Below are 57671 nucleotides of genomic sequence, written 5' to 3'. Positions count from 1 at the left end.
CATCTGGGAATTGAAGATCTACGCTTTCATGACTTAAGACATGAGGGGTGTACACGTTTAGCTGAAAAAGGCTTTACAGTTCCGCAGATCCAGCAATGCAGTTTGCATGATTCATGGCAAAGTCTGCAACGCTATGTCTCATTAAAGAAAAGAAAAGCCACATTAAGTTTAAATGAAATACTGCATCTCATTAATGAAATGCAGCATAGTTCTTAGCGGCTATTTCTCGCTCTTTATCAACTGCGTCAGCGAGATCTTTAACGTGCACCAAAAATGGCGCACGCTTACTTGAATCCATTTTAAATACAGAAAATGGTAGCTCCTGACTATTTGCCCTTCTTAGTAATTCCGCCTTACCAATGTGCGGGTAATAATCTTTTGCTATTTCCATAAGGCTTACCGTCATTGACCGGTATTTTAAAAATAGAAAATCCGCAGTATTAATTTGCATACTATCCATCAAGACACCTCCTTCAAACTTTCAACAACTTTTCCCATCAAGCTCTCCAAGTCGCTTCTTTCAATTTTGCATTAATGACTAATTCTTCAATTTCACCAACACCTACATTGCTAAATATATGTGTCATTTTTACCCCGAACACTTTTAGTGTCCGGGTGATAGTGGAGTAGTGGTAATTCATGCTGACCATCCCTCCATATCCGACTTAGCCTGACAAGCATTTAGAATAGATTGCTCGTACTTTGTGCCTCGGAAATAGTCCGCAGGTTTATTCAAATCATTAATAGATTTTGCGTGTTGAATATCTTTCAGTGCAGTTTGATGATCACTTTCAAGTCGAGCATCTGTTTCGGCCTGCATCTGTTTTTCATTGGCCTGTTGAGCTTTTTGAAGGTTCTGAATCATCGAATGAATACTTTGGCAGGTCTCTTCAAAAATCTGTTGCTTAACGTCATGGAGACTATTTAGACCACGCTTCAAACAATAGTTTTCAATATTTATCCCTGCTTGCAGCATAAGCGCTTCAAGTTCGAGATATTGATTGCCATTGATACAGGCATCAGCAGAGCCTGATATCAGCCATTCTTTAAGCAGAACGCCGTCATTTTCACAAAGTGGTCGTGCTTCAGCGAAAAGTCGCGTGCGATCTTTCGTTGATACTGCATAGTTATCATGAGTAAGATCCAGAACAGTGGTAAATTCATACTCAATCCCATCTCGTTGTTCAGCCTTCATTCCCACTTTTTCGACTTTCTTTTTATTGTTCCCAGCATTTACCTGAACTGTTTCCATTTTGGAGCGTAACGTCACAATGATGTTGATACTGGATTGCAGCATGGCATCAATGAATTTGCGATGACGTGGCGTTACTTCACTCCATGCACCCCAAGAATTATTGTTAAAAGAGGTCTTGGCAATTTTATCTACCAGTTCCAAACAACCTCCAACACCTGACCATTCATGTGTGATGCTGTCAATAATGAGCGTATCAAAACCACCCTGTTCAGCAGCTTTAATAGCACTGATAAACTTTTCAGGTGTATAGGGTGGTTGTAGATTGGCATGTTCAAATGGAACCAAATCATCGTACAGCTCAGCACTGCTGTTTTCTGTATCAGCTACAGCAATACGACCACCAATACCTTTGGCAATGAGTAAAGCACCCGTGGTTTTACCTGAACCAGTAGGACCAGCAAGAGCAAGACGTAACTTTGCATTTTTACGTTGAGCGGGTTTAAAAAATACAGTCATGATATTTCCCCTTAAACCGAGCGATGGGTTTTAGCCCATTTTTTATAATCGTCAGATTGGTAGTGGCCAGTTTTATTTAGAATGTCGTAATACTCAGCATTACGTTTTGCTTTACGGGCAACCAGTAATGCTTTGGCCAACCAATCTGGTGCTTTTTCTATAAGGGTTAAATTGCCTTGCTGCTCTTTATAGACAATGAAGCCATCAAGGTTGATACCACTACGACCACTCGGTTTAAGTACATAGAAACTTGGACGGTCTTTACCAACGCGATAGCGCTCATTCTTATCGCCATCTAAGCCAACGAATTCAGAGAAGTATTCTTCAGATTTAGCCTTAGCCTGACGTTTTAAACCTTCATCTAGCGTTTGAGCAAAACGAAACTTAATGAAGCCGCTAAATAAGTCAGCAAAGCCTAAACGTACTTGAGGAGTTAAAGGTTCCCAATCGTTGGTTTCTACTTCTGCAAAGTCGATTTTGAAACCCTTGGCCAAAGCCTCAAAGACTTGAGCAGGGGCTAAAGTTTGCTTAATAGTTTGAATAGTCATTAGCGCGCTCCTTCATTCGATGCAGAAAACTGCAATTGATGTTTAAGCGCTTGAGCATGCTGACGATCTACATCATTTGAACAACTGCGAACAGTTAATACCGTCGATGCAACAGTGATACCGATTAAAGCAATGGCTGCAAATTCTTTAAGCACAGGTTTTGCTTTGGACCAGAAAGAAAGACGAATTTCTTCAGGTTTAGGTGGTTGAAACAGAACAGAAGTCGTTTGACTTTTGTTAGTGTCAAACTCAGGGGTTTGACTATGGGATGCGGTTTGATTCATAATTGCCTCGTAAGTTGCAAAGCACATCGGTAGGTAAGAGGATCGATGTGCTTTTTTGTTGTTCATGAGATAAATATTAGGCAAACCTAATTATATAGTCAATAGGTATACCTAATTTATTTTTAGATTTGCCTAATATTATATTTTTGCACAGCTAAAAAAGCCCACTGATGCAGTGGGCTTTTTGAATGTTAGAACGCTATTTTTCACATCGTATATTGAATTTATCTTTGTAGTAATCCAGAGCGATTGCTAAATCATGATCCAACTTGTCTGGCGTGTAGTCATTGGGTGAAAGTTTAAGTAGAGCAGGGGCATATTGCTGAATGTACACATTTGGGTAATCAACACATAAAATTTGCTTTCTAACTTCAAGTGATGTGTTTGGGTTATCAAGTTGATCTAGAAACTTACCGATCTTGGTATCTGCTTCATCAAATTGTTTGATAGTTGCAGTATCTTGTTTAGGTTCAGCAGCAACTGAATCAGGTTGTTTTTGACAGCCGGCAATTATTGAAGATAAAAGTACTAAGGTTAAAGCTATTGTTCTCATGATTAGATTTTGTTGTTATTGACGTGCTGATTATAGATGGAAATTGGCAAAATTGGGCTATCTTTAGCTACAATTTAAATTATGGCTTTGTTAATATTAAATCATTAAAAATACTAGATTATTATGAAGTTGAGGGGATTATGTCTAATAAGCCTGAGTTGATTTTAGTTGCCGATAAGCAAAAATTATTAGAGCTCGCAAAGGGATCAAAGCTTAAGTTTGACAAGAAATTATTGATTGAGATGAGTATTGCTGGAGTAACAACCCTTCTTACTAGTTTCAATCCAATATCAGCAGTTGCAAATTCGATTATTCTTGCTGGAACAACAGCGAGAAGACAGAAAAAGTCATCTTCTGTTCAAGATGACACTGAATTTTTGCAAGATAAAATTTTAAAAAAAATTCAGAATGAACTTTCTTTATCTACTGAAATAGTTTGTATTGATCCTGAAAATGCTAAATCATTAAAGTTAGGTATTGGTGATAAGCCAACGAATGGTAGTTTTTATATAAAGCATCCTTTGCTTGAAGAATTCTACATTAGACCAAGTGAATACGAACTAACACTAGCACGTGAAAAAGAGGCTGCATTCAGAACATTAGCAAGCACATTAGGTGCGAAAAGCATAACCCTTTTGGATGCAAAATTTCTTGATAGTAATGGTGCTATAAAAGTAAATACGAAAGCAATGCAGGCAGTCAGTACAAATATTGGGATAAGTGCAACATTTGACAAGGCTGGGGCTGTAAGTCGTGAGGTTTGTAGTGAGTTTGGTCCGCCAAGAAAAGAGCCTTTTGTCCCTGAAGAATTAAAAGTATGGACTGAATTTGATCCTGACTTGCGTACAATGGCGCGTGATCGATTAGATGGGCATTTGATTAAACATCGAATAAGTCTAAAATTTAAAGATAATTTTTCAGGTGGCGGGAAAATTGCAGCAGAGATTGCAGACAAAGGTCTAGACATTGGTGGTTCAATCACAAAAAATGTGAATTCTGTTTGGATTTTTGAGGTTGAATACTATCCAATTTCAGAGATGGTTTGATTATAGTTTTGAAAGAAAACCCATCATAAGCATGGGTTTTCAAATTGATGTTAATTAAAGAGATCTGGAAGTGGAGTTGAGTTTTTTGCCCAACTTAGGATCTTGTTTGAAATATCAGATTCTTCGAAATATTTATGGTGCACTATTTCATTCATTTCTAACTTCCACTCAAACTCTTTCAAAAAGTTTGATCTCTTTTCTTGTTCCTGTTCTGGTAATAAACTTAATGAATAATCATTAGGTAGTAATGTAAACAGGACAGCATCATCACTCATGCCACATTTCTTAGCTAATTGAAGATCTGTAAGTGCAGTGAGACAATTTACTTCAAACTTGTCATAAGTTTTATAAATCGTTGAGTTGATATTTCCAATTTGTTTAGTTCCAAAAGGGCGAATAGGTAGATCAATTTGATGGACATCTTTCCCAATCTTAATATCCAACCAAGATTCTTCAGGAAAAATATTGTAAACATCATTACCAATTTGGCTAAAAATTCGTGATTTTATATCTGTTATTAAGTTTGAGGTTCTATAAGTTGGAAAGCGATCTCCATGATCATTTGGAACATCATGGGCTTTTCCAAAAGGTACAGCACGAAGAAATAATTTTTCTAGAATTGCTTGTGTAGATTCACCGCGAGCAAATCCTCTATGGTCAAACACCAATTGAGGAGATACAGACTTTTTCCAATCTCTTTTTAATAAATATTCTATTAAATCAATTGCTAGTTCAAGGTTACTTGAAATCTCATTTCCGTATACACATTCTAGACGACCATAATCCTCAATAAATTTGGTGTGAATGAATCCATTTTCTTCAAGAAATACACCTATTGATATTTGTTCATTAGTAATTAGATCAGGTGTCCATCGAATTTGAGTCCATTGACCGTCGATAGTATTTTGCTGAGGTGAATTATTTTTTTTAAATTTATCTTCTAGACCTTTGAAGTTATTCATAATATTAACTCAATGGGCGGGTGATTGAATTAGATGAAAGAAATGTATCATACCTTTCACTAAATTTCTTTAGGCTCTGGGCACGTTGCCTTAAAAAGTCTAATACAGTTTCCATTACTAAATAAGTAGGGACTTCTTCAATTCCTGTTTCAACTATTTCATCGCCAATCATATCGTAAAGGTGAAGTTTTAATTCAGATTCAATTGTTTGAAAGGCATTTTTATGCTGAATTTTCGCTTCTTCTAGATCACGCATAGTATTTTCGTACTGGAATAGATCTGAAGGAGCATGTTTATCATGTAATAACTTTATATGTACATTATTAGCAAAACCTACATGGGGACAATCATAATCAATAAGTTGAGATTCTTTCCAGTCCCCCCCATGCATACATTCGCCATGATCTATAAGACTGAATGTTCTATCTGGTAAATGAATCGAGTTCCCCATATTTCTATCGGTATTTAATATCCAGTCGTCAAAAGCAATTAAATTTGCTAAGTGCTCCCAATCTTTCATACAAGAACTAAAGTATTCAGCCATTACGTTTAAACTTGATGGGTTTTTATCAATTTCAATTCGAAGATTTTTTCCTTTTACATCTTCAGTTACCCATGCAAATGTAAATCCTCTATAGCGATCAACTTCACTAAGTACATTAACTAAATTTGGATTAAGTATTTTAGTTTCTATTAATAAAAATCCCGCTCTTGGTGGCATTGGTAACTTCAGAGCTCTGCCTAAGAGATAGCCAATCATTTCATTGATTAAGCTTCTAGGTTTATTGCCAGCATAAATTTTTACCCAAGAATCTCTTTCAACGCCATCTTCCCACTGAACGTTTGCCATGTGAGTTAAACCTGAGACACCATCAGGAGAACTGCGAAGGTATTCTATATAATTCGAAGAAGGTAAATACTGAATAATTTGTTCTTGTGTCATTTTATTAGTACCTATTAATTAATAATATTGAATATGCACTTGCTTTTATCGTTTAGTCACGTGGCTTGGACAACAGTAATTAGTTTTACCAATTTTCCATTGTAGAAATTTGCCAAATCCAGCCAACGATCTCAAATTGTTGATCTTTGATTTCTTGAGCTGTTAGATGAATTTCTGGATATTCCGTTGTATTGTCAGAAACAATACGGATGCCACCCATTGGTAAGTTATAAAGGCGCTTTGCTAAGAAGAGGCCACCATGGCATACAGCAAAAATTTTGCCATCCTTAACTGTCTTACGACCTAAATCGATATGGATTGTATCGCCATCTTTGATAGTTGGACTCATTGAGTCGCCAGAGGACGTGGTTGCAACTGCATTTTTCTTATCAATGGCTTTATTACGCAACGTTGCTTTAGACATACGCAACTTGCGTTTTTCATTTAATAACGCTTCACCAATCGCACCTGATCCGCATGCAAAACTAAAGTCTTTAAAAAACGGAATTTCCACTTCATCTTCGTCAAGAGGGGTGCTGGAATCCCAAGTTTTAACAGGGATCATTTCTTGTTGATTGATATCAAGATCAGTGCCTAATGCCGATTTTTTTTCTAGTTTTATTTCACCGCTACCAGTCGCTAACCATACTGGATTTACTGATAAATGTTTTGCAGCACGTAAAAGATTCTCACCTTCCATTGTCTTAGATTTACCTGAAAGCCAATCGCTAACAGAAGGAGGTTTAACACCAACTGCTCGTGCAAGTTCAACACCTTTAATTTTTTTTGGTGGTAGAACTTCCATTGCGTATTTAAGTCTTTCAGCCAATGTCTTCATAAAACAACTCTCAAATAGTTAGGAAATCCTAACATGAATAAAATTAGGTATGCCTATTGATTAATAATAAGGAATGCCTAATAATTGTATTTGTTTTAGGAGAGCAACATGAATGACAACAAACTTATAGAAGCCCTAGGTGGATGTAATGCAGTTGCACGGATTTTAGGTATTAAAGGACCTTCAGTGAGTGGTTGGAAAGCTATTCCAACTGACAGAAAAATCCGCCTAGCTGTAATTGCTGAAGATCGTGGAATCTGCACACGTAAAGACCTTTTCCCAGAAGATTATCAGGACATTTGGATTGAACTAAGAGAGCCTGAACGAATTCAATAGGTAACCCCATGGAAACAAAAATAACGTTTGTATTCAGCAAAAAACTGTTGGCACCCATGTCAACTCGTGTGCCACTTGAGGTGCAGGAGCTGATAGACAACTTGGCAGAAAGCCAAGGTAGTGATCGTGCTAAGTGGTTAAGAGAAGCCATAGATTTGAAGATTGAAGTGGAGACAGGTCAATCATCATCTGAGCATGTAAAAAAATCAAAGAATACAAAGTATTCAAGCGTATTCAAGAATGTATTCAAAAACTTAAAAATTTTTTCGAGCATAAAAAAAGCCTGATTTCGTGGATCAGGCTTTTCAATTCAAAACACTTGCGGGGTTTTAAATATGCAAATGAATTTAGCACAACAATCAAACAATGACAATTCGGATTTTGCGGATATGAACTTAGGGGGTGGGGTATGACAGCACTTCAAGAAATCGAACTGAATCGCCTTATCGAGCGCTTTCGATCTGCTGTAACAGCACACGTTTTATGTAAATCCGTTAAAACAGCTCAGGCGGTCGCTGAAGCACGTTTAAATTTATCTTCATTTGCAATGAAGGGGGCGAAATGAGTTTATTCAGCACTGGTCACGATGTTGTTGATCAAGTCGGAAGTGTTCACCTTGAAGGGAATATTATCCCTGTAAATTGGTTCAATATTTTCAAATTAGACAGCGGAAAACCCGATGTAAATGGCATTATTTTGCTCGCTGAAATCGTATATTGGCATCGCCCAGCTGTTGTTCGGGATGAGGATTCTGGTCAAATAGTCAGCATAAAAAAGAAGTTTAAGGCTGATCTTTTACAGCGTTCTTACCAAAGTTTTTCGGATCAATATGGCTTTTCTAAGCAGCAAGTCAGAGAGGCTTTGGATCGTCTTGAGCTATTTGGCGTGATCAAACGTCATTTTCGTACAATTGACGCTAACAATCAGAAATATAACAATGTTTTGTTTATTGAGCTAATTACCCCTATCCTTTTTAAAGTGACCACCCTATCACTATCAAAATGGGGAGGCTCCCCATCTGAAAAGGTAGACCCTCCCCATTTCAAAGAGGAGACAAATACAGAGACTACTACAGAGATTACTACAAAAAAGAAAAAGGGTGGTTCTGAACAACCTAAGGCTGAAAATCCAAATGACTATCCGGAGAGTTTTGAAAAGTTCTGGAAAGCCTATCCAGTCTGCAAGCGTAAAACTAAAAAATCTGAATCATTTAAAACTTTCAAAAAATACGAATCGGATTTTAATCTTGATCTCTTGTTAACCATTCTTGAAAAACTGAAAAATTCCAAAGATTGGATCAAGGATGATGGTGATTATATTCCGGCACCACAAGCATGGCTCAATCAGCGCCAGTGGGAAAATGATTATTGGGTGAGTCAGATTAATCAAAACCATGGTGGTCAGCTAGCAGCACCAACGCAACAGTCACCAACTCAATCCCTGATCAACCTTCCTTCAAAACCAAAAGGATTTTTAGGAGGCAGCAATGTTTAATACCAAAATTCATAATTTGCAGATTGAACAATCCGTGCTTGCCGCATTGATGACCGTTGCTGAATCTTACAGCCATGTTGAAAACCTTCTCACTGAAGACGATTTTTACTCAACACGCCACAAGGCGATTTTTAAGGCCGTGGTAGAGCTTGATGCTAAGAACGCACCGTATGACGCAGTTTTAGTAAACGACCACCTTGCTGCGCACGGCATGAGCGAACAGGCGGGTGGAGAGCAGTACTTGATGCAAGTTCTTCAGGATGCCCCATCAAGTTTTTACAATTTAATCCCATACGCTGAAAAACTTAAAGATTTTGCGACATGCCGAAAAGTGGAAGCTGAAGCGCAAAAGATTATTTTCAAAGCTCAAAACCTAACCGTAAGTCGCGGGGAGTTGGTGCAAGAAGCGCAAGGTATGTTTGCTGAAATTAATACTGAGCAAGCGAGTGAATCACTGTTTCACATCCATGATGCGGCTGTGAATACTTTTGTTGAAATGCACGAAAAAATAACCGCATTGACTCAAGGTAAAACCATGATCAAGGGCATTCAGACAGGGATCTATGATCTTGATCAGAAGTTGGGTGATGTGGAACCGGGTTGTTTAATGGTGATTGCTGCACGACCAGCGATGGGTAAAACCACGATGCTCCAAGTGATTGCCAGTAATGTTGCAATATTTCAGCAAAAGCCGGTACTGGTTATGTCAGGTGAAATGCCGAAAGAACAGATAGCAATGCGTATGTGTTGTGCTATGGCTCCTGCTGATATTGGACTGCTACGCAATGCACCACACTTGCTACCGCAAGAAGAATTTACAGCGTACACACAAGCAGTGACCATGCTTAAAAACGTGCGAATGCAGATCAATGACACCTCGCGCCCGTCAATTGCAAACATTCGTGAGTCTATCCGTAAGGTGAAGCATCAGTACGGTTCAGTGGGTGCGGTGTTTATTGATTATTTGCAGATCATGAAAACCACAAAGTCCTTTGCTCGTGAAGATTTGAAGATTGCGTATTTCACAGGTGAGCTTAAGGCTATGGCCAAAGAGTTTGATTGTGTCGTTGTGCTGCTGTCTCAGTTAAATCGTGAACTTGAAAAACGTCCTAACAAACGTCCGGTGTTATCAGATCTACGTGAGTCGGGTGCGATTGAGCAAGATGCGGATCAAATTCTATTTTTGTACCGAGATGAGATCTACAACAAAGAATCTAAGTACCGGGGAATTGCTGAGGCTATTTTGGGCAAAAACCGCCACGGTGAAAGTGGCACATCGTACATGCATTCGCAATTGAAGTACTGCCAGTTTTCTAATCTGGATAGTGGTGCGATTGATCAATTGCAAGGTTTAGGTGGTGCAGCATGAGTGAAATCCAAAAACCTAAATATATCGAAACAGAGTTAGGTCGAGAAAAGCTTTGTATTGAGTGTGGTGAGTATTGGCCTCTTGATGATGAATTTTGGTTCCATCGCAATGCAAAACTACTCAGTGGGGCAACATCAAAAAGATATGAGGCTGCTTGCAAGTGTTGTTACAACATTCGCTATAGACCACAAAGAATGAAGGGAACCAATCAAATTAAATCAGGGTTTGAGAAGAGGGTATCAGCATGAACTTAATCGCAGAATTGGGGTTGGTAGTTGGTGATCAAAAAGCCCTGCGAGGTGAGTATGAAAATTAAGAGTTTAATTAGCGCAATGTCCGTTGCTGGCATGTATTTCAATTATGACCGTAGACCTATGGTGATGTATGAAAAACCTGAAGGACGCGACGTTACTGGAATCTGACGGCACATTTTGGAAGTGTGAAGGTAATCAATATTATTGGTGGCGTGAGGGTTGGGGATGGTGTCAATACGCAGGTCCCACAAGCCAATCGTTTTATAACAAGTTTCGACCAGTGATGTTAACTGATGAAAAATAGAGTTAGCTTTGAAGCAGCACGAAAAATGGGTCTTGGCCATCTATTTAAGACGACAGATATTCCGGAAGAAAAAAAGCGCAAAAGTAAGTACGGAAATACTGTTGTTGAAACAGATGACATGAAATTTGATTCAAAAAAAGAGGAACGGCATTACAGAAAATTGAAAGTAATGGAACGTGCAGGATTGATTAAAGATTTACAACATCATGTTCTATTTAGTGTGGCTGAAAAAGTTTATTACCCAAGCATTGGTAAGCATAAGAGAGAAACAACATACGAAGCTGATTTTACATATATCCGGGATGGCAAGTTAATTGTAGAGGATGTGAAGTCTGACGCAACGATTACACCACTATATGTTTTAAAGAAGCAGTTAATGATGGAAAAACACGGCATAGAAGTGATGGAAGTTTAAAGGGGATATGGCATGAGTAATAAAAACAGCACTGACGTAATTTTTGATGCAGTCGTTGATTTGCATAATAACGAACAGATTGTCACTCGTACAACTTTAGCTGCAATGTTGGATTTGAAAATTGGAATCATTGATGATCGTTTAAGCTACTTGGTTGATATTGAAAAAATCATGCGTGTAGAGCGTGGTGTGTATGTTCCAGTTATTCAACATCCTGTATCACGCATTATGTCTAAGATGGTTTTACCTGACGGCACAGTCAAAATTGAAATAGGGGATGAAGTACTGACTCTCACACCAAAAGAAGCTCGAACGCTAGGTAATTTGGTAGTTGCAGAAGCTATGCAATATTCAAATATTGAGCTTGGCCATAATATGGCAGTCATTCAATCGAGTTTAGCTGGACAGATTAAACGTCTTTCTCATCAGGTTGGGGATTTGGTGGGAGGTGGGAGGCAGGGGGAGTTGTTGTGATGTTGGTAAGAGTGAAAAATAAGACAAGTAATTAAAATTAAGAGAAGCCACCAAACGGTGGCTATTTAAGGGTTATGCTATTATTTTGTATGAAAGTTGAATTCTTGAGTGAATTTTTTAGATTGATTATTCTGAACATAATGAATATCGAGTTTAAATTGGCTAAAAATCTTAAAATCATCAGATATTAAATCATAAAGCTCAATACTTTTTACGACAGCAGAACCCTTGTGATAAGTAGAAAAAGCATCTAATGTTTTATAGATGGTAGAAAACATTAATCTAGAATGACTTATATATATTTGGGTAAACTCAAAACCCAAACCTCCTAAAGTGTTACCAAGGTTTATGGAGTATGCTGTTTCATTATCTATTACAACATAGTTATTAACATTCATATCCCTCATTTTTTTTAAGTCTTCTGGATTAGAAAAGTTTGGCGATATATTTTTCATATATTTAGATTTAAATTCCGCAATTAGATCAGGCCGTTCATTATGTAAAATTCTAATTACACTATCTTCATACCAGATTAAAGGATGATCTTTACCATGTAACTTTGCTTCAATGAAAAATATTTCAGCATCAGTTACAAAAGCTAAGGCAATTTCACCAGTTCTTTTTACAAAATCATTTGCTTGCTTATTACCTAAATGAAAGTGTTTACATCCAAAATGATCTAACATTCCATCAGAAATATTGCCTTTTAAGATTAATTTACTCAAATATTTATTTATATCATCACCTTTCTCAATACTGCCAATAAGATTCTTGATTCCCTCTGAATTTTCATCACTTACTTTAAAGTTAGTGGCGTAACTGACTTTACGTAGTTTAGGTTGAATAATTTTCCTTTGGTAATTCAAGAATTGCAGGTAAGGAGCATTATCGCTGTCAATATCAAATTGTACATCCATTTGTTGCATGGTATGTATTGCCCAATCATTAATCAGCTTATTACACATACCAAAAACTTCATGCTGTTTTTCTACGTTATTAAATTGCATTTTATACCCCTCTAAGGTTAGACATACCCACACCATAATAAGATTATAGCTATATCAAGAGGTTGGGTAGTCATGGCTGAAAAAATATCTAAAAAATCAATTGAATCTATGGTTATAGAAGAGTTATCAAAAATCATAGATCAAAATGAAATTCCACATGGCGTTGAATACGATTTGATTCAACAATTTAAGGAATCTACTGAGTGTGGATATTTTGATGAAAGAATACCTCATACAGCAGCTTGTACTTGTCGATATGAACAATCCTTCAAATATGGTCGTGCTGATATTGTCATTTATCACGTAGATGGTAGTGCGAGTGTTATTGAAGTTAAAGATGGAACGAAGGGTTACACACATACTGTGTCGGGTATTGGACAAGCAACTTTATATGCAACTCAATTAGCAATGTCAAAAGGTGCTGTAACAAAAGTACGTCGTTGCTTAATGTGGTCATCTACAGGCGATATTCAACTTGATGTACTTATTGAAGTTGCATGCGAGAAAGCTGGAGTTATTGCGCTACCGACTGCATCAATGAAAAAGATCATGGCATGTAGAGCTGCTCATATCAAAGTTGCTGAAAGCATTAAAGGTGAGGTAGTAATCAATGACTGAAAAAAGACAAAAAATTGATTACGAACGCATAGAAGCAGGATGGAGAGCTGGGATACTTAGCCCGCGTCAGCTTGCGGCACAGTACACAGAAGAAACTAATGAATCTGTTTCACACGCTGCAATCATCAAGCATTTTACAAAGCTGGGTATTCCGCGAAACCTTGCGGAAAAGATCAAAGCTAAGTCTGATGACATGGTTACGCGAGCGATGGTTACGGAACTGGTTACACCTGTAACCATAAAACGCGATAAAGATATTATTGATGATGCTGCAACCAAACTTACAGATATCCGTCTTGGTCAGCGTAAAGACATATCTCGTGCTCGATCCATTTCAATGAAGTTATTTGATGAGCTGGAATTAATGGTCGGTGCAGAGAATGTAAACCTGCTGCAACAGCTTGGTGAACTTCTCTACAGTCCAGACGAAAAAGGCATGGATAAATTAAATGATCTGTATATGAAGATCATTAATCTACCAAACCGCGTCAAAGCAATTAAAGAACTGAGCGACACGATGAAAACATTGGTTGCTTTAGAACGTCAGGCTTATGGATTGGAAGAAAAAGAAAATACAACGGCTGATGCACTAACGACATTGCTTGAAAGCATTGCCCAAGGTAACAGTTCAGGATTCCAACCTGTGCAAGAAGATAAAGACTATTAATTCAAAGGCTTGTACGTAAATGAAGCGACTAACTATCCACGTCAATTTAATTTCATGCGCGTACAGGCTCCAAAACCGCACCAATATTGCGCAAATGAGGTAAGAAAGTGAGTAATAACACACCTTTACTACCTTTGCCAAATAATGCAGAGGAACTAAAACGATGCTTGGCTGATCCCAAATGGCGTATTTTTTCCGGTTGCTTATATAAGATCAAAATTAAGGGTGATGACTTCTTAGATGAAGATGGCAACATGGAAGTAGCTGAAACTTTCGAATTGCCATTTAAGCCTAATGTTGCTCAGGTTAAATTTTTAAATCGTTTGTGGCATCGTAATGTAATTCTAAAAGCACGCCAATTGGGTTTTACAACGCTAATCTGTGTGATGTGGCTTGACCATGCTTTATTTAATGCGAATCAGAACTGCGCAATCATTGCACAGGACTTAACAACGGTCTGGAGCATATTTAAAGATAAGATTAAATTTACGTACGATAGCTTACCCCCAGAGATACGTGAACGCTTTCCGCTAAGAATCTGCAACAAGTCTGAGATGGAATTTGCACACAATGGCTCATCTATTCGCGTAGCAACTTCATTTCGTGGTGTTACCAATCACAGACTGCATATTTCAGAGTTTGGTAAGATCTGTGCCAGCGATCCGGGTAAAGCAATTGAAGTGGTCACAGGTTCAATTCCCACTGTGCCGAGTAACGGTATTTTAGTTATTGAGTCAACCGCAGAAGGGCAAGAAGGTGCATTCGCCAGTATCGTCAATGATGCTCAAAAGAACTTCTCGGCACGCAAGAAACTCTCTGTTAAAGATTACCGCTTTCATTTTTATGCGTGGTGGCAAGAGCCTAAATATCGTTTAGATTCTTCTGCAGTTGATATTAGTGATGCAGATCATCAGAACTTTGATGATATTGAATATAAAGTCCTTGAAGCAATGGGTATCGAAATGCACCTCGATCCGGATCAGCGTGCTTGGTACGTCATCACACGTGATAATGACTTGACCGGTGATCAAGCGAAGATGTGGCAAGAATACCCATCATTCCCCGAAGAAGCCTTTCAAGTTGCTACAGATGGTAATTACTACGCCAAAGAGATGATGAATCTACGTAAACGTGGCGGTATTACCGAAATTGAAGTCTTAGATATACCCACATGTACATGGTGGGATATTGGGAATAGTGATGGTTGTGCAATTTGGTTTCATCAAACTATGAACTCTCAAGACCGTATGATTGATTATTACGAAGCTCATGGACAGGACTTACGACACTATGCCGCTGAGATCCAAAAGCGCGGCTATATCTATCACACGCATTTCTTACCGCATGATGCTGCACACCAACGCTTAGGTGACTATAACAAATCCACATTAGAGTCATTACAAGAGCTATTACCTGGTCATAACTTTGTGATTGTGCCACGTATTACGTTATTACAGACCGGTATTCAAATGACACGCAAGCTATTGAAAAACGTATGGTTTGATAAAACACGTTGTGAGTTGGGTATTAAGCGCATTGAAGGCTACAAAAAGAAATTCTCGAAGGCTGATAAGCGTTATATCGATCAACCCAATAAAGCCAATGGATGCTCGGAAGGTGCAGACGCATTAAGACAATTAGCCCAAGCCAAAGAAGCAGGTCTGTTGGGTGAGCTTATTTATACGCAAAGTGCTACAACGACTATTAGCACAAGCAATCAACAATCATTTAATCATCATAGTAGTTATCAAGAAGCACCGGCACCAGATTGGCGTATGTGATGAGGGGAAATTTAATGCAGGACTACGAAGCACAAGAGACTGATGTTGTAGATGCGGTCGATGAGGATGCACTCACAGTTGAGGAACTGTCAGAGATTCAAGCTGAAATTCAGGAACAACCGCATTGGCGACATATTGCTGATATGGAAATGGACTATTCAGACGGCAATCAACTTGATACCGATTTGATGAACCGTATGATGAAAGCCGGTATCCCTCCTGCAATCGAGAATATGATTGGTCCTGCATTGGTATCTGTTCAGGGTTTTGAGCTTGAGACACGTACAGATTGGCGTGTTACTCCCAATGGTGAGCTAGGCGGACAGGAAGTAGCAGATGCTTTGAATTATAAATTGAATCAAGCAGAGCGTTTATCCAAAGCTGATAAAGCATGTTCAGACGCGTTTCGCCCTCAAATTGGCTGCGGCTTGGGATTTGTTGAAGTTAAACGTGAGCCTGATCCATTCAAATACCCATATCGTTGTGTGGCTGTACATCGTAACGAGATACGTTGGGATATGAAATCCACTGAATCAGACCTATCCGATGCAAGATGGTTACAACGGACACGTTGGGTTCATCCCAAGCGTTTAAAGGATTCATTCCCTGATCATGCAGAACTGATCGATTTATGTGGTCGTTATGGTGGTCAATGGTGGAATGATGCTGGCTATTTAGATGGTGGTGTATCGACAGGCTTACAAAATGCTTGGAACAATGCACGTGCTTGGACGCATGCAGAAAATTATTGGTATAACCCAACCTCAAAGGAAATGAATGTAGTCGAGATGTGGTATCGCCGTTGGAAGAATACTGTTGTCTTAAAGTTTAAAGATGGTCGTGTGGTTGAATACGATGAAGATAACATGGCACATAACATTGCCGTGGCGAATGGATTGGCCATACCAAGCCGAGCGAATGTATCTAAAGTGCGTCGTTCATACTGGTTAGGGCCACATTGCTTGCATGATGGTAAAACACCATATTCACACCATTATTTCCCATACGTACCATTTTTTGGCTTCCGTGAAGATAACACAGGCATTCCTTATGGTTTTGTCCGTGATATGAAGTACAGCCAAGACAGTCTAAACAGTGCATTGTCTAAGTTACGTTGGGGCATGTCGGTGACACGTGTTGAACGTACCAAAGGTGCAGTTGATATGACGGATGATCAATTACGTCGTCAAGTTGCACGTCCTGATGCTGATATTGTTTTGAGCCGGCAACACATGGCGCAACCCGGTGCAAAATTTGAAGTGAAGCGTGACTACAACCTAACAGATCAACATTTTCAAATGATGGGTGAGAATCGCGCATCGATTGAACGTGTGTCTAATATCACGTCAGGCTTTCAAGGTAAAAAGAGTAATGCTACTTCTGGTCGTCAGGAACAGATTCAGGTTGAGCAGTCCAATCAAACGCTTGCCAAAATGATGGATAACTTCCGCGAAGGTCGAACCATGATGGGTGAGATGTTACTTTCCATGATTGTTGAGGATCTAGGCAATGAGGAAGAAGTGGTCATTATTGAAGGTGATGCTGTTACAGCAGACCGAACAGTGGTGATCAACAAGCCTGAAGTTAGCGAAGAGGGTTATCCGTATTTATCCAATGACGTTCAACGTACACGCCTGAAAGTCATATTGAGTGATGTGCCAAGTTCTAAATCGTACCAAGAGCAACAACTTAATGCGCTTTCGGAAGTTACTAAGTCATTACCGCCAGCTGTACAAGCCGCAGTACTGCCATATGTTATTGCACTTACCGATACGCCGTTTAAGAAAGATATTGTTGAAGCGATTAAGCAGGCTTCACAAGCACCAACACCTGAACAGATTGAAGAACAGATCAAAGAAGCGGTTAAACAAGCACTGGCACAAGCTGGTAATGATATTAAGTTGCGTGAACTTGAGCTTAAAGAGCGTGAGTCACTAAGTAAAGTCAGTGAAATTGATGCTCGCTCGGTACAGATTGGTGTGCAAGCTGCTTATTCAGCAATGCAAGCTGGTGTTCAAATTGCACAGATGCCGCAGATTGCACCGATTGCCGATGCGATTATGCAAGGTGCAGGTTATCAACGTCCTACACCTGGTGGTGATGATCCTAATTTCCCAACACCGACAGAGATAGCAGCAAGTGACATACGCAGTCCATACATTCAAGGGGAAGGCGCTGAGATCGGAAGTGAAGGTATTGCACAGGTTCAGCAGAATACCAGTCCGATGAATCCACCTGTGCCACAACAGGTTGGCACAGGACAGCAGGGGATTGAAACCACGGATGTAAACGACAATCTTTAGTTTAAAGCCATACGGATCGAATTTTTTTTAATTTGTATGGTATTATTTATAAAATACTTATATTTAAGATCAACTTATGGTAAAAAAAACATCAGAAGAGATAGAAGAAAAAGAAGCAGAGCTTCATACAGAAAAGTTAAAATTTTTGTATGAATTTCAATGTGAACAATACGATATTGTAAAAGCACAAACAGTGAGATTAGATGATAAAGCTGCAAAGTATTTAACATTTGTTGCCATCGTAATGGCAACACTTGGAATTATATCAAGATATTATTTCTTTGAAATTTCAAAGTATAATTTTTTTTCAATCGCATCAGTTGTTTTTTTAGCATTAGCTTTTGCAGTGATTTTAAATATTTCAAGATTGTTGTTTTCATCGCTGAAGGTGACAGAAGTTTTTAAACTTGCTACTGGGCAGGAAATGAACAACTACATAAGTAAGAGCAAGTTGGATGAGGTTTATGAAGGATTATCAAATGATCTGTCTGAAATAAATAATTCATATACAAGCAGTTTAGCGAACAAGAAGGAAATTTTAGAAAATGCTTATAAAGAAACTGCTTTTTTGGGAATTGTTTTAGTATTATTACTAGTTTCAATAATGATTGATTTATATACAAGGGATGTAAAACCAATTAAGTCAACCACCACAACTTGTATTGTAGATTTGAGTAATCATAATGACGAACACAACACCAAAACCACCACAACAACCTGTTCCACGACCGCCCATTGAGCAAGATTGGATTATTCATACACCGCCAAAAAAGGAAAGCAGAAATTAAAATGTCAGATAAACCAAAACCTATACCTGCACCAGTCCCAAGACCGCCATTAGTTAAAATTGGTGATTCGCAAGATCCAAAAATTAAAAGAAAGTAACCCCTGTAAGGTGTGACCATCAAAATTAATACTTGAATAATCAAGGCAGCTTAATAGCTGTCTTTTTATATTAGGAATTATTATGACTACTCAAATTATTTTGCAACTTGATTTAACCACCGATACCACAGGCAATGCTGAACAGGTTGCACGAATGATTGGCGTTAGTGCATGGCGTATTTCAGGTGATTATTTGGTTGTCGAAAATCCATTACTTGATTATCGAGTGACAAATAATGAAACGTATAGCCATAAAACGGATCGTATTCCGAATGGTGCGGTTGTGATTTTAGTTCAGGATGAATTAAAGACAGCAGAACAGAAAATCGAACAAGAAATTCAATCCAAAAACTTAAATGCACCTCGTATAACACCCGAACATATTGATTCTAAAATCAAAGCAGTTGAATACATCCTACCTCGTGAAGTGTGTAAGCGTGATAATGGTGTAGAAGTATTTGATGCACCACCTCCACTACAGACATTAACATTCTGTATTCTTACATTAGAAAATGGTTTTACAGTTACAGGTGAATCAGCTTGTGCTAGTCCTGAAAATTATGATGCAAAGATTGGGAAGGAAATTGCCTATGACAATGCTCGTGAAAAAATTTGGTTATTAGAAGGTTATTTGTTGAAAGAAAAATTAAGCCATCAAATTAAATTCCAAGAACACTTTGCTAACCAAGGTGTGGATGTAGGGCTGTTGCAAAAGAGCCCTATAGTTTCTTCTGAATTGTATGATTTAGAAATTAAATATTGTGATGCTGTTAAACCAATCATTCCCATAGGTGGCAATGTTGGTGATTGTATTCATCGTACTAAACTTTTAAATAATCGTGAAAATGCATATTTGCTTACCCAATTGTTGAATACACCAAATATCAGTAGTGATTTGCGAAAAAAAGCAGAAACCAAAATGACTAAATTATTAGATGAATTGATTTAAACCCATCGAATCGGATACCCTCAAACCAACATCAATGATGTTGGTTTTTTATACTTATAGCATTGAAAAACATAAATTTAGCCCCATAATTTAATTTCTGTATAATACAAACATGGACAACATAATGAACTTTGAGCAAATTGCTTGTAATTTAAAATTAAACGAGTGGAAAAAAGTAGGTAAAACGAATGAATATATTTCAAAATCAGATATTTATTTAAGATTTAAATCGAAAGAAGCAGTAGGTATTACTCTTGAGGCTCTCCCTGAAAATATTAAGACTTTTTACGATCAATTAGAACAGAGTGTCGATATGAATTCGATTGAGTCTATTGATTTTGAATTTAGATACGATGAGCAATTAATCGATGAAATTACTATTTATCATTTCTCATGTAACCTTAAAAATATTACCAAACACTCTAGATCAGTATATTTTGGTAAGGCATTGAATACTGAAAAATTCGATCATAGTGAGAATCTGTTCTATTTTGCTTTAATCAAATTGTTAAATAATGAGAGTGGAATGAGTTTAGTATTGGAATCCAATGGAAAACTACTTTAAATTTTAAAAAACCACCTTCGGGTGGTTTTTTTACGTCTGTAATTCACCCCCTGTAGGGTTGGCTCGTCTGTATTAAACACTTGCAAACTAGCCGTAGTTGAGCAATCAGCAGCAAGCATGGACTCTTAAAGTCTGCACTAACCTCAATGCGGCTACAGCGATAAGTGGCAGGAAAGGCATGAATATTACAGAGCAACAAAACGATCAAATTGAAGCAACCGGAAAAGTATCTCCTGAACTTGCATCTCAGCTCATTGAAGCTGCCATGAATGGCGAAACCATTGGACAACCAGTGGAACCTGTTATCGATACGCCAGTCGTTAACCAAGTGAATGAAGAAATTAAACAACCGGATGCTGCGAATACAGTACCAGCGGAAGATGACTTAAATGCATCTAACGCTAAAGTTCTCGCTAAAGACGGCATTCATACCATTCCATACGAAAGTTTGGAGAAGGCTCGAAAAGGCGAACAGGAATGGAAAGCTAAAGCTGAGAGCTATGAACAAGCCCTTGCTGAAGCACAAAGTCAGATCCAAACAGGTCAAGCTACACCAGCGGCAGAACAGAATTTAGCGACGGCTGAAGCTGCTATTGCTGCAAGTGGAGATAATGCCAATGTGATTGCCATGTTCGGTGATTTTTCCGAAGAGGCGATTGCGAAAGGTGTGGATGCATTACTTGAATTAAGAGTACCTGGTGCAATTCAAGCTGCTATTGATAAGGCATTACAACCTTTTCAACAACAACAACAGCTGCAACAAGCACAACTTGCGAAAAGCGCAGAGCAACAACACTTTGATGCAATTGCTTCGGTACACCCTGACTTTGAATCCGTTGCTGAATCTCAAGAGTTCCAAAATTGGAAAGATGCACAGCCTAGTATTTTACAAGGTGCATACAACAATGTGTTAAGCCGTGGAACTGCAACAGAAATTAATGAACTTTTAACACTGTATAAGCAAGCCAACAATTTGAACGTGGCCACACCTGATGTGAACAGCATTAAGGAACAAGCCAAGCAAGCTGTAAATAACGCTCGAACACAAGTACCGCATAGCGTCAGTGATTTACCAGCAGGTTCGCCAGCAGGAGTCACGCTTGATGAACGTATGGCTGCCATGAGTCCAGCACAACAACTCGAAGCAATGACGGGTTGGACTTCAGAACAGATCGATGCGTACGTCAATCGCAATGTCTAAAAACTAAAGTGGAGAGAATTTAAATGTCTAAAACCAACACCGCTTACGGTGGAAAAATGAACATGGTGACACAGGCTGTTGGCTTGTTCGCTACCCACATGAATCGTAACTCTACACTGAATTTACTGTCTGGAAAAATGCCAGCTGGTGAAGCAGGTGCAGAAGCAACATTGCGCAAGCAGACCACATCTCACATGCCGATTGTACGTGTACAGGATTTAGGTAAAGGTAAAGGTGACGAAGTTACTTTTAACTTGCTTAATCCAGTGGGTGGTTATCCGATTATGGGTTCTGCTTATGCTGAAGGTCGTGGCGTGGGTATGTCTTTATCTGAAGATAAACTTCGCGTGAACCAAGCACGTTTCCCGATTGACTTGGGTAACGTCATGAGTCAGATCCGTAGTCCTGCCGATTTGCGTAAATTAGGTAAACCACTTGCACAATCACAAATGGATGCCTATTGCGACCAATCTTTATTGGTTCACATGGCTGGCGCACGTGGTTATCACGACAATATTGAATGGCGTATTCCAACGGATACCCATGCGAACTTCAATGAAATCATGGTGAATAAAGTCAAAGCACCGACTAAAAACCGTCATTTCTTTGCAGATGATGAAGGTATTTCAAGCGTTCGTGTTAATGCTGGTGAGGCTGCTTTTGCAACGACTGATATGTTCACTATGGATACAGTCGATTCAATGAAGACCTTTTTGGATGAAATGGCCTTACCACCGCCTATCGTAAAATTCGAAGGTGATGTGGCTGCTGAAGATTCACCGCTTCGCGTATGGCTCGTATCACCATCACAGTACAACAAATTTTCAACACAACCGGGTTTCCGCGCATTTCAAGGTGCAGCGTTAGTTCGTGCTGGACAAGCGAAACAGCACCCATTGTTTTTAGGTGAAGTTGGTCTTTGGAATGGGTTCCTCATCCGTAAAATGCCACGTCCAATCCGTTTCTATGCTGGCGATACCATTAAGTATTGTGCAGATTTCACCTCTGAAACTGAATCGGGTATCAAAGTTCCAGCATCGTTTGGTGAAAAGTTTGCAGTGGATCGTTCAATCATCTTGGGTGGTCAGGCTGTTGCTGAAGCACTTGCTGCTTCGGATAAATCGGGTGTGCCATTTTTCTGGTCTGAGAAAGAGATGGATCATGGCGATAAGTGGGAGCTGTTAATCGGTTCAATCCGTGGTGTGTCTAAGATTCGCTTCGATGTGAATACAGGTACACGTCAAGAATTCACCGACTATGGCGTAACCGTGGTAGATACCGCCGTTGCTTGTCAGGGTCGCGGTCAGTAAGAGGGAAGGGTGAAAGCCCTTCTTGATTTCTTTCATAGATTTGGAGTTTAGCAATCATGGCGAATATTAAAAAGAAAGATGGTCGTTACGGTCAATTCGGTGGATTCTCACCATACGGCAATCTCACAGCATTAACTTACCTATTGGCGACCAATGCCACAGGTGCAGTACTTGAATCAGACTCAACCGCTGCTGTTGGAATTGGCGATGTGATTGATTTGGGTGAATTACCTGAAGGTATGCGCTTAGACGATGCACAGGTATTTGTTACTACAGGTATGACGGCAACAGTGACTGGTTCATTGGGTTTTAAATATACCGATGGTGTTAATGATGCAGCCACTCCGCAGGATGCAGCACATTTTATCAGTGCTGGTGACTTGGCAGCCGTAGGACGTTTACGTGCTACAGGTGCGAAGTTGATTACGTTGCCGAAGCCTGCACGTTTAATTTTGACTGTTGCTGGTGCGGCTAATGCCAAAGTCAGTGACATTAAAGTAGTGGTGTACGGTGAGTTGAAAGGTCCTCGTTAATCTTTCGCACATAAAAATAATGATTTACCAGTTTGGGGATGGATGATTTAGCAAAGGGTCGCCATCCCTTTTTTTCTCTAATACAGGAAAACCTTATGAAACTTTCAACAATTGCAATGCTATGCCACTCAATTAATGCTGCTTATTGCTTGTCTCAAGGGGATGATAGTCAACCGACTTGGGATGATGCACCTGACTGGCAGAAACAAAGTGCGTTTATGGGTGTGGAAATGCACATCAATAATCCGGATGCTACGCCTGAACAATCTCATGAGTCATGGTTGTCTCAAAAAGAAGCTGAAGGCTGGAAGTATGGCGAAGTGAAGGACGCTGAATTAAAAGAGCATCCATGTTTCCGACCTTATGACGAATTGCCAGCAGAGCAAAAAGCCAAAGATTATTTGTTTAAAGCAATGGTACATCTGGTCAAAGACTTACCTGAACCCGAAGAACACTTGGCATTAGTCAATCAGACAGCACAATTACAAGCTTCACTTGCAGCCTTTAAACAATTGGCAGGTAATCAGGCACAAAGTCTGAATACTGCTCCAGCTGCCAAAACTATAGCATCGGGTGTACGTGTTAAATACGTGGGCTTAAAAGATGAATACACAGATCGTTTGTATGAATCAAATCTGGTATTTAGTTATGGCCAAACACGCTCAGTCACCACTGACCTCGCCAATAAGTTACTCCAGCATCCTGAATTTGTACGTGATGATGCACTAGAAGCTTTAACAGCAAGTTCTGATCAAGCGGTGGACGATACCGAAGCAACGCTTAAAAAATCTCAGGAAGAAAAAGAAAATAAGGATAAGGAAAATACGCAGATGCTTGATGAAATTGATATGGTACGCCGTATGGAAGATAAAGATTCTTTGTATGAATACGCCATGAAGAACTTTAATCAGAAGATTCCTAAAAATCAATCTGTTGATTGGATGAAGGATAAGGTTTTAAACCTACTTGATACGATGGGAGTTCCTCAGTAATGCAACTTAGTGAATTACTCCGACGTTTTCGCGTACAAGCGAATGACAAGGTAGAGCCATACTTTAATGAAGATGAAGATGTTAAAGCGTGGCTCAATGATGCAGTTGAAGAAGCGTGTATACGTGGTCGCTTGGTGCATGAAAGTCAGAATAGCGATGTGTGCAAGATAGCTGTCACGTCGGGTAATTCACACTATGTATTACATGAAGCACTATATGAAATTACCAATCTGCGCTTTGATCCTGATTCAAGTCGCACCTGTCGTCATCCAGAACTGGTTTCAGAGGAATATTTAGACCGTTGTTATTACGAGAACTGGCGTGAACTGACAGGGCGACCTATGTATGCTGTTCAATCTGATACTGCATTACGTTTGGTGCCTATGCCAGATGAAGATGGTGAGCTTAAGATTGAAGGGTATCGCACACCATTGCTACCAATGGTCGATGATACAGATGCACCAGTCGATCTACATAAAGCGCACCATCCACATCTGATTGAATGGGCATTACATAAAGCATTTAGTGTTCCTGATACTGAATTCTTTGATCCGAATCGTGCACAAATCGCGGAAGGTAAATTTATTGATTACTTTGGTGAACGGCCAGACAGTGACTTGCGACGTATTACGCGTGAAGATGTGCCGCAGCATGTAGAGCCATTTTTCCCATAAGCCCCAGACGGGGCTTTTTTTACGCCTGTAAGGTTGGCGCGACCTCTTGACCACCACAGATAATCAAAATCAAGGTTATTTAATATTAAAGAGCGATCTAAGCATGGCCAATACACTCTACGATTTTGCACGTCAGCGTTTCCTTGAAGCGCAAATTAACTGGATGACCGATACTGTTAAATGTCTTTTGGTTGATACAGGTGCTTACACCCCACAAACGTCAGTCCATCAATACTTATCAGATATTCCAACGTCAGCACGTGTTGCTGGTCCAGTCTTAATGTCTGCTAAGTCTACTGCTGGTGGTGCAGCAGATGCAGCAGATGTAACTTTCACAGCCGTTTCTGGCAACTCAATCGAAGCAATTATTGTGTATATCGACTCGGGTAGTGAGAACACCAGTCCACTTGTTGCATACATCGACACAGCAACTGGCTTACCAATCACACCAAACGGTGGTGACATTATTGTGACTTGGGATAACGGAACGAATAAAATTTTCAAAGTCTGAGTAAGGATGGTGATATGAGCGAGATAGTGAGTAAGCCGCCTACACAATCTGTAAGTGTAGCTGGCTTTAAGGCGGATTTATATGCCGCTGATGAAGTCAAGATCGATTGGAATACCTTATTAAATATTCCTAAATTTCAGATGTATGCTACAGAGAAAACAGGTCGCTCTATTGGTAATGTCATGGAGTGGATTGTTGATTTTATGCGTCAGGAAGTGAATCAGCGAGGGGAACAAGTTGCATTTCAGGATTACTCAATGTGGCACGATAAAAAGGGTTATTGGAAGAATGAAGATGTATATGGTGCATTGATAGAGGCTAAGGAAAATGACGGCTAATACCGGTATTAAGTTTTATATGCATACCAATAATAATGCACCTCAATTAACCAATAATTTTGGCTGTATGTTAAATGTACTTGATGCGTGTTTAGTTAATGGGATTCAGATTGGTGCAATAAGTTCACTTACAGCAGCAGGAACGACTGTGACTGCTGTGTTTAGTGCTGCACATAACTTAATGCCATATCAGGTAGTTCAGATAGAAGGTGCTAACCAGTCTGAATATAACGTCGAAACTCGAGTACTCACTGTTCCCAATTCAACCACAATTACATTTCAATTAGCTTCTGCTCCAACGGTATCGCCAGCAACAGGCTTTATTACCGCTAAACTTCCTGCTCTTGGTTGGGAAAAACCATTTAGCAGCACCAGTGCGACAGGTGGCAAAGGGGCATACCGGTCTAAAAATACATTGTTGCCAAGTCGGCCATTTCTACGCGTTGTAGATGAGCTGGATCCCGCCTATACAGCAACGTATGCCAAATACGCAAAAGTTGGCATCGTCGAAGATATGACGGATATCGATACGATGCTTGGGGTTCAGGCTCCGTATGATAGTGCAGCACCCAATAAGAACTGGGTGGGTACAGGGAGTGGCACTACAGCCATAAATGGATGGGCAAAGTGGTATTACGCAGGTGCAACTGCTAACTTTTATAGTGATAGTCAAACGGTACCAGCAGGCAATCGAAATTGGTTACTGGTGGGGAATAGTGATTATTTCTATATATTGCCTGCATCAATTGCTGCTACTACAGATGTAATAATTTATGGATTTGGTGCATTCAAGTCACTCATAAATGTAGATACATCAAATACTTTTCTATCTTGTACATTTAATAGTGTCGTGGCTAATAATACTTATTTTCATGCACAATTAACTGGATTAGCTGATAGCCAAGCTGCAACTAAAATTTTATTACAACGAGGTTATTCTCAAGCTGCTCAATCAATTACAGCTAAAAACACTTCTTTAAATACTGGTGAAGCTGCTATGTATTCGGGTTCATTTAATTATATTGGAGCCTTTAACTTAACCAATGTGGCTCCATTTGCGCCAGTATTTATCAATGAAACTGTCTTACGCGGTGAGATGTATGGTTTGTATTGGTTATTTCAGAATAGACCATATTCCAACTACCAACTTATTGAAAAAAATAGCGGGCTTTTTATTGCAGTGAATGTGGTTCAATCGTCCTCTACACTCGGGCAAGTTGTTTTAAAAATAGGGGATTTATGATGCTTATAAATCTTCAAGTTATACCCGCCATAAATGCAAATGCTGATGCTATTTTAACCAGTGACAAAGGATTGTCGATTAAGGGGCAAGTAAAAGAAGAAAGTATTGCTATTCCTTGTCGAGTTAGACTTCATGAAAAAATAACAGGTCGTATCATTGCTGATAAATCTACTGATAGTAATGGTTTTTTTGAGTTTGACCATCTGAATTTAACCACTTTTTATGCAATCGCTTATCATCCTATTTCTAACTACAACGCTCTAATTTTTGACAACCTGATACCTAAATAAAGGTGATGTATGACCAAGTACACGCCACCTGATTCACATAATATTGTTTTTAATTTTGAAGGTGATGCATATTCTCCTCCAGATTCATACAATGTCGTCTTTAATTTTGGGGTAGAGCAAGATAAAAGACAGTATGTCTCAATCATTGGTATAGAGCCACCCGCAACTGGAAAGCCTGATGTAAAATCAGCAATCGTTACTGTCTACCCGGTAGGTTTTGATTCGTTTGCCTATGGTGGACAGAATGTAAGAAATAAAGCGCGTTTTATATATGCTCAAGGATTTAGTACACCCACTTTTGGTACAGCAAAAGCCTATAATTTAAAACAATTTATAAACTTGAATGGTCGTGGGTTTGCTGCATCTGCTTTTGGTACGGCAGCCTTTCTTGGCGGTGTTAAATACATAAAACCAAATGGAGTTGATACACTTCGATTTGGTAGCCTTACAATTAAAGATCCTAAAGAATCTCGAACACTCAGACCTATAGCATTTAATGCAATGGCATTTGGTAGTGCAGCAGTCTCTCCACAAATTTTATATGCCAAACCTTTTGTGGCGACTGCTTTTGGTACTGCTACAGTACAGCGAAATCCTTCACCAGTAGGCTTTGTTGCTACACGGTATGGTCTAGCATGGATCTCACATAGTCCACGTTATTATCAACCGCTTGGTTTTGATGCTACTGGTTTTGGATACCCAAGAATATTTGATCCAACACAAAGGATTTATCAGCAGCTTGCCCCGATTGATGCTGGTATTTTTGGTGAGATTAAAATTGCCAATAAAAATAAAATTATTAAACCTGAAGGTTTTGATTCTTCTGAATTTAGTCGATGGAGTGTGGTTGAAAGTAATCGCAGATCTATTTCGGCTCAAGGGCAGTCTTACTTAACCCTTGGTTTACCAGTAGTCCGTAATAAAACACCATCCTTTGCACCGGATTCAATCAATAGCGAAATCTTTGGTCAGCCTAGTATTGGTTATAGAATTCGTAGAATCTCAGTTACAGGGATTCCATATCCAGTTCCGAGTTTGGGTATTCCACAAGTCAGCAAAACACTTGAACTTAACCCTCGTGGTTTTATGTCATCTGCTTTTGGTGATTCAACAGTATCTAACTTGATTAGAACACTGGCACTCTTAGGCAAAGCACATACGTCATTTGGTTTGACTACAGTATGGTTTAGAAAAAGACCTTTAAAAGTTGATGATGGGATATTTTCCTTTGTTGCTGGGAAACCTGCGGTAGATCATAGTATTCGCAATATCGATACAAATGGTAAAGCATTCGATATTTATGGTACGCCCTGGGTATCGTATAGGGTCCGTACCATCGAACCTGTAAGTATTAATCAAGTCTTTCCATCTGTTCATCGTGTAGGTGGTACACAACATCTAGCCATTCATGGTTTTGTGGCCACAGCATTTGGTACGCGCATCATTCCTGAAATACAGACTATTTATCCTAAAGGCTTTGCTGAGATATTTGGAATTAACGAAGCAAAATTGCATAGACGATATATTAAGCCACTTAGTATTAGTTCGGATGGCATACCCAATGTAGGCCGTTGGGGTAAGCCTGCAATATATAACCATCGCCAATATATAAGGATGTATTTTGATCCTGATAGCCAACTCAACCCACCAAGCATGGAACCTAAGTGGCTGAAAATTGAGAACCGTAATAAGTCAGTTGTTACAGTAGGCAATGTAATGTCTGTGTTTGGCCGCATGACGATTGACAATAAAGCTAGACCTTTATATCCATCATCTTTCCAGCATAGCGAAATTGGTAAACCGATGATTTCGTATAAGGTTCGCAAGGTGCTACCTTATGCCATTGAAGAACCTTACATTTCTGGATGGACGAATCTAAGTAATAGTGCCAAAGTCATTGCACCAAAGGGTATTTCAATGCAGGCATTTGGATCACCTTTGATTGTCAATACTCGTCGTACCTTTCCTCTCAAGGGCTTTGAAAGCTCCATTATTGGTTATCCAATGGTGGTTTTCCGTATTCGTGAACTTACGTTTGAAAATCGTTATGGTATTGCGCCACCGTATATCACACCACCAACAGTACAGCATCACACTCGCTATATTGAGCCGTCTGGATTTGATCGATCAGCCATGGGGTGGGTAGAGCTTACAAGATATCAAGCGAGGATTGTTACGCGATGGTCACATAAGGATCATATGGGTGAACCCACTATCAGAAATCTCACTCCAGAAGTAAAGGCTAGGGGTGCTGCGCAAGATGAGTTTGGTTTACCTAATTTACGTCTATCTAAAGCGTTTTATAAACTGGATGGCTTTATAGCGACCATTATTCCAAAACCTTTGATTGAATTTAAAAATAGAAAAATTAAGGTGCTGAGTATTCAATCAATGCAGATTGGATCAAAACTAATAGTCACAAAAACAGGCTCACCTCCTTACACCAGTCAATATATTTACTTGGGTAATCCTCTTTTCCTTCCAGATGGAACACCTGCTGCTGGTTACGGTATCGGCATACCTGGTTCGGTTTATTGGGGAATGCCCGAATGGGATGATCCGCAAGTACCTAAACCTAGCTTGAATCAAAATGTTATCCGTGTAATTAACGAATACATTGAAACAAAAATGGGGATGCCTTCGGTATCTGCCAATTCAATACGTGTTGAACCCGGTATTCAGGAATTGGTTGTGGGGAATCCGACTGTTTCACTTAAACACCGTCAGATTATCGTTGCACCATATATCTTTGATGAGGATAACCAAGTAAGCGAGCCACTTGTTACACCTTTCCGCATTGAGCCACAGAGCTTAACTAAAGGGGTTGTATTTGGTAAACCTGTCGTCCGCAATGCCAAGGGAGAAATAAAGCCATCATCTAATGATTTTATGCACATTCCTTCGCCACAAATAGAATTAAGGAAGCGTTACATACAACCAATTGGAATATTTGCACTTCGCTTTGGATGGCATAAATTACCTGAATGGAAAATGTATGTAGAACAATATGAATCGAATGATATGTCGAGCTTTGGTAGTCCTAGTGTTGTACGTGATGACCATGGAAAACCACAAGCAATTGCACCGAAGGGGTTTGGTGAGGTGTTTGGAACGACCAAGATTGAGTTAAAAAATCGTCAGATATACCCATTCGGTTTTACGGATGCAGCTATGGGATATTCGAGTTCGTCGGATTACCAGTATTACCCACAATCACTGCATATAGGTTTTAAAAAACCGATTATGATTGTTGGGAAGGATTGTGCAGTATTTGGTAGCACTTGGGTCAGCTATAAAGTTCGTGAAATTGTACCAAAAGGTTTTGATAGTTTTATTTCCACCTATGGTCCAACAGAATTTAAAAAACGCATGAAGGTCATAAGACAACCGCAGACTAAAGCAAAACAATTCATAAGTGTTGTTGGCATGGAGCATACCAGTTACGGCACTCCAAACATTAGAAATAAAGTTCATTACATCAGACCAGATGGTAATTCAGACCAATATCGAAAAGGGGCGTTTTAATGACAACTAAAAAATTACCACCTGTGATGGGAATGGATAATACAAGCGAAGAATTTGCATTAGAACGAAGCGGTGATGGTGCAAAGCTATATGTACGTGATGCGGTAAATATTGATTTCACTGAATCAGGGCGTATGACTATGCGTGAAGGTATTGCCTTGCAAACCAATTTACCTTTTAAGTACTTATGGCAATCTTCACTTCACCATGATTGTTTTGCAATGCTACATGGTGCTTGGGTAAAAGTAGATCCAATTACTTGGGAGTATGAGGAATTAATACCGCAGATTGGTGAGGGTCCTTTATTTCATCAAATCATTAATAATTTTGTTTTAATGTCTTGTGACACTGGTCTTTATACTTTTAATGGATTACAGGCAGTTAAGTTTACGATTGATACGCCAGCAAAGCCTTATGTAAGTTTTAGTGCTGATGGAAGTATTGACGCAGGTGCATATTCGTTTGCTATCTCGTGGCTTGTAGGTGAGCGAGAATCAGCATTATCAGAGATAGATAAGATTGACGTAGTGCAGTATTCAAACCTAGATGTGCAATTCCCAATGTGCTTAGATGAAAAGGTGACACATATTCGTCTTTATATGACAGAACAGAATGGTGGTGAACTGCGCCAAGTAAAGGATTATCCGATTTCGACTACACACACTTCTTTGCCAGTTTTACCTGAATTTGGACGTGTACCGCAATTTCAACACTTCTCACCGATGAAGCATGGTAAATTTTTAAGTCTTTGGCGTGGTCGTATCCTTTGTGTTCATTTGAATGTTTTATATTTCTCTGAAGCAATGGCTTTTCATCTTACCGATGAGCGTTACAACTTCATTCAATTTCCGCAACGAATTACTTTTGTTGAACCTGTAGAGGGTGGTATTTGGGTGGGGCAATATGATCATGTGGTTTTCTTGCGTGGTGCTGATTTAAAAGAATTGGTGCTAGAACATAAGGCCGCAGCTAAACCTATTTCAGATAGTGGTTTTACTGTTGATAGTGCGGTAGTGGGTGCTGATCTTTCTCAAGGTGGCGCATTGTCTGCAATGTGGCTCTCTGAGAAAGGTTTCGTGTTGGGGAGTGCAAGCGGTCAATTAATTGAATTACAGTCAGATCATTTATCCAATATTACAGCTCTATCTGGTATGGCTGTAGGGTTAGGAAACAGAGTTGTCGCTATTGTAAATTGAATTATTATCAATTCTAACAGTGCATAACCATGGATAAAAAACGCTTAAAATCAGCTCTATCACGTGATTTGGATAACCAAGTTTATGATGAGACGGAAGAAGGAATTTATTTCCCTCGTCATGGTGTTATGGCATCGGGTGAATATTTTGATCGTATCAACGGTGGTGAATGGCAACGTACCCCCAACCTGATCACCAAGGAAGGTCGTATCGATGCGATCAATACTTATATTGGCAGTAAGGCAAAACCAGTAGGTTTTTATTTAGCTTTGTTTAGTGGTGCAGCAGCTCCAGCAGATAATTGGACTGCTGCAAATTTTGCCACGGTAGCCAGTGAAATCGTGTCATTGTCAGAAGGTTACACCTTACCAACACGTGCGCAATTCATTTCAACCAATGCAACAGTTGATACCTTTATTGACAATATGGCTAATGTGGCACGTTTAACGATTGCTACTGCTTCACAGTTAAATGTTACTGGTACTGCATTATTGACCAATTCAGCACGTGGCGGCACCACTGGTGTATTGGTATCAGCAACCAAGTACCCAGCAGCACGAACTTTCCAAGATGGTGATACTTACGATGTGGGTTATCGCTTTGCATTAACATCATAAGGTGCATACTCCACGCCCTTATGGGTTGGCGGTAGAAGGCGGAGAACTGACTGAATACGATAAAGCATTTATTCATTCAACAGTTGTTCGCTTTTCTAATTTTAAAGAAGCAAGCCGCCTTGAAAGTTTGCGAGATACTTACGACCTACCGAATGGTGGTTACTGCGTCATTCAAGACATGGGTAATGTATTAAAGGTTATTGCGCATAAGACTCAAACCAATCCTCAATTTTCTTTCACCATAGATGGTATGGCCAAGGCTTATATTCCAATGTTTTTCAGTGGAATTATTACCAGAGCAAGGGTTAATTCATCTCAGGGTGTGAAACTAAAACTTACTCAGTCTTGTATTGCTAGATTAAAGCAACTACCAGATGTAGAGAACGTGACCAAAGAGATAGAACTACAAAGGTTTGTTATTCCATATGGTGAGAACTTTTCTGAATTTAAGCCAGAGTATGAAAGCGACCAAATATGGACACAATACGTTGCTCAGAATGCCGGATGGTATAGTGGCTCTATGGCAAAACTCATGCAAGTTGTTGGTGGTTATGGTCGTCAAGATTTTGACTATCTGCCCAATACCCCACTAGAACGTGCAATATTCCAACTTCCTGTTTCTGTGTATGAACTGATCGAAGATGAAATTAACGGTGTAAGACTACCAGGTTATACCGGTATCCCGCCGTTAGATGGCAAGTTTCAATATGACTATAAATTTAGTAAAACGCATGCGGTGAGTTTCGATACTTTCGGTAAGCCTTGGCTGGTTCAAATCGGGTCCGATAAAAAAGTATGGGCAATGCCATTGCCAATTATTCCTGCAACTCTAAGTGAACACTTTAAACAGTATGTGGAAGAAGAATTAAAAGATGATGAAATCCTTGAAATTCTAAATCACTTTGGCGCTATGCCATCGGGTGAGGGTTTCCCCGAAGATAAATCAGAGTTTATGTCTTGGGTACGTGCTGGTGTCATTGTTCAGGTTTGCGATACTTCTGATTTTTATAATCATATTGCCTATTACGAAGCATGTGGTTGGTCTTTTAATACACGTGGTGGTAATGCTTACAATACTTGCTACAACTATGATTACACCACAGGTCTGGCTTTTGGGATGACATATAAAATGTCACTGTCATTGGTTGGTCAAGAAGATCATTACGGGTTAAAGCGCGTTTCAATTAATAGTCAAGAACTAGGTGATTCAGAAGCCAGAAGGTTGATTGAATATCTTCAACAACTGATGGCCAAGTTAAAAGATGGTAGTCATCGTTCTAATGCAATCCTTTACAAACTCAGAAAAGTTGGAAACGAGATCATCTTAAAACGTGTCCAGCAAGCTGGCATCAATATCCATTTTGAGAATGAAGTGAATTACTGGGATGGCTATACGGTTAAAGCTGCACAACACACTGGAAGTGTTACCCAAGTGTATAGTGGATATTTATTTCATCCAGCAAAATTTGAAAATCAACCACAAATCAAATTCCCTAACTATGCACAAGGGGGCTGTCTTTCTTTTAACTTTTCACCTATCGAAACAGGTTGGCGTGTGGCCTGCGATACCATTATGTTCGCCTATTATGATGGTGATGACATTAAGGTTGTTAAATATTTTATTGATGAATCACTCACTTATTCTAAGGAAATCGATACAGACTATGAAGAATGTATGATGGTGGGGCATTGGTACAAAAATGAAACTGAAGGCTTTACCAGTATATTTGGGCATTTCTATACCAGTGATATTGATGAGCGTGATGAAGTAAGCCAGTCAGTAACAAAAACAACAATTGAAGGGCGTGATCAGGGCTATGACAGCAAGCCATTTTTTGCACAAGATAGTATTTTTTGGCGACCTGGTACGCTGTGGAGAAACCGTTACTACACGCATCTTATAAAAACAGATAGTACCAGTGGTACTAACTTATATTTAGGTGTTTGTATCCCTATGTTTCAACGTGCATGTGTTCTACATGCGACTAAAGAAACTCATGTTAGTAAGTCATATTCAGAATCTTATGGATTACTTGCGGCTAAATATCCTTACTCTTACAGATATTGGACCCACGATAACCTTTTCGCGTTTATCGGTGGTTTGGCAGTGCAAAAAGGTCAACCAGTACCAGTTGCAGGGAATCCTGTTTGGGTAGAAATTGAAAATTATGCACCGTCCATGTGTTCAGACTTTGCTGACCAAGGACCTTGGATTCCAAGCCTACCTGCTGACTATACATGGTTAGTGCATCCAGATCGGATGGTTTGGCGCGCACAAGGTGGAGGTGGACCACCAAAAGTTAAGGAATATAGTTTCACACGCTCGTTAGCTGCTAACACGGATGATCGAGTAATTAAAACCATGTTTATGGAACAAACCGTTGATGTAAAGAAAGAAGGTGTTTCTGATGGTTATTTCATTTCGTCACCAAATCCAATCGGTTCAATTTTCTATAGAGATGCCTGTAGAGTTTTTATGGGTAGGGCGGAATATGGGAACATAGGGGAAGCAGTAAATAACATGCGGTGGAGAGGTGGTTACACCTCACTAGCTGATCATAAATCTTGTTATCACTTTATTGGAGTAATTAATGAGTAATTACTGGGATGACACAATTGAAACAGCCATTGCTTCGGACAAAGTGTGGGCCAATACCCTCGTTCTTACCAATGAAGTTGCAAAAGCCACCGCAACCATAATTTTTATTCTTGGGGTTTTAACAACTGAGCATGCTGTAGCCACAGATAGTGTATTTGGCTATCGTGGTTTTAGCGTGACTGAGTCGGCTCAAATACAAGACCAAGCATTTAGTATTAAACATGGTACTGACTTGACAGTTGAAGTGGCCAAAGCAAAAGATAAGGTTTTTGCAGGATTTCATGACTTAATCATAGAGCAAGCTACAGCAATTGATACTGATCGAAGTCTGATTGGTTCTATGGTTTATGAGTCTGCGCATGCATCTGATCTTGATTTAAGTAAACGTCTTGTTGCTTATACCGTTCAGGAAAAGGCTCGTCTATCTGATACTGCTTTTGCCTACCAAATCTCATTGATTACTGAAACAGTAGCTATAAATGATTCGCTGTATTCCCAATTAAAAGCATTTTCACTGGTCAGTGAAGTGGCAACTGTTAAGGACTATGATTTATCAGCACTAGCAACACAGAACTTTGTCATTGAATCGGGACAAGTAAAAGATGGTGTTTATGGTGCATTACATGCACATGGCATGGTGGTTGAAATAGCTTTAGTCACGGATCATGTGTTTTCAGAACAATTACATGGTCAAGCTTGGACAGCCAATACTGATACATGGGCAATGAGTCGTTATGCACCGTTCTCATTTGAAGGTGTCAGCGTGATTAATGGGGAGTTGTATACATGGAATAAGGATGGAGTTTACTTATCCGGTATTGAAGGTGAGTCTATTTCAGCAAAAATTCAAACTGGTAAATTAGATTTTGGTGAAGCTCTTGTTCATCCGACTGCTGCATATCTTGAATATCAAATGTCTGGTACAGAAAAGGCTATGCACATTGCGGTCACTACTACTCAAAGTGGACTGTCTGCAACTTATCAATATCTATTACCCAAAGAGCAATCTGATTATTTAACCAATGGTCGAATCATTTTTGGTCGTGGCTTACGTGGTCGCCATTTTTCGTTTGAAGTTGCGCTAAATGCCACCTCTGCACAAATAAATGCTTTGTCTATTGAGCATACGAAAACAGCTAGGAGAACCTAATGGGTATTGATTCTAAAGTTGCACCTGATGGCGTAATGGATGCAGCTATTACGACTGTTATGGATCAGATGGCGAAACTAGATAGCGTAACCAAGAAATACCAAACTGAATTAACTCAATCATTAACTGATATTAAGAATATTGAAGTCAAACCAGTGGCCGCACTACAGCCATTGAATATTCCACAAACACCCGTACCAAATTTAAACTTTGCAGCACAACCTACGTTTAATGCGGTTAATTTAACCGTACCGAATACACCTGAATTTAAAAATATAGATTCGTTATTATCTGAATTAGATTTAAGCGATTTAGATATACCAGTTGCACCTGAAATACCTGCTATTCAGTTACCAGAAACACCAGGCATTCAGCATATTGATGTACCATTAAAGCCACAAATTGATACAGATATTCAATTACCGGAAGCACCAGTACTTGATTTACCTGAATTACAGGAATTGATTCAATTAGATATTCCAGCATTTACATTTCCTGAATTGCCAGACTTTAACGACAAGCCACCATCTTTAGATTCAATTACAGTACCTAATGTTTTTATTGATTGGAAAGAACCAGAGTATGAATCTGAATTACTGCCCAGTCTTCAGGCTAAAGTAAAACTATGGATGAGTGAGGGTGGTACTGGTTTTCCACCTGCTATTGAAGATGCCTTATTTAATCGTGCACGTCGTCGTGAGGGGCGTGAAGTTGAACGAGCAGTTCAAGAAGCTATAGGCGATTGGTCAGCACGTAATTTTTCAATGCCACCAGGAATGTTGGTTAAACAAGTTGCAGCAATTCGTGAGCAAGGACAACTTAAAGCAAGTGAGTTGAACCGTGATATTCTGATTGAAGCAAGTAAGTTGGAGATAGAAAACATACGCTTTATGGTTGAACAAGGCATTGTCTTGGAGCAGCTCACCAGTAATTTATTTTCTAATGTTGTTAATCGCTTATTTGAAACTGCTAAGTTTAATGCGGAAAGTCAGATCAGTGTATTTAATGCGCAAGTGGCTTTGTTTAATGCTCAAAATAGCGCATTTGAAACACTTTCATCTGTATACAAAACCAAGTTAGATGGTGCATTAGCAAAACTTTCTGCTTATAAAGCTGCGGTGGACGCACAAGTCGCTATTGGACAGATCAATGAACAGTATGTACAAGTCTATAAGGCTAAGACAGAAGCGGTATTATCAAATGTAGAATTATATAAAGCGTTGGTACAAGGTGCATCTGCACGTGCTGATGTTATTAAAAATCAATTTGATGCGTACCGTACCGAAGTACAGGCATATAGTGAACAGATTAGTGCTGAAAAGGTCAAGGTAGACGCATATGAAGCACAAGTACGTGGCGAAACGTCTAAAGTTGGTATGTTTGAAGCACAAAGTCGAGCATATGCATCAACAGTTCAGGCCATTCAATCCAAAGCAGATGTTAAAAGCAAAGCAATTCAATTGAAGATGGAAGCCGCGAAAACTTGGATTTCAAAATATACTGCTGATGTAGATGGTTACAAGGCAGGGCTACAAGCAAGCTTAAATGAAGTTCAAATGAATACGACGGCTTTTGGTGCACAAGTAGAGGCATGGAAAGCTGGTGCAAGTGTTGATATATCTCATTCAGAAATGCAATCACGTTATGCAGACATGAATACACGTGGAAATATTGCTTTTGCAGAAATGCAAATTAAACAATATGAAGCAAATATTCAGCATGCGATTCAAGAAGCACAAATTGCATTGGAGTCTGCGAAAGCTCTTGGTCAGTATTCAGCACAGCTGGCGGCAGGTGCTATGTCTGCGGCTCATATTTCAGCCAGCATTAGTGGTAGTGGCTCTGCAAATACATCTTATTCAAACAGTGAAAGTGAATCTACAAGTACAAGTCACAACTACAATTATTGATTTCAACCTCTAAGGTTCGCCCTAATTTTTTAAGTTTTCCATAATGGATAAAATTTAAAAACGTAGGGTTTTTTTTATGTTCGGAATTCAGCAAAAGGGCAAGCCTAAACAGGCTGACACCGGCAAAGGTGGCATGATTAAAGGGAAAGGTACGGGCACTTCTGACGATATTAAAAAAAATGTCAAAAGTGGTAGCTATATTATGCCTGCGGATTCAACCAAAAAAATCGGGGAGGAAAACTTAGATAAAATGGATAGTTCCCCCAAAGTTAATCTCAGTAACGGTGAATACCAACTCACGCCTGATCAAGTTCACTCGGTGGGTGTTGAAACCTTGGATCGGATGAAAGATCAAACGCACACACCGGTTAATCAACCGCAACTTGGTATTAAGTCAGGGAAGAAAGAACCAGAATTGTTTTTTGCCAATGGTGGTGTGGTCAGTCCTTATCCATCGGCTGATGATATTCGCAAGGCAACTGCACAAAAGCAAATGAGTGGCCCGACAATGCGTGATGTAAGCGGTATTACACGTGATGTTAATCGCCCATTACCCCAAACATATCAAGCACCATCAACACCAGCTGCAAATTCTGCGAATACAGCACCAGCGCAAGGTGGTGGCTTTATGGGTGGTGTTAAAAACATGGCCAAAGGTTTAGGTAAGTTTCATGGTATAGGCTCAATGGCTGGTGGTGCAATAACAGGTTTTAATACTTCTACAGAAGATTATGCTGAACGTATGGGTCTTGATCCCAACGCAGAACGTGGGGTGTTGGCTGAAACAGGTATTCGTGCCGCAGGCGTTTTATCTGACGTAGGTAATGCTGCGAGTTTTGGAATATTGGGAAATCGTTTTCCCGATAAACAACGAGCGGCAGCAGAACAAGGATTAGTAGAACAACAAGCACGCTTTGCTGCACATAATGTTTCTAAGTCGGCACAACCAGTGAGTAAACCGACAGCACCAGTGCCAGTACAGGCCAAACAACCAAGTTTTAATGACACAATCAATAGCGAACTATATGGAACGCCCCCAACTGGACAACCAACACAAACCGCGCCACAACAAAATGCAGATCCTTATGCAATTCAGCAAAAAGGGAGCAGTTTTAGTTACGCTAATCCGAATGCGGCAAATCAGGCACGTGCAGCAGGTGTACCAGAATTACAAAGCAGTGGCTTTGCTGGAGGTATTCGTCCAGCGAATGACCCACGCGGTGTGGCAAATTTAATGCAAAATACACGTGAATTTGGTCCAACTGATCAGCAAATCAATCAAGCATTAAATCAATTGAATGGTCAGCAAGGGCAAGGCATTACATATCCTGATCGACCTGCACGTAACGACATGCAAGAAGCTGAACGCAATAATGTTCTGAGTCAAATTCAGGCACCGATTAAAGGCGCACGTGGCATGACTTCTAGCCAACGTTCGCAGCTTATGGAGATGCAAACTGGTGAGGATAATCGTGCAACTACGATGTATAACACTGATGCCAATAACGCGACCAGTCAGCTAAACAACTCAACCAATAATGCTGCATCGATTGCACAAACCATGATGCGTGAACAAGGTTCTAATGATCGTGCAGTATTGGGTGAGAATGGACAGAATTCACGTTATGGCATGGGCTTGGAACAGGATGCAGCCAAGTTTAATGCTGAGTTTGGTTTAAAAAACCGTGAAGCAAAATTGAATGAAACCAAAGAAGGTTTTGGTATTCGTAATTCTCAACGTGTCGAAAAACTCTATGAAATGTACGACAAGGCTGAAACAGACGAGCAACGTGCAACTATTCAAGAGAAGATCAATCGCTTCACTGGCGCCAAGGGTGAAAGTGGTAAAGATCGTTACATGACTGTAGGCGGTGGTCAAGAGTACAACAAAGAAGAGGGCGTAATGATTAACCGTCCACAACAAATTTTCGATACCAAAACAGGGCAGTTACAGAATATTGATGGCAACCCTTCTCGACAAGCAACAGTAGGAGCTAATTCAGAGAAATTTAAAGGGTATCAGGTTTATACAGATGCTAATGGTAACAGCGCATATCTTGATCCGAAGACAGGGCAATTTAAGCCAATCCCGAAATAGAACAAAGCCACCGTAATGGTGGCTTTATCTTTATCAATTACACTGCATTTGCCCGCCAATATTCTGGCATGATCCGCCAGTAGAAGGAAAATAGGTATCTCCTCCACCCTTATTGTATCGGGTACCATCAGTTCCCCAACATCCAGCACTATCACAGTTTGTAATAGATGAAGTTGGTGCAGAATTACTAACATTATTGTTTGTGTTTGAAAGTCCAGCAATTGCGTTACGTTGGCTTGCTGTTAAACCTCTTGAGCCCGAAATTGGTTGGCTTGCTTCATTGATTAATCGCTGTTGTTCCGCACTTCGTTCAGGCTGACGTGGCGGTGAGTATGTTGTTCTGTTATTGCCTTGATAAGGGTTGTAGTGTTGAGTTGGAATCGAGGCATTGGATTTAAATTCTTTCCGTTGAGTTGAAGTCGCTGGTGTAGATCCGAGTGATCGAAGAGTTTCAATCTTTTGTTGTTTTGTACCTGCAGGCGGTTGTTTGCTGGAATATGTCACATTTCCTTTGCTGTCTACCCATTTATAATAATTTTTGGCATGCACCTGTGTTAAGCAAAATCCAAGCGACATTCCAACTAAAACAACTTGTTTTAACATCATGTTAACCCTTAATTTTTATCGTTTAATTAGAAACTGAAATGGCAATGAGTACAATAGCTCTGTAGGGTTCGACTAACTTAAATCTGGACTGTCATTATTCAGGCATACCGTAGGAGTGTGTTATGCCTGATCCCCAAGATATAAATAATCCTTTCTTCCATGAATCGAAAACTACAAAAGCTTCTGAGCAAGATAAATTTAAGTTTGATCCGAGCACCGCTAAACCAGTACAAAATAAATCAATGGTTGCAGAAGTTGAAGGTTTTAATTTTGATCCAAGTACAGCGAAGGCCGTGAATAAAGGCCTGGGTGGTCATATAAAAGACTTTGGGACATCCCTTGCAGCTGGTGCCGCATCCCTTCCTGATATTGCGATTGGTCTAGGTGATCTATACACCGGTGGTCGTGCCGGTAAAGCAATTGAGGAATCAGGCATTTATACACCGGGTTCTGGTAGTAGCTACTGGAAAGATAAAAAAACTGATGTGGCAAAAGTCCAATCACAAGAGTTTGCTGATGCAGAAGGCGTAGTCGATAAAACCAAAATTGCTTTAAGTAATCCTACAATGATTTCGAATGCGATTGGTGAATCACTCGCACCTATGGCGGCTGGTGGTTTAGTTGGTCGTGGTATTAATATCGCATCAAAAGGCAAGATCGGAGCAGCAGCAGCCGGAGCTTTAGGCGAGGGTGCTGTGATGGCAGGTTCACAGGCTGAAAGCATTCGTCAACAAACAGATGATGGATTACTTAGTGGTGGTCAAACAGCTGCGGCAGCTGCAACTGGTGTTGCTGGTACTTTATTTGGTTTCTTGGGTGGTCGTATTGCACAGAAACTTGGCTTTGACGATATAGATAACATGATGGCGAATGGCATATCACGTGAAGCTACCGAACAGGCTGCAAAAGATATTCCATTTTCAAGCATTCCAAAAAGTGTGCTGATGGGTGCGGTAAGTGAAGGCATTTTAGAAGAATTACCTCAGTCACTTTCCGAGCAAGCTTTACAGAATATTGCTTTAGATAAGCCATGGTATGAAAACTTAGATGATGCTGCGGTGATGGGTACACTCGCAGGCATGACCATGGGGGGCGGTATAAATGCGTACACGTCAACACAAGATTATCTAAATGCACAACGTAATAACAATGAAAGTGCAAGCCCAACTGATTCTAATGCACCGAACTTACCGGCTCTACCTGGTGGGAATGGTGGTGATGCTTTAACTGGTGAATATATCCCACGTGCTGATCAATCAAGTCAGCCAGAGCAAAGCCGTACCAATTATGAATATGATCAATTCTCTACCGATGCTGATAATATTTTAGGGCAAGGTACTGGATTTAATCCAATGCAGGGCAACTATCCGGAAAATCCGGATAGTCCAATTGCACCGACTACGCCGCCGTTGTCACGTCAGTTAGGGATCAATTCTGAAGATGGTCCAATGTCTACCGCAGCAGCTTTGGCGGTGGATAGTGGCGCAACAGCAACGATGCTCAATGCACCGGCTGTCACTGATACGGCACAAGATGACGTTAATAACAATGCACCGTTAAGCAGTGCAGCAGGTCTACTCAATGCACCAACAGAAAACACTGGCACAAGCAATGAATCAAGCACAGAACAATCCAACACATTTGGATCTACTATCGGACCACTTGATTCAGGAAGTGGTATACAAGGCCGGAAAGAATCTGGGATTACTAAATCCAGTACAAACAACAGCGCAAGCAACGACATTGAGCGACAAGGAGATTCATCAATCCTTCAAAACACTATCGGAAATGGCGGACAAGATGCGTCAGGAGGAATCAATAGCGCAGATTCAGTTTCAGGAATTAGTAAGCCTTCACAAGCTACACAAGGGCAGTCAGATCGTAATAACCTCAACGCCGTCGGGAATAACTCCGTTTTATCAGGCAAAACTACAACAGCAGAAAATGGCAGTTCTACTATCGGAACAACTACAGGTGATTCACAAGGTCGAACTGTAGAGCCTATTCTTGGTGCCGACGGTAAAAATAAATGGTTTGGCAACCAGAATAAAGCGCAAGCATTCATTGATAAGAAAAATTTAGGCAATGATTACCAGGTAGCTCAGGACGGAAAGCATTTTGAAATTCAGCCAAAATCTACCCAGAGTAATGAAAAACAATCACAAATTTCAGACCTTGAGCAGCAGCTTGCCAATGAAAAGAGCGTGATCAAAAAGGTCCGTTTGCGTAAACAGATCTCAGAATTGCAAAATGGTTTGGCAGAACCGGTGCAAAGCGATGTAAGTTTAGATCAACCAAGAAAGGCGACGGCTGAGAACCTGAGTGGCGAACTTAAAAGAATGGAACAAGCTACTGCGCGAGTTAATGCAGTACGTCAACGTATGCGTGATGCTAATCCTGAAATCTTCACCGAAGAAAATGACCGTGTCCGTGAAACCCATGGTCTAACAAATGCACGTGTAACAGCGATTGCTGACGAAATCGAAAGTTCAGGAAGTTATGAACTTTCTGACCGTGAATATGACAAGGTTAAGAACAATCCAAATTATAAGATCGACTACAATCCAAAAACCTTTACTGGAAAAGTTACCGCCGTTAAAGATCAACATAGCGGTGAATGGGTAGGTAAGAGCGAACAGTCTGATTTAGACAATGCAGCACATGCATCAGCCACAAGTACACAGAATGATCTTCCTGAGCCCACACAAGCCCAAATTGAAGCAGGCAACTACAAGAAAGGTCACATCAAAGTTCACGGCTTAGATATTGCGGTAGAAAATCCACGCGGATCTGAACGCCGTGGGACAGATCAGGACGGTAAGGAATGGGCGCATACCATGAGCGACCACTATGGCTATATCAAACGTACAACAGGTGCAGATCAAGAGCAGATTGATACTTATGTAGGTAAAAACCCTGAATCTGAAAAGGTTTATATCGTTGATCAAATTAATCAAGGTAATGGTAGTTTTGATGAGCACAAGGTGATGATGGGCTTTGATAGTCAAGAAGAAGCCATTGCTGCATACCAATCTAACTTCGATAATGGTTGGAAAGTTGGTCCTGTTAATGAAATGTCCAAAGATCAATTTAAGGATTGGTTAAAAAATTCGGATACCTCTAAACCTGCCGCATCTAAAAACTTGAAAGACAGTATTGAAAATATTCGCGCAGAAAAAATACGGAAAAAGACCGTAGATGATTTGCATAGCAGTGTTTATGGATTAGCTACGGATGAACAATTACAAGAATCATTGAAACATTTAAATAACGAAATATCCAAAGCACATAAGCGGAGTGAAAATGAAGTTGTGAACGGTAAGCGTAGTACACGTAAAGCTGTTGCTGCAGGTGCTTTAGATCGGTTTTTAAAAGACCGTGTTGATTTAGAAACCTACATGAAGGCACGCAAGAATGGTGAGCTGAAACAGCGTAGTAAAACAGTAAATGATTATAGCCGTGATAAATTAAAGCCTGATGATGATCGTAAAGGTGCTTCACCATTAGATACAACATTTACTCCATTATCGGTCGTTAGTGCTACTCATAGAGTCCTTTCTGTTCTTCAACATCTCAAAATGTCCGCTACACAAGATACGTCTGTTCGTGGTCGTATCAATATTGGTCGTAATCGCTTGAAGTCTGGCTTTAGTGTTCAAGTCGTTTCGAGCTTTGATGGACTTCCTGCGGAAATACAAAATGATGCTACCTACCAAGATGAGAATGGCGAAACCAAGAATTATAATGTAAGCGGTGTTTGGCATGATGGCACACTCTATGTAGTTGCTGACCAAGTTTATGGAGATAGCCCAAAACAGCTTACTACATTTGATGCGTATGAGGAATTATTAGCACATGAAATCATTGGGCATTTTGGTGTTCAGCAGATATTCGGCAGTGAGTATAAGACCAAATTACAGCAACTTTTTAATGCACTTGGTGGGCTTGATGGCATTCGTAAAATAGCCAAAAATAATGGCGTGAATATACAGCAATTTGAGAGCTCATATATTCAGCCATATACTCAAGGTGCAAAAGATAAAATTTATGCTGAATCTGATGTGCAACAAGCTTTAGTCGGAGAGTTGTTCGCTTTTGTTGCTCAAAACCAAAGTAAACAACCCTTTGTGCGTCAAAAATTAAAAGAAGTAATTGGATTTATTCGTCAATGGTTTCGTGAGCGTGGTTTTGATAAATTTTTATCACGCTATAACGATACTGATTTAATGATGTTTATAGCTGAGGCACGTAAAGCTGTAGTAGATCAAAGTTACTTTGGAAAATATAAGAATCAAAACATTTCAAGCAAGGATGATTTAGACACTCCGTTATACAGCCGTCGCAGTGAAAGTACAAAAAGTTCATCCATTCAACAGGTTCGTGATGTATTGGTAGAACGGTTTGGTGAAGATGTAATCAGTGAACTTGAACGTCAGGGTAAGCTTGAAATTATTCAGGATTATCAAGTTGAAGGTGTTGAAGGGTTTTATTACAACGGAAAAGCTGTACTTGTTGCATCGAATCTAACCAAAGAAAGTGCAGTACCAACATTCCTACATGAATTGGGTGGTCATGGTGGCTTCCAAAACATGATGAATGAAAAACAATATCAGGAACTGATGCGGCAGTTTGATAAGTTGGTTGAACAAGGCAATCCTGTTGCATTGGCAGCTAAGTTGCTTGCTGAACGTGAGCAGGGTACAGAACGACAGAAATTGGAATATCTTCCGTATTTATTAACCCTCTCATCTACCATGCAACAACGCAATGTGATTCAACGTAATGCGCTTCAAAAATTGATTCATAATATCGTTGCGTATGTAAAAGCATGGGCATTTGATCAATTTGGGATAAATCTAAATCTAAATCCAGATGATATGTTGGCTTTGTCAGAGCGCATGATTGGGCAAATTAAACACCAATCATCATTGGATTTAATTCGTCAAAAATATCATGGTACAAGTCAATGGATGACAGCACCAAACGGTGCGAAGACACATCTTTCAGAAAAACAATGGTTACAAGTCCGCACACCAGAATTTAAGAAATGGTTTGGTGATTGGGAAAATGATGCTGCAAATGCTTCACAGGTATTAGATGAAAATGGGGAGCCTAAGGTTGTTTATCATGGTACTGCCACCGAGTTTAATGAATTTAAGCAAGGTCATGGCTTATTGGGAGATGGTATTTACTTAACTGATAGCTTTGATACAGCAGATGTATATGCCAATGTCCGTGGTAAAAATGGTTTTGTAATACCTTTATTCGTGAATATTCGAAATGCATTTAAAACAACAGGTAATGTATCTCGAGATACATTTGTAGAAGCAACAAGTTCTGGTAAATATCAGGGAGTCGTTCATCAATTTGAAAATAAAGAATATATTGTTGCGTTAGAGCCTAACCAGGTCAAAATGGCTGAAGGTAATGCAGGAACCTTCAACAGTGAAAGTGCTGATATACGTTTTAGCCGATCCGCAAATAATGTCGTCGATCGACTAAGTGAAAATATTAAAAATTTGTACAGTGGTAACTTTAAATTACCTAGTATGGCTGATGCAATGAAGTATGGTTTGATGTTTTTGAGCCGTATGCAGATCACGGATATTTATAAAAAAATTCTCCCTCAGTTATCTGTATACAATGATTTAGTACATCAGATGGATGCTGATAAAAATGATATTGCAGCTGAAGCAGATAATATTGTGCGTGAGTGGTCAAAATTAAATGATGAAGAGGCTTTAGCAAATGTTATGCATGAAGCTACTTTAGCTCAAATTGACCCAGCTAAACCATACCAACAAGGAGATAATAAAGTTAAGTATCAGCAACTGCTTAAAAATTACAATAATTTATCACCTGAAGCTCAAGCAATGTATAAAAAGGCTCGAAATGCCTATAGTGGGCATTATGCCAAAGTTCGTGAAGCGATTAGAGAGCGAATTTTAAGGTCTGCTTTGAGTAGTCAGAAAAAAGCAGATTTACTCAAAAATATCGAAGGTTCTTTTGGTCAAATTAAAGGAGTCTATTTTCCGTTAGCTCGTTTTGGTAAATATGTAGTTGTGGTACGTAATCAGAATGGAGATGTGGAAAGTATTAGTCGCGCTGAAACTGAAAATGAAGCCAATGCTTTACGTGAACAATTAATTCAAAAATATCCTCAATTTAAAATAGATTCTGTTATTCGTGATCAAGATTATAATGCCTTACGAGATAAAGTAGGGCGTGGTTTTATGTCAGACTTGTTTGATGAAGTTGGTAATCTTGGCTTCGATGCAAAAAAGCAAGCTGAGTTTGAGGATACTTTAAGTCAGTTGTATTTGTCTTCTATGCCTGATTTATCTTGGGCAAAACATGGTATGCACCGAAAAGGCACTGCAGGATTCAGCCAAAATGCGCGTCGTGCATTTGCTCAGAATATGTCAAGTGGAGCTGGTTATCTTGCTAAGTTGCGCTATGGTGATCAACTTGTGGCGCAACTGGATGAAATGAAAGAATATTCAAAGGCTCAAATTAAAAAGGATCCTAGCTATAAGCAACCTTTAGCATCTGCAGTCATCGATGAAATGAATGCACGTCATGAAAACCTAATGAATGCAAAAGGAAATGCTATATCTTCTCTTTTAACAAGTATGGGGTTTATCTATTTTCTTGGATTATCACCAGCGGCGGCAATGGTGAATATTCTACAAACTCCATTAGTTGCGTATCCTATTTTGGGGGCGAAGTTTGGCTTTGATAAAGCAGGATTAGAACTTTTAAAGGCATCAGCTGATTATGCTAAAGGTGTTGGATTTGAGATGCCTGATTTTACGAACTTGGATAGTCTCAGAAACAGTCTCAGTGATTCAATTGATCCAGACATAGCAAAAGTATTAAAAGAACACGAAAAGCAGGCATATGAAAAAGCAGTTTCTGCAGGTGTGATTGATGTAACACAAGCACATGATTTAGCAGGGATTGCTCAGGGTGAAGACAGTGGTGTTATGTGGAAGATACGACCTATCATGCGCGTGGCATCTCTCATGTTTCATCATGCTGAACGATTTAACCGTGAAGTAACTTTTATTGCTGCGTACCGGTTATCTAAAGAAAGTGGGATGGCGGATAGTGATGCTTATAAACAAGCAGTTAAGATGACTTACGATGGGCATTTTGATTATTCAGCTTCGAATCGTGCCAGATTTATGCAGGGCAACGTGGCAAAAGTTGTATTTCTGTTTAAGCAGTTTGGGCAGAATATGATTTATACAGTTGCACGACAGTCCTACATTGCTCTAATTGGTAAAAATCACACTAAAGAGGAAAGAGTAGAAGCCGCAAGGGCTCTCAGTGCAATGCTAGCAACTCATGCTTTGGCAGCAGGTGTTTTAGGTTTACCAATGGTAACTACTTTATTGGCTGTAGCATCCATGTTTGGTGGAGGTGATGATGATCCGTGGGATGCGGAAGTAGCTTTACGTAATGGTTTAGCTGATATGACTAGTCCAAAGTTTTCAAATTTAGTGATGAAAGGTTTATCACGTGGTACACCTGCAGATATATCTGGTCGAGTTGGTTTAGATAGTATGTTTTTGGCTAGAGCACCTGATGGATTAGAAGGACAAAAGCTTTATGAACAGTTGATCTTAGGGAATATGGGTGCAACAGTTGGCATGGGTGCAAATATAGCAAAAGGTATACAAGAACTTGGTCAAGGTGATTATGCTCGTGCTCTTGAAGAGATGTTGCCTACGTTTGCTAAGAATCCTTTTAAATCGTATCGCTATGCTACTGAAGGTGTACAGGATAAAACAGGTGTGGATATTTTGGATGGTAATCCAGTATCGGGTGCAGGAATATTCAGTCAGACTATCGGTTTTTCACCTAGTCAGGTGCGTACCGCATACGAAGGTAAATCAGCCGTTTATCAACAGGAACAAGCCTTAAAAAAACGTAAATCAAAACTAACAGCAAAATGGGTTAGAGCGAAGCGTAATGATGATCAAGAAGGCATGGATTCAGCATGGAAGGATATTCAAGAATTTAATGAAGTCAATCCTAAGTTACGGATTAAGCGTATAAACTTAATGCAAAGTTATCATCAAAATGCCAAACGTATTCGCGATGCTGAAAATGGTGTTTATCTTTCCAAGAAGTACAGTGATATTGGCGATTATGGTCGGTTTGCTGAAACAGATTAAGAAAAAAGCCACCGTACGGTGGCTTCTTTCTCTACTATAGTTGAGCACACCACTCAGCTTCATACATTTTGCTTTTCGCTTTATGTTTTTCAATAAATGTACCCACTATATAATCAGAGAACTCAAGCAACTCTAAATTATCAGATAATTGATTTTGCTCTACATTTCGTTTGATGTGACGAATTAATAAATGTGACCATTTGAGATGACACTCTGCTAAAGAATGTGCATCGGTTAAATCACCAGCATCGTACGATTTGACTTGCTCAGTTGATTGTTTCATACTTTTCAAAGTTGATATTCCAATATTAACATTTCAAGACCCTGATCTGTGGTAGGGGATGGGTTCTTGACTTAATTTCTTTAGCACATCCTAAAATCATGTTGTGCTTCTCTACATATAAAAAATAATAATAATTTTTCACCTGATCATATTAATGATCCCATTGCTCAGCCAATTTTTAAATTAATCTACATGAAAAATATATAAACTGCAAGATCAAAGCAGTATTAATTTTTACTAAAAATTCTAGTTAACTTGAAACATGGCATAAGTCAATGTAAATGCTCTATTGTATAAAACATTATAAATAATAAAATGTATAAACGCGAAATCTATTTATATTCATTTATATTTTTGAGCATTTAAGCATCAAGCCGTCTATGTAGCTATAAATCGGGATGAAAATGCGTTTTTATTTACACATAAGTGTATGAACAAAATGAACATTGTGTTCAAATGAACATTATATTTATTTGAGTGCTAAGCTTTAAAAATTTAAATTTTGAATCCAATATTTAGTTAATAAAACAAATATTATTTTTGTTTAGTTAATTAAAATATGATTATATAACCCTTAACATGCATTATATTAATGGATTTATAATTCATTAAGATAATAAGATTTTTTATTATAAATTAAAGAAACAAATAATCATTTTATTAATCTAATTAAAATATAATTAGGGTTAATTATAAATGATTATTGAAATGTAATTGCAATTATGAATTGACTTTACCCCCTGTAAGGTTAGCTAAAAAGTTACCTTTCCATAACACTCTATCCAATAACGCAGAGCTATTGGGGCAACTTATGCAAGAGAATACGATCCCTTGGATTATTAAAATAATTCCGGCCATTGTTGGGGCTATTCTTGCCCTTGTCTTAAGTGGGGATATTGATAAGAAGGGAAAAATCCAAGTAACTGTCAGCGTTATTTGTAAATTTGCAGCCAGTGTAACGGTTAGTCTTTACGGTGGTTCAGCATTCATTGAGCATTTTGAAATGCTGAAGACTTCAACCATGTATCAGGGCTTCATCATGCTGATGTTCGCGGTGTTTGGACTTTTAGCGATCGGCATTGTTTACCAAGCTGTAGCAATGTGGAGAGGTAAATCCTTACCGGAAGTTATTGCTGAAATCAAAGCTGCATTCCTTGCCATTCTAGGGAAGGGGGAATGACAAGTGAATATTGATCAATCGCAACAAGTTGCTCAAGCGTATTCTTGGCTTCGTGCTTTATCTGGTGGGAAATTATCAAATGCACAAGTGGTTGCTGGCGATAAAGTTATTGCAATGCACGGACTGCCAGTATTCGCAGACATTATCGGATTTAAACTAAATGCCTTAGTTTCTGGTCTGCGTGATATTTCGGAAAAGGGTTTATCCCTCATTCGTGAAGCAGAAAGCCTTGAATTGAAAGCTTACTTGGATACGGGTGGCGTATGGACCATTGGATATGGAACAATTAAATATCCTAATGGTGTGCGTGTTAAGAAAGGTGATGTATGCACACGTGGACAAGCGGAAATTTGGCTTAAAAACGATTGCTTATGGGTTGATGCCTGTCTTGATAAACACGTAAAGGTCGCTGTAAGTCAGAATCAATTTGATGCACTGGCATCCTTTATTTATAACATTGGTGAAACTGCCTTTATTAAAAGCACAATGTTAACGCTAATTAATAACAGCAATTTCCCCAGTGCTGCATCTCAATTTGATCGTTGGATCTACGACAATGGCAAAGAAATAAAGGGGCTTGTTAATCGTCGAAGTAAAGAGAAATTACTGTTCTTAAAATAAGCATTCTAATTTTAATGCTGTGCACCCTTATTACAGGGTGCACAGCTCACTCAATTAGCAGAAAGTGAATGTGAGGATTTATGTAAAAAGTTCTTTAGATGGGTATTGGTAGTAATTTTTATATAAATTAATAAGTTGAATATAATAAAAAATATACAGTCTTTAAAAAATTAAGTATATTTCAACATATAAAACGTGATTGTTTACTATAATTTTGGAATAACATGATAATAAAATTTATTATATTCGGGGTTGTTGCAAGTGTAAATACAGCACTTTGGGCTGGAACTTGTACTCAAACATTAGGCAGAGAGGATTGTGTATCGCCAATACCGCCACATTATACAGGTCCGTGGAAGTATGATACTGCAAACTATATGACGCCACCAGAAAAGCGAGCTACACTCGCAGAAGCAGTACAAGATGATTTTAAGTATAATGAAAAAATTAATAGTTGGGACTTGTCATCGGTAAGTACTTTTTATGTCACAAAAGAAGAACCCCTATATTTTCTCGCAAAACCGTTTGATTCCCTACCAATCCTAATCAGACTGCACACAGCTGGACCATATGTTCACAAACGCACGGATGGTAGCACTTGGATCAGTGAATGGGGGACTAATATTTATAAAAGCAGAGCAGGTGTAGGTTGGGAATGTCCACAAAATACGAATAGCACTGATCAAGATTATAATCGTTTGCCTCCTTTTTATTGCCGTACATTCACAAAAACTCCCCGACAATGCTCTCCCAGTGTAGGTAATCCATGTTCAATCACTACAGGGAATAAATATCAACGAGAGGTGGATTGGCAATCACCAACTGGTGATTTTAAGTTTTATCGCACATTTCAGAGCCTGCCTACTCGGGCTGATTCATCCCCAATTTGGACGCATAATTTTAACAGTCGATTGGTTATGTATATGCCAAAATCAGATAGTGGGGAAAAAATTGATCAGTTAGAATATTTGAGAAATGAAACCCAACCCGATATTAAATATACGTGGGGAGTGCTAATTGAGGAAGATGGCACAGAAACCAGTTTTAATATTGAACGTAATGCTTCAGAAAGTGTATGGCGCATAGGTCAAAATAAAAAAATAACGATTATACCTTTAGCCAATAAACATTGGCAGGTCATCTACTTAGATAAGAAAAAAGAAACTTTTAATGAATATGGTCAGCTTATAAAAGTTGAATATAACAATGGTCAAACCTATGATTTGAGCTATGAAAATAATGTATTAAACCGAATTGTTGATCGATTTGGGCGAGTACTTAAATTTAACTACAATTCTCAAGGTTTAATTTCTTCGATTATTTTACCAAACAGTAGGCAGGTTACGTATCAATATGACACGCTAAATCGCTTAAACAGTGTTACACGTCCTGGTTATGGTACAAAAACTTATCATTATAGTGAAAATAGCACGGTTGCACCGTCAGGTAACCCAAACTTGCTTACAGGAATTACTGATGAGACTGGTAAACGTTATGCTAACTATAGCTATGATGTTCAAGACCGTGGGGTCTTAACAGAACATGCGGGTAATGCTCAGCGTTTTAAGTTAATTTATACGAGCGGTTCAACCAAGGTAATAGGTCCATACGGGACAGAAGTATCATATAGTCATTCACCTGTATCAGGCATACCAAAAGTGAATATGGTTGTTCGTGGGTATGCTTTACAACAGTTTAATACCTATGACTCAGCTGGTAACTTAATCAAAAAAACAGAGAAAGGACAAACCACGACTTATAGTTATGACCTCAGTCGTAATTTAGAAACCTCTCGTACCGAAGCAGTCGGCACACCTCAGGAAAGAATAATTAATACCACTTGGCATACAGGCTTCTCCAAACCAACAAAAATTGAAGAAGTTTCACAAGCCCAGCTGATTAGAACAATAGTTTACACGTATGACAACCAAGGCAATGTACTAACTAAAACCATTACCGATCCTGCATCTCAAGAAAGTCGTACATGGAGTTATGAGTACAGCAACTTTGGTCAAATGACTAAGCAGACCGCACCAAATGGAGAGCAAACCACTTATCAATATGATGAAACGAACGGCAATTTATTAAGCGCTACTGATGTTAATGGAACTACTTCGATCTACAGTCAGCATAATGCTGATGGACAGCCAAAACACATTGAAATGAGCACAGGACAAGTTATTGAACTTGTTTATGACGAGGCTGGGCGAGTTGTTCAGCAAAAGCAAAGTGTTCATTCGAGCACACTGGTTTCTGATGGTAATGGACTAAACTGGTGGCAGGCTCTTGTAAACACTGTTTATGAATCATTTGGTGCAGAAGCCCCTTATGTTGAAAATCCACAAAATATATCAATTTCTGAAAATACATTAATTCAGTCTGCGATTACTCAGTATGAATATGACCCTCGCGGATTATTGATTTCAATCGCTTTACCTGATGGTGAAGAAATAGAATATGGGTATGATGATGCCCATCGTTTAACTGAAATTAAAGATCAGTCAGGCAATCGAACCGTCTATACTCTCAATGGTAATGGTGACATTACCCAAACTGAAGTATATGGGGAAACTGGACAGTTAGAAGCCAAGAACCAACAGGTTTATGATAATTTAGGACTTTTGAAAAATACATTAGGTAATGCTCAGCAAAATCAAACCTATAGCTATAATAGCTATGATCAGCAAGTCAGTAATAAAAATGCGCTGAATCAAAACTATAGCTATGCCTATGATGTATTGGGTCGTCAAACTAAAGAAACCGATCCACTGAACAAAAGTAGCCAATATGAATATGATGCTTTAGATCAACTTAAAAAGGTTATTGATGCTAAAGGTGGTACAACAACTTATCAATATAATGCTTTTGGGGAGGTGATACAGCTAAATAGTCCAGATACTGGAACAACTCATTACCAATATCAAAATGACAAGTTGTTGGAAAAAGTCGATGCCAATCAACTTAAACATCGTTATCAATACGATACACAAGGGAGGGTTGTATTACAGGAAGATCAGTTTACTGATGGCTCAGATCAATATGAACAAACAACATTTAATTATGGTCAGACAGGCTTAGATCAAGGCAAACTTATTCAAGCCAATAACAAAAGAACGGAGACTAAGTTTACCTATAATGATTTAGGATCGGTTCGTCAAAAAACCATTAAATACCTCATCACACAGCAAAGCACTCTTCCTGAGTTAAAAGTGCACTATAGCTACACTTCAGGTGGCAAACTAAAACAAGTTGGCTTACCAAGTGGCAATATCATTAACTATGATTATGATAATAAGGGCTTATTGATAGGGATTAAACAGAATAATCAGTCATTTATCAGCAATCTTAAACATTCAGTAAATGGCATTAAAGCTTGGCAATATAGTCAAATTGGTGATCAGGTTCAGTTTCAATATGACTTGGATGGACGTATCCAAAAGATATTAATGCCGAATGTCTATGAAAAAAACTATAGCTACGATGCTGCAGACCGAATTCTAGCAATCACCGACCCAAGCAATACACAACTCAATAGTAACTTTAAACATGATGTACTTAGTCGTTTAATTGAACAAAACCTTACCCAGAAGACTTACAAATATACATATGATGCCAATAGCAATCGTTTATTACGTCAGCAACTTGTGGGAACAAGTACAACGACTGAAAACTATACAGTTGATAGTAATAGTAATCGAATTAATAGCATTACTCAGGGAGCGAATAGTAAAACCTATAGCTATTTACCTACAGGTCAAATTACTAACGATGGTACAAGAAGCTACACTTATAATGCTCAAGGGCGTAGCGAAAGCATCAGTATAGGTACAAGCAGTAGCTTTAATGCTTATGATGCTTTTGGTCAGCGAATTCAGAAGATAGGAAGTAATGTGGGTGCAGTAGCACAAACATTATTTGTTTATGATGAAGCGGGTCAATTATTAGGTGAATATACACCCCAAGGGCAAGTGATTCGTGAATATATTTGGTTAGAAAATCGATTGGTTGGGCTAAGAAGCTATCAATATCCAAATGAAATATTGCGAGTTCACACTGATCATTTAGGTACACCGAGAGCGATTTCAAATAACCAAAATGAAGTGCTATGGCGTTGGGAGGGTGATCAGTTTGGGGATGTATTACCGCAGTCACCAGTCAATTTAGTCATGCCATTAAGACATGCAGGTCAGTACTACGATGCTGAAGTTAACCTATTCTATAATTATTTTAGGGATTATGACCCGATTACAGGTCGTTATGTAGAAAGTGATCCTATTGGATTAGATGGTGGGCTAAATACTTATGGGTATGTTGGGGGGAATGCTTTATCTTTAGTTGATCCACAAGGTTTAGCTATGGTAATTCCTACTGGAATAAGTCAGACGGTCAATTTAGCTTTGGCTATTGGTTTAATTTCGAGTATGCCTGATACAGGTTCTGGTTCAAAGAGTGTTCCAAAAGATGAACAATGTGATAAAAATCCTTGTGGAGAATTAACTCGTGTTAAAGCATTTGGAATAGCTCAGAAAATCGCACAAGTATCAAGAAAAGAAAGATATTATCTTCCATTTAGTACATTAAATAAATCTAGTCGTGATAAATGTAATGCTGGATTAATAAATAGCGGTGCAAAATATTTAGGATATGGCTGTAAATGGCAAAACGTCGAGATAGCTGATCATCCTGATGGACACCCTCATATGCCAGGAGGTCACCATGATTGCCCTCATATTCATGTCTACAAGAATGGGAAATCAATAGCAGAAATTATATATAAGAGAGGTTTATTTTGATTACAGGAATAATAAGTTCTTTAAGTAGTTGTGATGAAGATTCACATAAATATTTTTCAACTATTGATTATTATGAAATAAATTTTAAATACGAACCTGTAGATTATTATATAAGTCATTATATATCATCATACATATCTCTAGATATGAAAAGAGGTGCCATTTATTTGGGGGAAGAGGAGTTTTATCTAATTCCTAGAGATATATTAAATACTGAGTTTGAAAAAAAATATGGTAGTTATTTTTCTGGATATAAAGTTTTCTTGATAAATCCAAATTTTACTTTAATGGACAAAATTTTGAAATTCAATAAGTTAAATAAAATAAATCATATGAAAAGAAAATATGGAAAGGAGGTTTCTAAAAATTGTGATTTTGGCATAAATGAATTAATAGAGAATAGTGATTTTGTTTTTATTTTTTCTGAACTTTCGCAGAATATGGATAGTGAAGTTTTAATATTTTTTAATTCCAAAAGTATTAATTCTCTTAACTTTGTAAAAGATTATTTTGAATCAAAAGATATTTTTATTATAGATAAAACAGATAAATGAGGTCTTTAAATTTTTTATAATGTTGGTAGGGTGATCAGTTTTGGGGTTATGACCCGATTACAGGTCGTTATGTAGAAAGTGATCTTATTGGATTAGATGGTGGGCTGAATACTCAAATATTTTGGTTCATTAAATCCGTCATGGATTAATTTAAATTCTTCAGCAAAATGCCCTCCTAATTATCCTCATTGAGATAAAAAATGAAATTTATTAATACTAAATTAATATCAAAACAGACAATTATTAGACGAAACAAACCGAAATTGTCTTATTGTATTGAATCTGTTGATTATGAGGAATATAGCAATGGAATAAAGGAGTATTTTTTTGATGGTTATGGGAGTGATGTTTTTAATAAAAATGGAAATACAGTTGAGGAAGTACAGCCTAGATCTATACAGTCATTATGTTACACAAATCATTATAACTTTTTCCCGATAGCTATTTCGGTTCTGTGTGAAAGCGACTATATGAATTGGATTGAAGCGATTCCTTTTTATCCTATTCAAGAAAATTATGGAAAAGAATTAGTAGTGTTGGGTTATGAGATTATTTCTGCATTTGGTATGTATTCACCTATATTAGATAATGTTGATAATATACTTTTGCAGACTAATATGTATGGTTTATTAGATAATGAAGTAGAAGCACATCAATTCAAAATACATTTGGAAAGTATATTGCAAGAACATATGCCTTGGACAGTAATACAACTATCTATACATCAAAATATTAAATATCACTTAGATAATTGTTTTAAATAAATTGAAAAAAATAATTAATGCCAACCCACATAAACTGTAATAGCCAAAATGAAGTGCTATGGTGTTGGGAGGGTGATTAGTTTGGGGATGTATTACCGCAGTCACTAGTCAATTTAGTCATTTCATTAAGACATGCAGGTCAGTATTACGATACTGAAGTTAACCTGTTCTATAATTATTTTAGGGATTATGAC

The 57671-nt window shown here is 38.9% G+C and carries 49 protein-coding genes and 1 pseudogene (1 of these 50 running past the window's edge); 39 read left to right on the top strand and 11 right to left on the bottom strand.

What is annotated here, in order from left to right:
- Positions 1 to 216, top strand: partial view of a tyrosine-type recombinase/integrase gene (locus F994_RS06435; RefSeq protein ID WP_004649417.1) — the final stretch only. 939 nt of this gene lie to the left of the window's left edge; only the last 216 of its 1155 coding nucleotides appear in the window; its start codon lies beyond the left edge, outside the window; the stop codon is at positions 214 to 216.
- Here the strand turns inward: F994_RS06435 and F994_RS06430 are convergent.
- From F994_RS06430 to F994_RS06410, 5 genes are all read right to left on the bottom strand, one after another.
- Positions 191 to 460, bottom strand: coding sequence for a pyocin activator PrtN family protein (locus F994_RS06430; protein ID WP_004649416.1), 270 nt, complete (start codon positions 458 to 460; stop codon positions 191 to 193). The genes F994_RS06435 and F994_RS06430 overlap by 26 nt on opposite strands.
- Before the next feature lie 177 nt (positions 461 to 637).
- On the bottom strand, positions 638 to 1711 hold the full coding sequence (locus F994_RS06425; RefSeq protein WP_004649414.1) for an ATP-binding protein: 1074 nt from the start codon (positions 1709 to 1711) through the stop codon (positions 638 to 640).
- 11 nt (positions 1712 to 1722) lie between these two features.
- Complete coding sequence (locus tag F994_RS06420) at positions 1723 to 2259, bottom strand: hypothetical protein (RefSeq protein ID WP_004649413.1); 537 nt, start codon at positions 2257 to 2259, stop codon at positions 1723 to 1725.
- Positions 2259 to 2543, bottom strand: coding sequence for a hypothetical protein (locus F994_RS06415; protein ID WP_004649412.1), 285 nt, complete (start codon positions 2541 to 2543; stop codon positions 2259 to 2261). The genes F994_RS06420 and F994_RS06415 overlap by 1 nt, the downstream gene beginning before the upstream one ends.
- 199 nt (positions 2544 to 2742) lie before the next feature.
- A complete protein-coding gene (locus F994_RS06410; RefSeq protein ID WP_004649411.1) occupies positions 2743 to 3096 on the bottom strand; it encodes a hypothetical protein in 354 nt (117 codons plus the stop codon).
- A 23-nt stretch (positions 3097 to 3119) separates the two neighbouring features.
- Here F994_RS06410 and F994_RS06405 point away from each other — a divergent pair, with 23 nt between their 5' ends.
- Positions 3120 to 4142 (top strand): hypothetical protein, encoded by a 1023-nt coding sequence (locus F994_RS06405; protein WP_034696810.1) that lies wholly within the window; start codon positions 3120 to 3122, stop codon positions 4140 to 4142.
- A 50-nt stretch (positions 4143 to 4192) separates the two neighbouring features.
- On the opposite strand, the gene F994_RS06400 is transcribed toward F994_RS06405, so the two are convergent.
- From F994_RS06400 to F994_RS06390, 3 genes are all read right to left on the bottom strand, one after another.
- Positions 4193 to 5104, bottom strand: coding sequence for a hypothetical protein (locus tag F994_RS06400; protein WP_004649408.1), 912 nt, complete (start codon positions 5102 to 5104; stop codon positions 4193 to 4195).
- 4 nt (positions 5105 to 5108) lie between these two features.
- Positions 5109 to 6047: a hypothetical protein gene (locus F994_RS06395; RefSeq protein WP_004649407.1), complete on the bottom strand. Its 939-nt coding sequence runs from the start codon at positions 6045 to 6047 to the stop codon at positions 5109 to 5111.
- 85 nt (positions 6048 to 6132) lie between these two features.
- Positions 6133 to 6885, bottom strand: a complete 753-nt coding sequence (locus F994_RS06390; protein WP_004649406.1) for a S24 family peptidase — start codon at positions 6883 to 6885, stop codon at positions 6133 to 6135.
- Positions 6886 to 6993: 108 nt separating this feature from the next.
- Here F994_RS06390 and F994_RS06385 point away from each other — a divergent pair, with 108 nt between their 5' ends.
- The 8 genes from F994_RS06385 (at position 6994) to F994_RS06350 (ending at position 11531) form a co-directional block, all read left to right on the top strand.
- Positions 6994 to 7221: a Cro/CI family transcriptional regulator gene (locus F994_RS06385; protein WP_004649405.1), complete on the top strand. Its 228-nt coding sequence runs from the start codon at positions 6994 to 6996 to the stop codon at positions 7219 to 7221.
- Between the two features lie 8 nt (positions 7222 to 7229).
- Complete coding sequence (locus tag F994_RS06380; RefSeq protein ID WP_004649404.1) at positions 7230 to 7508, top strand: hypothetical protein; 279 nt, start codon at positions 7230 to 7232, stop codon at positions 7506 to 7508.
- 122 nt (positions 7509 to 7630) lie between these two features.
- A complete protein-coding gene (locus F994_RS17595) occupies positions 7631 to 7786 on the top strand; it encodes a hypothetical protein (RefSeq protein ID WP_004649403.1) in 156 nt (51 codons plus the stop codon).
- A complete protein-coding gene (locus tag F994_RS17830; protein ID WP_004649402.1) occupies positions 7783 to 8715 on the top strand; it encodes a hypothetical protein in 933 nt (310 codons plus the stop codon). The genes F994_RS17595 and F994_RS17830 overlap by 4 nt, the downstream gene beginning before the upstream one ends.
- Entirely contained in the window at positions 8708 to 10084 is a 1377-nt protein-coding gene (locus tag F994_RS06365; protein ID WP_004649401.1) for a replicative DNA helicase, read from the top strand. The genes F994_RS17830 and F994_RS06365 overlap by 8 nt, the downstream gene beginning before the upstream one ends.
- On the top strand, positions 10081 to 10332 hold the full coding sequence (locus F994_RS06360) for a hypothetical protein (RefSeq protein WP_004649399.1): 252 nt from the start codon (positions 10081 to 10083) through the stop codon (positions 10330 to 10332). The genes F994_RS06365 and F994_RS06360 overlap by 4 nt, the downstream gene beginning before the upstream one ends.
- A gap of 299 nt (positions 10333 to 10631) precedes the next feature.
- Positions 10632 to 11057, top strand: a complete 426-nt coding sequence (locus F994_RS06355; RefSeq protein WP_051061096.1) for a DUF1064 domain-containing protein — start codon at positions 10632 to 10634, stop codon at positions 11055 to 11057.
- A 12-nt stretch (positions 11058 to 11069) separates the two neighbouring features.
- Complete coding sequence (locus tag F994_RS06350; RefSeq protein WP_004649396.1) at positions 11070 to 11531, top strand: hypothetical protein; 462 nt, start codon at positions 11070 to 11072, stop codon at positions 11529 to 11531.
- Between the two features lie 80 nt (positions 11532 to 11611).
- On the opposite strand, the gene F994_RS06345 is transcribed toward F994_RS06350, so the two are convergent.
- The gene (locus tag F994_RS06345; protein WP_004649395.1) at positions 11612 to 12538 is read right to left on the bottom strand and encodes a hypothetical protein; all 927 of its coding nucleotides are present in this window, start codon (positions 12536 to 12538) and stop codon (positions 11612 to 11614) included.
- Between the two features lie 72 nt (positions 12539 to 12610).
- Here F994_RS06345 and F994_RS06340 point away from each other — a divergent pair, with 72 nt between their 5' ends.
- From F994_RS06340 to F994_RS06230, 23 genes and pseudogenes are all read left to right on the top strand, one after another.
- Entirely contained in the window at positions 12611 to 13156 is a 546-nt protein-coding gene (locus F994_RS06340) for a hypothetical protein (RefSeq protein WP_004649393.1), read from the top strand.
- A complete protein-coding gene (locus tag F994_RS06335) occupies positions 13149 to 13823 on the top strand; it encodes a hypothetical protein (RefSeq protein ID WP_004649392.1) in 675 nt (224 codons plus the stop codon). Before F994_RS06340 ends, F994_RS06335 begins: the two co-directional genes overlap by 8 nt.
- A gap of 107 nt (positions 13824 to 13930) precedes the next feature.
- On the top strand, positions 13931 to 15604 hold the full coding sequence (locus F994_RS06330; protein ID WP_004649391.1) for a terminase large subunit: 1674 nt from the start codon (positions 13931 to 13933) through the stop codon (positions 15602 to 15604).
- Positions 15605 to 15618: 14 nt separating this feature from the next.
- Entirely contained in the window at positions 15619 to 17907 is a 2289-nt protein-coding gene (locus F994_RS06325) for a portal protein (protein ID WP_004649390.1), read from the top strand.
- A 76-nt stretch (positions 17908 to 17983) separates the two neighbouring features.
- A complete protein-coding gene (locus F994_RS06320) occupies positions 17984 to 18646 on the top strand; it encodes a hypothetical protein (protein WP_004649389.1) in 663 nt (220 codons plus the stop codon).
- Between the two features lie 432 nt (positions 18647 to 19078).
- Positions 19079 to 19450 (top strand): annotated as a pseudogene (locus F994_RS18030) (Gp49 family protein); the annotation flags it as partial.
- 415 nt (positions 19451 to 19865) lie between these two features.
- Positions 19866 to 20306 carry a hypothetical protein gene (locus F994_RS06310; RefSeq protein ID WP_004649386.1) on the top strand — a complete coding sequence of 147 codons (441 nt, stop codon included), beginning with the start codon at positions 19866 to 19868 and terminating at the stop codon, positions 20304 to 20306.
- Positions 20307 to 20484: 178 nt separating this feature from the next.
- Complete coding sequence (locus tag F994_RS06305) at positions 20485 to 21507, top strand: hypothetical protein (protein WP_004649385.1); 1023 nt, start codon at positions 20485 to 20487, stop codon at positions 21505 to 21507.
- Between the two features lie 23 nt (positions 21508 to 21530).
- Positions 21531 to 22817, top strand: a complete 1287-nt coding sequence (locus F994_RS06300; protein WP_004649384.1) for a N4-gp56 family major capsid protein — start codon at positions 21531 to 21533, stop codon at positions 22815 to 22817.
- 56 nt (positions 22818 to 22873) lie between these two features.
- On the top strand, positions 22874 to 23350 hold the full coding sequence (locus F994_RS06295; RefSeq protein ID WP_004649383.1) for a hypothetical protein: 477 nt from the start codon (positions 22874 to 22876) through the stop codon (positions 23348 to 23350).
- Positions 23351 to 23445: 95 nt separating this feature from the next.
- Positions 23446 to 24342, top strand: coding sequence for a RyR domain-containing protein (locus F994_RS06290; RefSeq protein ID WP_004649382.1), 897 nt, complete (start codon positions 23446 to 23448; stop codon positions 24340 to 24342).
- A complete protein-coding gene (locus F994_RS06285; RefSeq protein ID WP_004649380.1) occupies positions 24342 to 25016 on the top strand; it encodes a phage adaptor protein in 675 nt (224 codons plus the stop codon). Before F994_RS06290 ends, F994_RS06285 begins: the two co-directional genes overlap by 1 nt.
- 103 nt (positions 25017 to 25119) lie before the next feature.
- Positions 25120 to 25527: a hypothetical protein gene (locus F994_RS06280; protein ID WP_004649379.1), complete on the top strand. Its 408-nt coding sequence runs from the start codon at positions 25120 to 25122 to the stop codon at positions 25525 to 25527.
- 14 nt (positions 25528 to 25541) lie between these two features.
- Positions 25542 to 25865, top strand: coding sequence for a hypothetical protein (locus tag F994_RS06275; protein ID WP_004649378.1), 324 nt, complete (start codon positions 25542 to 25544; stop codon positions 25863 to 25865).
- Positions 25855 to 27108 (top strand): hypothetical protein, encoded by a 1254-nt coding sequence (locus F994_RS06270; protein ID WP_004649377.1) that lies wholly within the window; start codon positions 25855 to 25857, stop codon positions 27106 to 27108. Before F994_RS06275 ends, F994_RS06270 begins: the two co-directional genes overlap by 11 nt.
- Positions 27105 to 27398, top strand: coding sequence for a hypothetical protein (locus F994_RS06265; RefSeq protein WP_004649376.1), 294 nt, complete (start codon positions 27105 to 27107; stop codon positions 27396 to 27398). Before F994_RS06270 ends, F994_RS06265 begins: the two co-directional genes overlap by 4 nt.
- A 9-nt stretch (positions 27399 to 27407) precedes the next feature.
- A complete protein-coding gene (locus tag F994_RS06260) occupies positions 27408 to 30923 on the top strand; it encodes a hypothetical protein (RefSeq protein WP_004649375.1) in 3516 nt (1171 codons plus the stop codon).
- Positions 30923 to 32119, top strand: coding sequence for a hypothetical protein (locus F994_RS06255; RefSeq protein WP_004649374.1), 1197 nt, complete (start codon positions 30923 to 30925; stop codon positions 32117 to 32119). The genes F994_RS06260 and F994_RS06255 overlap by 1 nt, the downstream gene beginning before the upstream one ends.
- A 29-nt stretch (positions 32120 to 32148) precedes the next feature.
- A complete protein-coding gene (locus F994_RS06250) occupies positions 32149 to 32736 on the top strand; it encodes a hypothetical protein (protein WP_004649373.1) in 588 nt (195 codons plus the stop codon).
- 1 nt (position 32737) lies between these two features.
- Positions 32738 to 35335 (top strand): hypothetical protein, encoded by a 2598-nt coding sequence (locus tag F994_RS06245; protein WP_004649372.1) that lies wholly within the window; start codon positions 32738 to 32740, stop codon positions 35333 to 35335.
- Entirely contained in the window at positions 35328 to 36485 is a 1158-nt protein-coding gene (locus tag F994_RS16965) for a hypothetical protein (protein WP_004649371.1), read from the top strand. The genes F994_RS06245 and F994_RS16965 overlap by 8 nt, the downstream gene beginning before the upstream one ends.
- Positions 36485 to 38395 carry a hypothetical protein gene (locus F994_RS06235; RefSeq protein WP_004649370.1) on the top strand — a complete coding sequence of 637 codons (1911 nt, stop codon included), beginning with the start codon at positions 36485 to 36487 and terminating at the stop codon, positions 38393 to 38395. Before F994_RS16965 ends, F994_RS06235 begins: the two co-directional genes overlap by 1 nt.
- A 76-nt stretch (positions 38396 to 38471) precedes the next feature.
- Positions 38472 to 40493 carry a hypothetical protein gene (locus tag F994_RS06230; protein ID WP_004649369.1) on the top strand — a complete coding sequence of 674 codons (2022 nt, stop codon included), beginning with the start codon at positions 38472 to 38474 and terminating at the stop codon, positions 40491 to 40493.
- A gap of 33 nt (positions 40494 to 40526) precedes the next feature.
- Here F994_RS06230 and F994_RS06225 read toward each other — a convergent pair whose 3' ends face one another.
- On the bottom strand, positions 40527 to 41069 hold the full coding sequence (locus F994_RS06225; protein ID WP_228128041.1) for a DUF4124 domain-containing protein: 543 nt from the start codon (positions 41067 to 41069) through the stop codon (positions 40527 to 40529).
- Between the two features lie 152 nt (positions 41070 to 41221).
- Between F994_RS06225 and F994_RS17825 the strand changes: the two genes are divergently transcribed.
- Positions 41222 to 49282: a PLxRFG domain-containing protein gene (locus F994_RS17825; RefSeq protein WP_004649366.1), complete on the top strand. Its 8061-nt coding sequence runs from the start codon at positions 41222 to 41224 to the stop codon at positions 49280 to 49282.
- A 34-nt stretch (positions 49283 to 49316) separates the two neighbouring features.
- Here F994_RS17825 and F994_RS06215 read toward each other — a convergent pair whose 3' ends face one another.
- A complete protein-coding gene (locus F994_RS06215; protein ID WP_004649365.1) occupies positions 49317 to 49565 on the bottom strand; it encodes a hypothetical protein in 249 nt (82 codons plus the stop codon).
- 811 nt (positions 49566 to 50376) lie between these two features.
- On the opposite strand from F994_RS06215, the gene F994_RS06210 reads away from it, so the two are divergent.
- From F994_RS06210 to F994_RS06190, 5 genes are all read left to right on the top strand, one after another.
- A complete protein-coding gene (locus F994_RS06210; protein WP_004649364.1) occupies positions 50377 to 50745 on the top strand; it encodes a hypothetical protein in 369 nt (122 codons plus the stop codon).
- A gap of 3 nt (positions 50746 to 50748) precedes the next feature.
- Positions 50749 to 51366, top strand: coding sequence for a lysozyme (locus F994_RS06205; RefSeq protein ID WP_004649363.1), 618 nt, complete (start codon positions 50749 to 50751; stop codon positions 51364 to 51366).
- A gap of 224 nt (positions 51367 to 51590) precedes the next feature.
- On the top strand, positions 51591 to 56159 hold the full coding sequence (locus F994_RS06200) for an RHS repeat-associated core domain-containing protein (RefSeq protein WP_004649362.1): 4569 nt from the start codon (positions 51591 to 51593) through the stop codon (positions 56157 to 56159).
- The gene (locus F994_RS06195) at positions 56156 to 56713 is read left to right on the top strand and encodes a hypothetical protein (RefSeq protein WP_004649360.1); all 558 of its coding nucleotides are present in this window, start codon (positions 56156 to 56158) and stop codon (positions 56711 to 56713) included. Before F994_RS06200 ends, F994_RS06195 begins: the two co-directional genes overlap by 4 nt.
- Before the next feature lie 200 nt (positions 56714 to 56913).
- On the top strand, positions 56914 to 57477 hold the full coding sequence (locus tag F994_RS06190) for a hypothetical protein (protein ID WP_004649359.1): 564 nt from the start codon (positions 56914 to 56916) through the stop codon (positions 57475 to 57477).
- The last annotated feature ends 194 nt before the right edge of the window (positions 57478 to 57671 follow it).

Source organism: Acinetobacter bohemicus ANC 3994 (genome assembly GCF_000367925.1).
In the GTDB taxonomy this organism is placed as follows: domain Bacteria; phylum Pseudomonadota; class Gammaproteobacteria; order Pseudomonadales; family Moraxellaceae; genus Acinetobacter; species Acinetobacter bohemicus.
The sequence above is the reverse complement of the archived record's forward strand: the minus strand, read 5'-3'. Positions and strand labels throughout refer to the sequence as shown.

What these genes read in the sequence shown, in the direction of transcription:
- F994_RS06430 (WP_004649416.1), bottom strand. Translation starts at nt 460, where the DNA reads ATGGATAGTATGCAAATTAATACTGCGGATTTTCTATTTTTAAAATAC.
- F994_RS06425 (WP_004649414.1), bottom strand. Translation starts at nt 1,711, where the DNA reads ATGACTGTATTTTTTAAACCCGCTCAACGTAAAAATGCAAAGTTACGT.
- F994_RS06420 (WP_004649413.1), bottom strand. Translation starts at nt 2,259, where the DNA reads ATGACTATTCAAACTATTAAGCAAACTTTAGCCCCTGCTCAAGTCTTT.
- F994_RS06415 (WP_004649412.1), bottom strand. Translation starts at nt 2,543, where the DNA reads ATGAATCAAACCGCATCCCATAGTCAAACCCCTGAGTTTGACACTAAC.
- F994_RS06410 (WP_004649411.1), bottom strand. Translation starts at nt 3,096, where the DNA reads ATGAGAACAATAGCTTTAACCTTAGTACTTTTATCTTCAATAATTGCC.
- F994_RS06400 (WP_004649408.1), bottom strand. Translation starts at nt 5,104, where the DNA reads ATGAATAACTTCAAAGGTCTAGAAGATAAATTTAAAAAAAATAATTCA.
- F994_RS06395 (WP_004649407.1), bottom strand. Translation starts at nt 6,047, where the DNA reads ATGACACAAGAACAAATTATTCAGTATTTACCTTCTTCGAATTATATA.
- F994_RS06390 (WP_004649406.1), bottom strand. Translation starts at nt 6,885, where the DNA reads ATGAAGACATTGGCTGAAAGACTTAAATACGCAATGGAAGTTCTACCA.
- F994_RS06385 (WP_004649405.1), top strand. Translation starts at nt 6,994, where the DNA reads ATGAATGACAACAAACTTATAGAAGCCCTAGGTGGATGTAATGCAGTT.
- F994_RS06380 (WP_004649404.1), top strand. Translation starts at nt 7,230, where the DNA reads ATGGAAACAAAAATAACGTTTGTATTCAGCAAAAAACTGTTGGCACCC.
- F994_RS17595 (WP_004649403.1), top strand. Translation starts at nt 7,631, where the DNA reads ATGACAGCACTTCAAGAAATCGAACTGAATCGCCTTATCGAGCGCTTT.
- F994_RS17830 (WP_004649402.1), top strand. Translation starts at nt 7,783, where the DNA reads ATGAGTTTATTCAGCACTGGTCACGATGTTGTTGATCAAGTCGGAAGT.
- F994_RS06365 (WP_004649401.1), top strand. Translation starts at nt 8,708, where the DNA reads ATGTTTAATACCAAAATTCATAATTTGCAGATTGAACAATCCGTGCTT.
- F994_RS06360 (WP_004649399.1), top strand. Translation starts at nt 10,081, where the DNA reads ATGAGTGAAATCCAAAAACCTAAATATATCGAAACAGAGTTAGGTCGA.
- F994_RS06355 (WP_051061096.1), top strand. Translation starts at nt 10,632, where the DNA reads ATGAAAAATAGAGTTAGCTTTGAAGCAGCACGAAAAATGGGTCTTGGC.
- F994_RS06350 (WP_004649396.1), top strand. Translation starts at nt 11,070, where the DNA reads ATGAGTAATAAAAACAGCACTGACGTAATTTTTGATGCAGTCGTTGAT.
- F994_RS06345 (WP_004649395.1), bottom strand. Translation starts at nt 12,538, where the DNA reads ATGCAATTTAATAACGTAGAAAAACAGCATGAAGTTTTTGGTATGTGT.
- F994_RS06340 (WP_004649393.1), top strand. Translation starts at nt 12,611, where the DNA reads ATGGCTGAAAAAATATCTAAAAAATCAATTGAATCTATGGTTATAGAA.
- F994_RS06335 (WP_004649392.1), top strand. Translation starts at nt 13,149, where the DNA reads ATGACTGAAAAAAGACAAAAAATTGATTACGAACGCATAGAAGCAGGA.
- F994_RS06325 (WP_004649390.1), top strand. Translation starts at nt 15,619, where the DNA reads ATGCAGGACTACGAAGCACAAGAGACTGATGTTGTAGATGCGGTCGAT.
- F994_RS06320 (WP_004649389.1), top strand. Translation starts at nt 17,984, where the DNA reads ATGGTAAAAAAAACATCAGAAGAGATAGAAGAAAAAGAAGCAGAGCTT.
- F994_RS06310 (WP_004649386.1), top strand. Translation starts at nt 19,866, where the DNA reads ATGAACTTTGAGCAAATTGCTTGTAATTTAAAATTAAACGAGTGGAAA.
- F994_RS06305 (WP_004649385.1), top strand. Translation starts at nt 20,485, where the DNA reads ATGAATATTACAGAGCAACAAAACGATCAAATTGAAGCAACCGGAAAA.
- F994_RS06300 (WP_004649384.1), top strand. Translation starts at nt 21,531, where the DNA reads ATGTCTAAAACCAACACCGCTTACGGTGGAAAAATGAACATGGTGACA.
- F994_RS06295 (WP_004649383.1), top strand. Translation starts at nt 22,874, where the DNA reads ATGGCGAATATTAAAAAGAAAGATGGTCGTTACGGTCAATTCGGTGGA.
- F994_RS06290 (WP_004649382.1), top strand. Translation starts at nt 23,446, where the DNA reads ATGAAACTTTCAACAATTGCAATGCTATGCCACTCAATTAATGCTGCT.
- F994_RS06285 (WP_004649380.1), top strand. Translation starts at nt 24,342, where the DNA reads ATGCAACTTAGTGAATTACTCCGACGTTTTCGCGTACAAGCGAATGAC.
- F994_RS06280 (WP_004649379.1), top strand. Translation starts at nt 25,120, where the DNA reads ATGGCCAATACACTCTACGATTTTGCACGTCAGCGTTTCCTTGAAGCG.
- F994_RS06275 (WP_004649378.1), top strand. Translation starts at nt 25,542, where the DNA reads ATGAGCGAGATAGTGAGTAAGCCGCCTACACAATCTGTAAGTGTAGCT.
- F994_RS06270 (WP_004649377.1), top strand. Translation starts at nt 25,855, where the DNA reads ATGACGGCTAATACCGGTATTAAGTTTTATATGCATACCAATAATAAT.
- F994_RS06265 (WP_004649376.1), top strand. Translation starts at nt 27,105, where the DNA reads ATGATGCTTATAAATCTTCAAGTTATACCCGCCATAAATGCAAATGCT.
- F994_RS06260 (WP_004649375.1), top strand. Translation starts at nt 27,408, where the DNA reads ATGACCAAGTACACGCCACCTGATTCACATAATATTGTTTTTAATTTT.
- F994_RS06255 (WP_004649374.1), top strand. Translation starts at nt 30,923, where the DNA reads ATGACAACTAAAAAATTACCACCTGTGATGGGAATGGATAATACAAGC.
- F994_RS06250 (WP_004649373.1), top strand. Translation starts at nt 32,149, where the DNA reads ATGGATAAAAAACGCTTAAAATCAGCTCTATCACGTGATTTGGATAAC.
- F994_RS16965 (WP_004649371.1), top strand. Translation starts at nt 35,328, where the DNA reads ATGAGTAATTACTGGGATGACACAATTGAAACAGCCATTGCTTCGGAC.
- F994_RS06235 (WP_004649370.1), top strand. Translation starts at nt 36,485, where the DNA reads ATGGGTATTGATTCTAAAGTTGCACCTGATGGCGTAATGGATGCAGCT.
- F994_RS06230 (WP_004649369.1), top strand. Translation starts at nt 38,472, where the DNA reads ATGTTCGGAATTCAGCAAAAGGGCAAGCCTAAACAGGCTGACACCGGC.
- F994_RS06225 (WP_228128041.1), bottom strand. Translation starts at nt 41,069, where the DNA reads ATGTCGCTTGGATTTTGCTTAACACAGGTGCATGCCAAAAATTATTAT.
- F994_RS17825 (WP_004649366.1), top strand. Translation starts at nt 41,222, where the DNA reads ATGCCTGATCCCCAAGATATAAATAATCCTTTCTTCCATGAATCGAAA.
- F994_RS06215 (WP_004649365.1), bottom strand. Translation starts at nt 49,565, where the DNA reads ATGAAACAATCAACTGAGCAAGTCAAATCGTACGATGCTGGTGATTTA.
- F994_RS06210 (WP_004649364.1), top strand. Translation starts at nt 50,377, where the DNA reads ATGCAAGAGAATACGATCCCTTGGATTATTAAAATAATTCCGGCCATT.
- F994_RS06200 (WP_004649362.1), top strand. Translation starts at nt 51,591, where the DNA reads ATGATAATAAAATTTATTATATTCGGGGTTGTTGCAAGTGTAAATACA.
- F994_RS06190 (WP_004649359.1), top strand. Translation starts at nt 56,914, where the DNA reads ATGAAATTTATTAATACTAAATTAATATCAAAACAGACAATTATTAGA.